Below are 47,522 nucleotides of genomic sequence, written 5' to 3'. Positions count from 1 at the left end.
AGAGACATTGTCTCAAGCGTATTATCGTTCACAAACGGCTAATCGATCAGGGTGGCTAAATGTCTGTTGTGATGATGGAACCTCCATTCCGGGTTATGACGGCTGGGCAGGGATGTTAGGAGAACCCTTGGATCGTCTTCAAATCGGGATTGCCTGCGCTAATCCATTCTCAACCTATGTACCGAGAGATGATTTAGGGCATTATACGGAAGGAACAAAGGTGGATACTACACCGTCAGTGGATATTGATGCTATCATTAATGCTTCAGCTCATGACATTATTACAGAGAACCCTCTTTTTTCTGCCTTTTCTAAAGCGGAATTTAAAGCAGAACGAACCTATGGGCCAGTGGTCGCTCCTGGTGTAGATCTTTGGATAACCACAAGTGCCACTTGGACCGTTAAAGGCAACGAAGGAGCTTATTTTTCGATCAAGAATGGCAAGATTAGTGTCAATGTCGATGATATAGTGGGAGGAATTTTTCCTTCTGGACTTGTAGGAACATTGGACTATCTTAATTTTAAGAAAACGGTTGAAAAATATGCGGTAAAAATTAAAAATGGAGCTATTATTTTTTCTGTAGCAAAACGAAAAGAAGAGCCCGGTTGCCCTGGAACAAAAATCACATTCCAATATAAGACAGAAACAGATAAGCAGGAAGTTGAGACAGAAGTTGGTTTTGAAATGTATTTCAAACAAGTACCTGGCGGACTTGTATCTTATCCTGTAGAAGATTACAATAAACTTTTTAATTGGGGGGGAGTTGCAGAAGTTGCAGTAGTTGTTGGTATTCTAGGAGTTGTAACAATTTTTGCCCCTGGAGAAGCTGTTATTGGTGGTGCCGCTGCTGCTGCTTCTGTAGTTTTTGGGATGTTCACAAAAGTTACTAAACTTATTTTTGATTAGCTTGATAATAGTTTCTATGCCATAACCTGTTATTTAAAATTAGAGATTTATGGTTATCCTTGAATGGCGGTAAATTTATTGTGGAATTTATCCTTCTCTTTTTGAATTTACCAAGTAGATGTCAAAAGGGAGGGATATAACCCTGATAAAATAGCACCCAAGCCACAAAGAGTGTATAGATTACTAATAGAAAGCCAAAGACAGCTCTCAATTTAAGTTGTTTAGCTATTCGTTTACTCTTTTCCATTGGATAGAGAATAATTTTTAATGGATTATCTGGATATTGTTCTAGATATTTCGTCCAAAAATCTTGTTGTTTTTCTATACTTGGAGTTAAAAATTGTAATAGTAAACTTAAAAAAATATATATAGCTAAAGCTAAAAAGATTCCAGAAAAATTATCAGAAAAGTAACAACCAATCATTATACCCTGTAATATTATTATCATAATAAGAATAGTATTATACAACCGAGGAAACTTTATAAAATAATGTTTATAATACTCACGGATGCAAGTTTCTCGATATCTCTTGTCAGTATTGGTTAAATCTGGATATTGTTTTTTGAGTAGTTTTTCTTTTTCAATTTTTAAATGCTTTTTCATTTTATTAATCCACACTGACCAAATACAAACAATAATCGAAAAAAATACAAAGATACTAAAAAGAAGTTCAATATTGAATTCCATACAAACACCTCACTAAGTTAAATAACAATTATTTTACATTTGATATTCGTATAATACAAGTTTTATTTTTGAAAGTTTTCATATTGATTAAAATACGATAATATTATTTTAACGAATATCTTATTTCTTATAAACAATATGCTATGATGAATAAATATTAATAAATAGGAGATTTATATGAAAAAGTTAGGATTATTATTAATTTCATCTGTTTTTTTATTCGTTGGTTGTGGGACAAAAAATGTGGTTGCTAAATATAAATCAGTAACGACTGAAACTTCTATCCAAACATCTTCCACTGTAAGTTCATCAAGTCATAACAAGGCTTCTAGTTCAAAATCAACTGTTACCAGTAAAAGTTCATCAAGTAACAATGAGACAGTTAGTTCTGAATCAGCGTCTACTGAAAATTCACAACCAGCTGTTAACAATACCCAAATGTCTTCTACAACACAAACGACTACTGAAAATTCAACTGTCACGAATGAATTTCCTTATGCAGTGGATCCAGGTCAATTTAATATCCCTACGACTTTCCAATTTAGAGGAGCGAATGTACCAGCTTCCGTGACTCTTGAAAATAATAATGGGCAAATGACCATGACTAGCAATCCGAAGAGTGGCGGAGAACCTACTGTTTATACGGCATCAATTGAAACTATTCCTACAACATCGATTAGAATTTCTTCTTATGCAGGAAATACTATTAGAACGGTAAAAGTCAATACAAAAATTAATTTGTTAAATAAGCTTTCTTCTGCAAATACATCCAATGAATATAGCCCATTTTATGTATTTAAAAATAGTAACGGTGGACTTTCACTAATTACGCCTAATTATGCAGGAAACGCTCCTGAAGGACAAAGTGATGTAATGTTGGAAGCCGTCCATTAAAGACAAAAAGAGACTAGGTCAATGATTAGATTTTTCTCTGATTATTGTTCTAGTCTTTTTTTTTGCGCAACTATGATATTATTTGGTTTTCTAATAGTTCAATAGAACGAGCAAGGTTTTTTAAAGAATAAGTTGTGAAAATTATAATAGGAAACGATCTATAAAAAACATTTTTATTCATAAAGTTTTTTAGACTGTTATTGGAGAGATCTATTTACGTGGATTTTAGGTATAGTTATTTTTTTTCTTACATTTTTTTAGTACGTTTTTTAGAAAAAATACAAGGTGAAAAAGGATCTTATTTAAAGATGATGTGTTACTTTATCATCTTGTTTTATGCATTACTTTATTATGATATACAATTTATCCATCTATAAATAAGTAGATTGGTTCATTGGGAGAATTTATGACGATGATATTTGTAGTTATATCTGTGTGCTTTGCTGTTATTTTTTCTGGTAAAAAAATTTAGCGTGTCTATTGCTGCAAGTTAGATGACTATTTATTTGAAATGAATGTATATGCTTATAATCCGTGTTCATTTTTATTATATTGTAAAACATACTAAAAGGGTAATTTTATCCGCAGATAAGCTTACCCTCTTAGTATGTTTTTTTGTTTTGATTTTCAATCGGTACGCATCTCCTGTAGTGGTTTGACACGTCCACCAATTTGTTTTGCAAAAGCTTCGGAATCTTTCTTTTCCTTAAAGATTAATAAATTTTCTGGATTTTTTTCTCGTGTGCGGGAGCCAGTTTTATCAATGTAACCGTGCAATACTTTGATAACATACATGACAATCACCTGCTTTTTTCTTTTTATTATACGAATTACGTCAGACAACACAAGAAAAAAGGTCCAGAGTTTTACCTTCTCTTAAGAATTAAGCAATGGTTAAATCATTTAGTTTTCTTTAATCAAAGTCTATTTGAACATATTCTTGAAATAAGTGGTCTAGTGTGGGTAGTACTCGATCAATTTTGACCAATTGTTGGGTTTCTGCCAGTAAAAAACAGTGATTACTAGAACCAGTAGTACGCAGTTTGCCATCACTCAATCCATAGATTTCATAGATGAAATCTAATCTTGTCCCATTATATTTTTCAATTTTTGGCAAAATACGGACAGTTTCACCATAGCGAATCATTTCTTTATACTGACAAGTGATAGCCAATACTGGGATAATCACACCTGAATCTTCAATTTTTTTGTAACTAAAACCTAAATGATTAAGAAAAGCCACACGTGACTCTTCCAACCAACGAACATAATTGCTGTGGTGGATGATCCCCATTTGATCCGTTTCGTAATAAAATGGTTCGCGAATATATCCAGTAAATTTTTCCATAATAATTAAAAGCTCCTTGATGATTGATTTGTCTGACTGAAATAGTGCATCCATTGAGGGATTTCTTGACTGATTTGAGTAGGTAACACAACGTATTGTTTTTGTGCGAGTTGATCACCAATGAAACTATGAAGATAGACAGCTGCAGCAACCGTCTCATCATTTTTAGGAAATTGGGCAAGAAATCCTGTGATCATTCCTGCTAATGTGTCGCCTGTTCCACCGGTTGCCATGGCAGCTGAACCAGCCGTGTTTTGGTAATGATCATTTTGTCCATAAATGGTTGTTTGATGACTTTTTAAAACAACAGTTGCGCCTATTTCTCGTTGTTTTTTTTGATTGTTTTCAAGGGTTTGTTCCTCGATCGTAAGACAGCTAATCCTTTGCCATTCCATTTGATGAGGCGTCATAATCGTTTGTTTCGGAAAAGGAAGGGTTAGTTGATTTTCAGAAAACAAAGTCAGTGCTGAACCATCCATGACCAACCATTGATGGCTTTTTTGTTTTTCTAAAACGAATGATAAGTGGTCTAAACTTTTTGAAGAAGTGCCTAAACCTGGACCAATCAATAGCACATCTGCTTTTTCCATAGTAGCCAACATTTGTTCTTTGTCTTGCCAATTGACACACATCGCCTCAGGTAAATGCGCATGAAGTGGTGCATGATTGTGCGGATCAGTAATAACGGTCGTAAGCCCAGCACCGCTATTCACTGTCGCTAACGCACTCATGATAATCGCTCCGCCATACTGATCATTTCCACCAATCAAAACGGTTCGCCCAAAGGTACCTTTGTGAGATTGTGGTGGGCGTGGCGTGATCACTTTTTGTAATAAGCATTTATCTAATCGCATTTAAAGTCCCTCCTTTCTTGTATTATAACTCAATAATTCATGTAAAGTACTGTTTGGGTAAGGAATCACTGTTTATTTGAAGGTTTTTTTTCTTTCATTTATGGTATGATGGACAAGTAGACTTAATGAGTGGAGGATTGATTTTATGACAATCGATTGGCAAAAAGAAGTAGAAGCACGTAAAGAAGAGTTACTTGAAGACTTAAAAAATCTATTACGTGTCAACAGTGAACGGGATGATTCAAAAGTAACCCCTGATGCACCTTTTGGACCTGGACCTCGTGATGCGTTAAAACATATGTTAGCGTATGGTGAACGTGATGGTTTTGTTGTAAAAAACGTCGATAACTATGCGGGTCACATCGATCTTGGAGAAGGAGACGAAACTTTAGGTATCTTTGGACACATGGACGTCGTACCAGCAGGAGATGGCTGGGATACTGACCCTTATGAACCAATAATCAAAGATGGTAAAATCTTTGCTCGAGGATCAAGCGATGATAAAGGACCAAGTATGGCTGCTTACTATGCCATGAAAATCATTAAAGACTTGGATTTAAAATTATCTAAAAAAGTTCGTTTCGTTGTCGGTAGTGACGAGGAAAGTGGTTGGGCAGACATGGCTTACTACTTCGAACATGAAGAAGAACCAGATTTTGGTTTTTCACCAGATGCTGAATTTCCAATTATCAATGGTGAAAAAGGAAACGTTTCTTTTGCACTAAGATTCCAAGGGGACAATGCAGGAGATTATGTGTTGAAAACATTTGTTTCAGGACTACGTGAAAATATGGTGCCCAGTACAGCAACAGCAACTCTAGAAGTACCAGACGTAGAAAGTGCTATTCAAATGGAAGAAGCATTTTATCGTTTTGTAGAAGCAAATCCAATCAGTGGCTCTATTGAAGCAGACAATACGTATGTTAAAATTGATTTAGTCGGAAAAGGGGCACATGGCGCAAGTCCACAATCAGGAATTAATGCTGGTTCATTCTTAGCTTTATTCTTAGACAACTATGAATTTATCGGCTCAGCCAAGCAATTTATCCATGTAGCAGCATCTTATGTGCATGAAGACTTCTATGGGGAAAAACTAGGGGTTGCTCATGAAGATGAAAAAATGGGTAAATTAACCATGAATGCTGGCTTGTTTGCTTTTAAAGAAAATGGAACAGAAGAAGATAACTTTATCAATATGAACTTCCGTTTTCCAAAAGGGGTAACAGTTGATGAACTAGAAAGCAATCTTACAGCAAACACAAAAGAAGAAGGAGCTAGTGTTACACGTGGAGCACGTGTGATGGAACCTCATTATGTACCAATGGAAGATCCATTAGTAGCAACTTTACTACAAGTGTATGAAGACCATACTGGCGAAAAAGGATATGAACAAATCATTGGTGGAGGTACTTATGGACGCCTACTAAAACGTGGTGTTGCATATGGCGCAATGTTCCCAGGTTATACGGATACGATGCACCAAGCCAATGAATTTATGAGCCTAGACGATTTATTCCGTGCAACAGCGATTTACGCTGATGCTATCTACCGTTTGGCAAAATAAAGACGATTTAATTTCATGCTTATTCAACCTGTATCCTTGTTCTAAAAGGCTATTTTTGAAAAAGGATGGTTGAAAAAGTGATGTTCTAATGTGATAGAGATGTGATTTTTTACTTGTTAGGTGAAAAATCACATCTTTTTTATACGTAAAATAATGACTCTTAGAAAACCTTTATTCCTCTTTTTAACTTTTACATAATTATCTAAAAACAATTACGTTATAAGCGGTGTTTCTTTATTTTCAAATAACTAGTTGTAAGAGCCATTCCTATAATACGCCTATCTTATTATAAGTAAAAGCAACAGAATTATGCTTTCCATAAAATGAATGTTTGATCTAAAAAGAAAAAGTTTGCTGATCTAAAAATTAGCAAAAATTCTCAACTAAAGAAAATGTTAGTAAATAACAATAATACGCTCATGCTATCCTGTAATTATAAAAAGGAGTGAAGTAAAATGGCAAGACATAGAGAAGAAGAATATCAAGGTTCAACTTATACGCAACCGAAAGATAAGCCTTACAGTGAAAAAACATTAAAAGAAATTGATAATGATATCTCAAAAGCAGTTAGAAAATATGATCGTTCGGAATCAAAAAGTGATAAAAAATACTTGGAAACTTTGAGAGAAAGAAAAGATGAAATGTTGAAACACAATAGAAATGCTAACAAAATACTAGCCGATCGAGCAGAGAAAGCACAAGAACGAACAAAAAAAGAGAAAGCAACTCAACTGGCTAAAGTGGAAGCAATTAAAGAGAAAGCGAAAAATGAGCCAGTCGATAAGATAGAAATAATAGAGAAAAAAATAGACGACAATTTAGAAAGTATAAAAAGAAATTTAGATAAGATAGAAAATAATTTTTCTTCTAGAGTGAGAATAAATGAAAACAAAGCTAGTTCTGTTTTGGATTTGGATGAAAAAATAGATAAATTTAAAAAACTAACAAAAACTATTCAGTCAAACAAAAAAGAAGTAGATAAATTGAGTGAAATTTGTCAAACGAAGGAACATAAACTTAAAAGTATTAATCGGTCACTCATAAAAAGATTTATTAATCTTTTTACTGGTGAGAAAAAGCAGTTAAAAAGTGAATTGAATAATGATAAATCCTCACTTGAGAAGGCCACTAACTCTTTGAACCAGTCAATTGCATCTAAAGAAAAATTAGAAAACAAACTCCCAGTGATTTTATCCGTTATCAAAGATCACTGTGCAGCTATTACTAATCAATATGTAGTATATCGTGAAGAGAAACTAACGCAATTACAAAGACTTTCGCAAGAACTTGAATCTGTATCAAAACAAACAAAGAATACACAAATAATCAATAAAGAAAAAGCTGAGAAAATACAGAATTTAGATCAGAAAATTGATAAGATAACAGAAAGAATGGATGATCTAAAAGTTGATTTTATATATCAAGTGAAAAATTATCAAAAATTTGAAAATAGTAACTTAACAAAAAATGAGAAGAAACCAATTATTGATCTAACAAGCAACGCTCAAAAACAATTGAATACAGAAAAAGAGAGAAAAAATAAAGATATAAATCAGTCAAAATCTACATTTAATAAAAAACTTCACGAGTCTGAGATATAATGATTATTTGTTAGTAAACAAGCATTGGTTAGTAGAAATAGCATAGTAAAAATATTAGTTCCTTAACAAAACGGTTGCTTTACATAGAAATTATCATAAATCAAGGATGGTCTTTTTTAGTAAAAAACCATCCTTTTTAGTAAATTTAAAAATAACTGTAGTTAAGAAACAAATTGATGTTTTAATCTTTAAATCAATTTTACTGCCGTTCCACTGCAGGTGACCATTAACATGCCATTATCACTGCCTAATACTTCATAATCCATTTTTATACCAATTACCGCATCTGCTCCTAATGATTGCGCGCGTTCTTGCATTTCAGCTAAGGCTTCTTCTCTGGCTGTCAACAATTCATTTTCATAGCTCTTTGAACGTCCACCAAAAACGTTTCGTAATCCTGCCCCTAAGTCTTTTAAGACATTGATCCCTGTAATAACTTCGCCAAAAACGATGCCTTTATAGGCTGTAACTTCTTTACCTTCGACACTGTTTGTTGTTGTAATAATCATGTGATCTCTCCTTTCTTTATTAGCAGTATAACAAATATTAGTCGAGACGTCGCAGGCGAACAATTCCAATTGATCAGGACTAAACAGTGTTTTTCCATTGATAGCAGAGGGGATTATTTGGCTGATTTTTAGTAAAAAATGACTAATCGCTAGTGGCGCATCATTTCCAAAAAGGATCCTAGTATTATATACTGAGTGTATGAAAATTGTTCTTTGGTTTCTAGTATGCTCATTGATAGTCGGAAAATGAAAGCGCAATCTTTGTTTGGGTTTCGATTCAAGAGAAAGAAGGGAAATCATAATGAAAAAAAGTATTTTACTAGTTTCTCATAGTCAAAAAGTGACGGATGGCTTAAAAGAGATGATTGAACAAATGCAACAGTCAAAAGATGTTGCTATTTTTTCATTAGGAGGCGTGAATGGAGAGATTGGTTCAGATCCTATGAAAATCATTGAGGCGGTGAATCAATCAGAAGAATCCACAGCCTATTTTGTTTTTGCCGATATTGGTAGTGCGGTATTAAATGCAGAAATGGCAAAAGAGATGTTGTCTGATGAACAGCAAAAGAATTATTACCTTGTGGATGCACCCATTGTTGAAGGGGCATTTGCCGGAGCTATCACAGCAGGCGTCACCGATGATATCCAACAAATACTGACAGAAGCACAAAATGCAGGAAAGAAAGGTTGGGGATAAGAATGAAAAAAATCATGAATGAAGCAAGTAATATTGTAGAAGAAATGTTGTCTGGGTTAATTAAAAGCTACCCTGATAGAGTTCATCGAGTGGGTAATTCCCGAGTAGTGGCTAAAAATGAAAAAGTCGAACAAGTGGGACTGGTTTCTGGCGGAGGTAGTGGACACGAACCCGCACATGCAGGATTTATAGGAAATGGAATGTTGAGCGCAGCCGTTCTTGGCGATGTATTTACTTCGCCTACGCCAGATCAAGTGCAAACAGCAATCAAAGAAGCTGATCAGGGAAAAGGCGTACTCTTAATTGTCAAAAATTACACTGGTGATGTGCTGAATTTTGACATGGCTAAAGAAATGGCTACTATGGAAGAGATTGAAGTGGAAAGTGTGATCGTGGATGATGACATCGCAGTGGAAAACAGTACCTATACAGCTGGAAAACGTGGAGTTGCGGGTACCGTTTTGGTGCATAAAATTTTAGGCAATGCTGCGAGAAACGGTGCTTCCTTAAAAGAATTAAAAGCATTAGGCGATCAACTCGTGCCAACAATCAAAACGATTGGCGTAGCGTTACGGGCAGCTACGGTTCCTGAAGTGGGAAAACCAGGATTTGAATTAGCAGAAGATGAAATTGAATATGGGGTAGGTATCCATGGCGAACCTGGTTACCGTCGGGAAAAGTTACAGTCTTCTAAAGTTTTAGCAAAAGAGTTGGTTTCAAAAATTTTAGCCGATTATCAAGAAAAACCAAAAGAAGTGGGTGTATTAGTCAATGGTATGGGGGGAACACCCTTGATGGAATTGTTTGTTTTTATGAATGACGTCCAACAATTACTAGAACAAGCAGCCGTAAAAGTTACGTTCCACAAAGTTGGTAATTTTATGACCTCTTTAGATATGCAAGGGTTGTCATTAACGATGATTGATTTAACGGATACCAATTGGCAAGAAGCGTTAGAAAGTGAAGTTCAAACCATTTCATGGTAGGTAGGGGTGAAAAAATGACAATAACGGTAAATGAAATTCAAGCATGGTTATCTGCATTTACAGAAAAAATTGATGAAAATAAAAGCTACCTTAGTGAATTGGATACACCAATTGGAGATGGCGATCACGGCAATAATATGGGGCGTGGGGTTACAGCTTACATGGAAGCTTTTCAACAAGACCCGCCAACGACCATTAGTGAGACATTTAAAATCCTTTCGATGGCCATGATCTCAAAAGTTGGTGGCGCTTCTGGTCCCTTGTATGGGTCTGCGTTTATGAACATGATGAAAGCCACCAAAGAACTGGATACGATTGATTCTGTCACACAATTAGGAGAAATTATTGAAGAAGGAACAAAAGGAATCCAAGCAAGAGGAAAAGCGCAAGCAAAAGATAAAACGATGTTAGATGTCTGGATACCTGTAACAGAAGCGTTGAAGAAAAATCAATTAACCAAAGAAACAATTGAACAGGCCAAAGAACATACCAAAAATTTAGTGGCAAAAAAAGGACGAGCTTCTTATTTAGGAGAAAGGGCGATTGGTCATATCGATCCAGGTGCCGCTTCTAGTGCTTTGTTTTTTGAAACATTACTAGCCACGCTCCCATTATAAATAACATTTTATTTTAAGTCTGTTTTTTTGACAGTGAGAACTGTTGGAAAATTCAGGCTTATTTTTTTGAAATAAGGAATAAGTGTGTACTGGTTATGTTTTTTAACAAAGTTAAAATCATACTAATTTTTCCATCTTCAAGAAATTGTAGGAAAAATAACGGAAATATTTTGTGATATGTTTAAATTATTAACAAATAGAGGGAGTGGGAAAATATGGCAACAACCAATAAAAAATATAGTCCGCGATTATCTACTATACCAGAAGAAGTAGCTGTGGATGGGAAAATCAGACAACAAGACATAGAGGCTTATTCAAGGAAAAATAAAGTGGAAATTGCTGCAATTGAAACAAGAAAAGTAGAGTTGTTAAAAGGATCTAACGTAACGAACTTAGGAACGTTACAAATTAATTGTAATAATCTTCCAATGCATATTGCAACGTTAGAACTTCCGCCTCAGCTCATAAGGGAATATGCATCTAAGAAAGCAGAAATAACTGAACTTACAGAGGGCTATGTAAAATTAGAAAGAATGGCAACTAACAGAGATGAAGACATTAAGTATTTAAAAGAAGATGTTGAAGCAAAGGTCATATTATGTCGGAATGGGGAAAAGGATATTGCTAAAACGAAGAAGGAGATCAGTACGCTAAAACAGACGATTGAAGAAAAACAAATGCAAATCACAGCGATTGAGAATTCGCCTGTAAAAAAATTTTTTAGTTATTTTACTGGGGCAAAAAGTAAGCTACAAGAAGATATTGATTCAACCGAACGTCAAGTATATAATAAAGAAAACAAAGAATTAGTTGCGAAGAAAGAATTTTTAAACAAGCATATGAATCATTTGAATAACACCTTCACAAAGAAGCGACCAGAGTTTGATAGATTGGCGGAGAATGCAGGTAAAATAAACACAAAAATTATGAACTTAAATGAAAAACTGACAAAATTACGCGATGGTGTATCAAAAGATTTATTTACATGTTTGGTACCATTACTTGGTCCAATTCATCAGGCGCTTCAACAGACACAGGCGAATGTCTTGCAGTCTTCCAAATCACTAGAAAGTTTATTAAAACATGAACCGGAAAAATCGAATGACAAACAAGTGTTTAATCATTTGACGAATAAAGCTATGAATAAATCCAACGAACATCAAAATCAACCAGCAAAGGAAGAAAAAGCACACACCATGGCCCAAAGAGCCTAATAGCAGAAAAAGAAAGTATCGGTTATGTAAATTAGCTAGACTTTTCTTTTTTGTATGAGAGAAGTATTCCAAAAAATAAATAAAAATCCCACGACTTAGAAATAATCGGAAGATAACGATTCTATGTTCCATTAAGTCAATCGAGAAAGGAAATGTCAAAATGGCAACCATCAAAGAATGGAGCAGGACAAAGTACATACCAAAAATCTAGTTGCAAAAAAGGTCGAGCTTCTTATCTAGGAGAAAGGGCGATTGATCATATTGATCCAGGTAGTGCTTTGTTTTTTGAAACATTACTAACTACGATTCTGTTATAAATAACATTTTATTTTAAGTCTGATTTTTTTTGATAGTGAAAACTGTTGGGAAATTCAGGCTTATTTTTTTGAAAATAAGACATAAGTGTTGACTGGTTACGTTTTTTAACAAAATTAAAATAAGACTAATTTTTCTGTCTTTAAGAAATTGTAGGAAAAATAACGGAAATATTTTGTGGTATGTTTAAACTACTAACAAATAGTGGGAGTGGGAAAAGTTGGCAACAGAAAATAATAAAACTCAAGTAAAAGAAGAACTACATGAAGCGATTAATCCTATAATAAAAGAGAATACTCAGAAATCCGTTCATTTTGAAGAGGACTTTAGCTCCGGCGAGAGTGAAATAGTCCCTGATAGCATTCCCTATACATTTAAAAATGTTATTCACCAAGATAGCATAGAACTTAGTCTACAAATTCCTAGTGAATCAAGTAAAGAGTTTGAAGCACTCTATAGACCAATCGAACAGATCGGTCTTGAAGGACAACTGATAACTAGTGAAATACTTAAGATGAATAACAATTAAAAAAAAAGGGTCGATTATCTAGACACAATAGATGTAAATAAAATAAACGAAGAACTTAATAAATTAAAACAGAATAAGGATGAAAAAGCGCAGATAAAAAACGCACAACGGCTCAATAAAAATGTAGCAAAAGGAAAAATATTTTATGAAACGATGACAATAGGAGAGTTAGAATATGAGTCTGAAAAAATAGCTTCTAAGATCAAACAGCTGTCTAGTGAATATGAAGAAATGAAAAAAAATATTGATCCAACGTTGAAAAAGCATATGATTCCTGTGTTTGATTCGCTTGATAAACTTTTAACAGAAAATAAAGTGCTCGAAAATAAACTATCGAATGCACTAAAAGAAAACATCAATCGTGAACCAAATTGTGGTCGTGAGTTATTCAATGAAAAAGCATTGATAAGAGTAATATTTCCACCAACTTTAGAAAAAGAATATATCAGTTTAATAGATAATGGATTACTAGAAATAAACAAAGAGAAACAGAAAGTAATGAAACAAATAAATCAGTTACATGAGAAACTTCAAAACAAGGTTCTAAGAAATTTTAAAAACCATGAGTCATTTGAAGTGTCTTTAAAAGAACGTATGACAGAATTAAAGAATAGTATTTCAAAAAACACGAATAAATTAGTCAATTATAAACAAGCAAAACTTAAACGATTCCATGAAATTCTTGGTGTAACTAAAAAATTAAAAGGAGAAATAGCTAGAGATCAACAACAGCTAGCGCTTATTTCTTCTCCTAAAGAGATCAACAATTTACTCCAACAAGCGAAAAACTTAAAGGACAAATTCAACAAACTAAATCTTGCAAGTGAAAAACTACAAGATCAAATGACACCGGAATTAGCGAAGCATGTGATGCCTTTCTTAGAACATAATCATAAATTATCAAAAGAAGCTATGGACACTTTAATGAAGTTAAATCCACTAAAAGGTTTAAGCCTGGCGATAGATACTATTGAACTTCAAAGTAAAAAAGAGCAAAGTGCGCCTGAACAAACACAACATAATAAATTGGCTAAATTGGACACGTTACTTAACAATAAAATAACTAAGGAAAATAATTATGAGAAGTCTGCAGATACTTCAAGGGCAGTTGAATCTAAAAATTTGTATAAAAAAGACATCAATATTGGAAAAGATTATAATAAATATGGAAATAACTTATCTCAAATCGAATTAAAGTTAGCAAAAGAAAAAATACACAATGCGAGAAAACCAGCAAAAAACTCAAAGAAAGTAGATATGAATCATACAACGTCAAGGAAAGTCAAAAATAAAGAAGACTTGGAAAAATAATAAATACACAAATGTGAGAAAAGCAGACAACAGCTAAAATAATATAAATGGCTGATTTATCTAAAAAAGCTGTATATTTTATTATCTAAGATTTTATTTCATTCTTTGTACTGAAGGTAAGTTTTGAAGTGCGATAAGATGGATTTGCTAGTAAGAGATAGTGAATGATTTGTTCATTGGTTATATTCGTTTCAATTGAAAAAAGGAAATACACCCCGAAAGTTAGATGGAAAAGTCTAACTTTTGGGTTTTTTAGTTGTGGGCTGGGATCTTAGTAGTTGTTTCTGGCATGTGCAATAAAACGTCAATAGACAAAAAGAAAATGCTTGCTTGACCATTTTATTGAACAAAAAAATTCCAAATTTAGTTGATCTACCAACAGACTAAAAAGGAGGAACGGCAAAAAACTAGTGGCATTCATCGATTGTTAGATGTTTTTTGCTAAGTAAAAGAAAAGTTTTCCAATTAAAAATAATGATTTTAACTAGCATATGAAGGAGAGAATCGCTTACCAACTTCTATTTCAATAACTATATATAACGTTTTTCATCATATTGATGAATTGTTGTCATGTGATATTATACTATTTTTTTATAACTAAAATGATGGTTATGAAGCGAACTTTTTTCTCTTTGTATGGATTTTATTTTTAACAGAAAAGAGTGATGTGTAAAAATAAAGACTGGTATAATAGTGATTTAATAGAACTATAAATTATTTTTATTGATACATCTATCTAAAATTTCCGCCATTAGGAAATATAGAATAAATAACTAAACTAGTGGGTTCTATACTTTATTTATTAAGATGAAAGGAGTGGGGAAATGTCCACAAATAAAAACAATAGTATCCTAAATACGAAAAAAGCATCAATAAAAATTCCTTCTAAATTAAGAGAAGAATATAACAGCGTAAGTCAAAAGTTGGATAGTATAGATAAGTTTGGACAAAACATTAAGAAGTGGGATGAAGATCGTACAAAGTGTATAAAAGGTAATGTTGATAAAGAACAACTAACATTACTTCAAGAACAGCGAAGGGAACTATATACTCAGTTAAAGGAAATAATTCATGATACTAAAGAAATGTGGAATGGAACGCCAAAGAGATTACAGGAGATTATGGAACCTCGTTTCTTGCATGTTCAAAGTGGATTAGAGTATGCTAAAAAAGTACTTCCTCAGAAAATAAAGACATTAAGTGATCGTCTACTTACACCTGAACAGCGAACATTGAAAGACCAAATACATGCAGCTAGAAAACAATCCCAATTAAAGAAGAATATGAATCATGAAATATCTAGAAGGGCAAAAAACAAAATGAACGGCTTAGAAAAGAGATAACCATGGTATGTTATAGTGACATAAATGGACTAAAAGATTGACAGGAACGAGAAAAAATAATTTGTTGTACATCCTTTTTTTATTGCTCCATTATCTTTTGTTCTTTATACTAAAGAAAAGTTTTGGAGAGTGACAAGATGGATTTGTTAGCAAGAGATTATGAATTATTTGATCGAACAATACATACATTTAAGCAATTGAAAGAGTGCTACACAATAGAAGAAGTCACGCAGGTCAAAGACCAATACAAATTACAATGGCGAAAATGGAAAGAATTGAATTTACAGGCATCAAGCCAATTTCCGTCACAGTGGCAAATGGCAAAACCGAAAATCGAAAGCTGGACGAATGGTTGGAACCTTAGGAGTCATTTTTGGTGTGCGTATCGTCGTGTGGATCGTCAAAAAGAAAATGCCTGTTTAGCAACCTTATTGAATCAAAAACAATTTCAAATTTATCTAATGTACCAGCATTATAAAAGTGAAGAGCGCCAAGGCAGTGTATCTGATTTCAATCGCTTATTAGAAGTTTTAGAGGAGTGGAGTAAAAATATCTCGATTGACGAATATTATATTTGGCCTCAACCAGAACATGAATTGACAGATCATCTGCCATTAGCTGTTTATTTAGCGGATAAACAGAAGCGTTTGACTTTAAAAGAAGCGATGAAAGATAAAACATTTCAAATTGGAAAACTTTATTTTTATCCGAGTGAATATCAAAATTCAGAAGCCTTAATCTTAAATGCTATGCAAGAATTGATGCCATTATATTGTATGTTGGAAAAAGAAGGATAATCTTAAGGTAAGTGTTACTCATTAATCGGTCTACTTTATTAAGGTTGATTGGCTTATTCAATTAAAAACTATGAGTGAGACAGGGGTGGGCTCTTATTCGTTACACGTGTAGCAGAAAAAATAGGTATATAAATTTTTGTTAAACTTTAAAAATCAATTGCTCTAATTGAAAGTTTGTATTTGTATAAAAATAAAAATAAAAATATAAAAAATAATCTGATATGAAGGATTCTGTATGACGTTTTATTAAACAAAAATAGTACGAGATAGTAAAAATAAATGTTCGGTTTTAGCTGTTTTTCAAATGATTAAGAATAGTCAGAGAATTTTTTTTAACTTTTTTATTGACAAAGAAAAAATAGCGTTCTATGATAGATACATATCAATTAGATAACAGGCGTTGATTAAAACACAGTAGTTATTAAAGTCGATGTTTCAGAAAGCTAGTGGGTGCTGCGAACTAGTACATTCTTTAAAACGAATTACATTTTAGGAGCCTATGGCATGAATATGCCACGTGACAGCGTTAAATGTTTGAGTGATATGCTTCAATAAGCATATAAATTGGGTGGTACCGCGATATTTCGTCCCTTGGTTAATAAGCCAAGGGACTTTTTTGTTGTGATCACTGAAAAAACAAAAGAGGCATGCTAGCAGATTTCTGCTTTCATAAAAAAACGATATGGAGGGCTTTAAAATGAATATTATCGATGAATTAACATGGCGCGATGCCATTAATCAACAAACGAACGAAGAAAGACTTCGTGAACTCGTTGACGAAAAGAGTATTTCACTTTATTGCGGTGTGGATCCAACTGGGGATTCGATGCATATTGGACATTTGATTCCATTTATGATGATGAAACGATTTCAGTTGGCTGGCCATCATCCATATATTCTGATTGGTGGCGGAACAGGAACAATCGGCGATCCAAGTGGTCGAACAACTGAACGAGTTCTACAAACAATGGAACAAGTGCAACATAATGTAGACGCACTTTCAAACCAAATGAGAAAGTTATTTGGTAAAGATGCCAATATTACTTTTGTGAATAACTACGATTGGTTATCAAAAATTTCCTTGCTTGAGTTTTTACGCGATTATGGTAAAAACTTTAATATTAATACAATGTTAGCCAAAGATATCGTTGCAAGTCGACTAGAAGTAGGTATTTCATTTACAGAATTTACTTACCAAATCTTGCAGTCAATCGACTTCTTACATTTACACAAAACTTTTGATGTACAACTACAAATTGGTGGTGCCGATCAATGGGGAAATATTACTGCAGGGCTTGATTTGATCCGTAGATTAGAAGGTCCAGAAGCAGAAGCATTCGGATTAACGATCCCGTTAATGTTAAAAGCTGATGGTACGAAATTTGGTAAAACAGCAGGCGGTGCCATCTGGTTAGATCCTGAAAAAACATCTCCATTTGAATTTTACCAGTTCTGGTTGAATCAAGATGATCGTGATGTAGTGAAATACTTGAAATTCTTTACATTCTTATCTCAAGAAGAAATCAATGAATTAGCGAAGAAAGTTGAAACACAACCTGAAAAACGTGAAGCACAACGTCGTTTAGCAGAAGAAGTGACAACATTTGTCCATAGTGAAGAAGACTTGAAAGAAGCACAAAAAATAACAGAAGCATTGTTCTCTGGAAATATCAAAGAATTAAATGCAGCTGAAATTGCGCAAGGATTTGGTAAAATGCCAAACGTTGAAATTTCAAGCAACCCTGAAAATATCGTGGAATTACTTGTTTCCACAAAAATTGAACCATCGAAACGTCAAGCACGTGAAGATGTTTCAAATGGAGCTATTAGTATTAACGGTGACCGTGTGACCGATTTAAATTTTGTCATAGATCCATCGAAGGAATTTGATGGTAAGTTTGTGGTTATTCGAAAAGGAAAGAAAAATTACTTTTTGGCCAAAGTAATTGATTAGAATTTAGTAAATTTTTAATATGTAAATGGTTAAAAATATGACAAGATTCCAATTTTGAAACCCATACTAAAAAGAGGACGCTGGTTCTCGTTAATACAAACTTTGCGAGGGAATTTACATTTGTAAATTCCCTCGTTTTTTAAATTTTTCTAAATGTGTGAACAATTCGGACAATTGAAGATTATTACAAAAAGATTAAAAAAATGATTGTGAGGAAGTTTACAGAATTAAAAAACAGGTGTAATGTAGGGCTCGACAAAATTTAAATCTTTTTTTAGGAGGGCTTCACATGGAATCATTGTCAAATGAATTGAACCTAAATGCACTATTTATCGGTGACAAAGCAGAGAACGGCCAACTCTATAAAACTTTGTTGAACGATTTAGTTGATGAACATTTAGGTTGGCGACAAAACTACATGCCTCAAGACATGCCTGTTATTACGCCAGAAGAACAAAAGAGTGCAAGTTTTGAACATACGGTGAATAAAACGAAAGACGTTTTATCAGAGATTTCAGCACGTATGCGTACACACTCAGTGCCATGGCATACAGCCGGACGGTACTGGGGGCATATGAATTCTGAAACATTAATGCCATCTTTACTAGCTTATAATTTTGCTATGTTATGGAATGGGAATAACGTTGCTTATGAATCTTCTCCAGCAACAAGTCAAATGGAAGAAGAAGTAGGTTTGGAATTTGCAAAATTGATGAGTTATAAAGATGGCTGGGGACACATTGTAGCTGATGGCTCTTTAGCAAATCTTGAAGGACTTTGGTATGCACGTAATATCAAATCGTTACCTCTTGCGATGCAAGAAGTTGTGCCTGAATTAGTTGCAGGTAAAAGCGATTGGGAATTAATGAACATGACGACCGAAGAAATCATGAATTTGTTAGATCGTGTGCCAGAAAAAATCGATGACATCAAAGCACATTCTGCACGTAGCGGAAAACATTTAGAAAAATTAGGGAAATGGTTAGTGCCACAAACAAAACACTATTCATGGTTAAAAGCTGCTGACATCATTGGTATTGGATTAGACCAAGTCATTCCTGTACCAGTCGATCACAATTATCGCATGGACATCAATGAACTTGAAAAAATCGTGCTTGGTTTAGCAGCTGAAAAAACACCAATTTTAGGTGTAGTCGGTGTTGTTGGCTCAACTGAAGAAGGTGCAATTGATGGGATTGATAAAATTGTTGCCTTACGTCGTGTATTAGAAAAAGACGGCATTTACTTCTACTTACACGTAGATGCGGCTTATGGTGGTTATGGTCGTGCGATTTTCTTAGACGAGGACAACAACTTTATTCCTTTTGAAGAATTAAAAGACGTTCACGCAAAAAATAATGTCTTTACTGAAAATAAAATTTATATTTTAGAAGAAGTGCATAGTGCGTATAAAGCAATTGAAGAAGCAGAATCTGTCACAATTGATCCACATAAAATGGGGTATGTTCCTTATTCAGCTGGTGGTATCGTGATCAAAGATGTACGCATGAGAGACGTAATCTCTTATTTTGCTACTTATGTATTTGAAAAAGGCGCAGATATTCCAGCGCTACTTGGTGCTTATATTTTGGAAGGGTCAAAGGCAGGAGCAACAGCTGCTAGTGTTTGGGCTGCACACCATGTCTTGCCATTAAATGTTACTGGATATGGTAAATTGATGGGTGCTTCAATCGAAGGAGCACATCGCTTCTATAATTTCTTACAAAGTTTATCATTCAAAGTTGGTGACAAAGAAATCGAAGTACATCCACTAACTTACCCAGATTTTAATATGGTAGACTACGTATTTAAAGAAAAAGGCAATGATGATCTAGTAGCAATGAATCAATTGAATCATGATGTCTATGACTATTCTTCTTATGTAAAAGGAAGCATTTATGGCAATGAATTTTTAACTTCTCATACTGATTTTGCTATTCCTGATTACGGAAACAGCCCATTACAATTTGTGAACCAATTAGGTTTCTCAGATGAAGAATGGCAACGTGCAGGAAAAGTAACAGTTTTACGTGCCAGTGTAATGACACCATATATGAACAAAGAAGAAAACTTTGAAGCGTACGCTGAGAAAATCAAAGCAGCTCTTCAAGAAAAATTAGAAAAAATCTACGCCAATCAATTATTAACAAGCGAAGCAAAATAATCAAATAAAAGTCATACTAATTCCGTATGAAAATACGGAATTAGATGTCTTTTCTTTTGTGGTTGTCTTTGAAAAAAAGCAAGTGATCAATTCAAAACAGCCGAGGTTGTGACTTAGCTTTGCGTTCTTTTTACATCCTTGTCAAAAGGGGTTAATGAATGGATTAGGTAGAACGAGCAAGAGGTTATTTTATATTTTTCTTTTTAGCGAAATATAAAATCTAGTCATGAAACATTGTTTTTACTTTAAAAGTTGGCAATAAGCAACCTCTTTGCTTTTGCTGTTATAACTTGCGATTACTTTGAAGACAACGTTTTTTATTTAAAAAGACAAGGAGCGTGTCAATCGTGAGTAAATCTCAAGCAAGTAAAATGGGTCTTGGAACCTTTGTCGGTCTGACGATGGCTTTGTGTGCGACAGTTCGGAGTATCCCAACTTTAGCAGCCGTTGGGTGGACATTGATTTTTTATTCAATCTTTGCTGTACTGTTTTTTGCTGGACCAATTTCAATGGTTTCTGGCGAGCTTTCTACGATGCTTCCTCAAGAAGGTGGACCTCAATTATGGGTGAAAACAGCTTTAGGAAGTAAATGGGGGTTTGTGGTTGCCTGGTTACTTTGGGTGCAAATGTTTCCAGGAATGGTAATGGTAGCATCCACATTAGGACCATTACTAGGAAACACATTCGGTCAAATCGAATTAGGCAATAATCATTTATTTGTATTAGGTTGTATTTTAGTCATTTATTGGATCATTACTATTTTGAATTTAAAATTTGATATGGCCAAAGTTGGTGGAAACATCGGCGTCTGGTTGGGGGTCTATATTCCTGTTGTGATCATGTTTGTATTAGGTTTATTGGCTGCCTTTAAAGTAGGTTTGGTATCAAACGGCTATTTAGGTGATTTTAGTTGGTCAAAAGCTTTTCCTGATCTAGAACATAGTGAATCCTTGAAATATCTTGCAGGTATTACATTTATCTTTGTTGGTATCGAAATGAGTTCTGTTTATATGCCTCGTTTGAAAGATGCAACGAAGAACTATACAAAAGGTGTATTTATCGCTTTAATCGGTTTAGTTTTATTAAATGTGATCAATGCGATGTTGGTTGCTAATGTGGTCCCAGATGGGAAAATGGAATTAGCAAATATTACTCAGCCCATCTTGATTTACTGTGAAATTCTTGGATTACCAACAATTATTGGGAATATTTTTAGTTTCATGGTATTTATCGGAGTGCTATTACAATTATCTGCTTGGGTCACTGGACCATCTAAAACGATTATCCAAGTGGCACGTGAAGGTTTCTTGCCACCAAAATTTGGATTCCATAAAGAAAATGAATATGGCGTTTCTAGAAACGTTGTTTTAACACAATCAATTGTTATTTCATTGTTTGCGTTACTTTACGGAGTAATGGACGATGTTAGTGCTGTATTCTTGACATTAACAAATGCTACTACTGTTATTTATTGTATTGTTTATATTTTGATTGCTGTTTCATTAATCAAAATGCGAAAAAACCATCCAGATTTAGAACGTCCTTATCGTATTGGTAAAAAAGGCAATGGTCTGGCTTGGGTTGTTAGCTGCATGTTGATTTTTTCTATTGTTGCAGTCGTCTTTTCTACGTTAGGTACTTCAACACTTACTGATGCTTTATTAGTGGCGGTAATTACGATTGTCATGTTTGTGATTCCTTTGATTATCAATCGTTTGAAAAAGGATTCATGGGGAGCAGAAGTAGAAAAGAGTATAGAAGAATAATATAAGAGCAGGTTAGTAGCTTAAAATAAAAAATGTAAAAGGGAGATGACGATGGTTATGTCCCTTTTACTAAAATTCCTTTTCAAAAATAAATTACTTAAGTATACGCAAAATAAATTCATTGTTAAAAAGGAATTAAAAATATTTAGAAAAAAAGGGGTAAAAAAATTTTCTTACCCACCTTAAAAAATGTCCCAATGACAATTTGTCCTACCAAAAGTTAGAATTTTTTAGGTAGGGCTTTTTTTGTGAAAAATAGGAGACGATACGATGGATAAAAAAATATCGCTTAAAGAAAGTATGGCTGTTCTAGTCGTATTGTTGGCTATATTAGGTGTATTGATTATTGGTTTTCAATTATCTCCTCATATCCCAATACTTGCGGCTTTTATGTGTTTATTATTTTATGGTAGATTTAGAAAATTTTCATGGGATGAGATTCATGATGGCGTCGTCAAGGGAATTACGCCAGGAATCATTCCCATTTTGATTTTTCTTTTAATTGGTGTTTTAGTTGCTTCATGGATTTTATCAGGAACGATACCTACAATTATGGTTTATGGGTTTCAATTGATATCTGTAAGATTTTTTCTACCAACTGCTTTTTTGGTGTGTACAATTGTAGGTATTACTGTCGGTAGTTCATTTACAACAATTTCAACAATTGGTATTGCTTTTTTAGGTATCGGTCATATCTTAGGATTTGATGATGCTATGACAACTGGTGCAGTCGTTTCTGGCGCATTTCTTGGAAATAATTGTTCGCCATTGTCTGATACGACGAATTTAGCTGCTGGAATCGGTGAGGTTAATTTATTTGAACATATTGCACAAATGAGGTATACGGATTTACCAGCTTTTTTGATTGCTATGGTCTTTTATATTTTCCTTGGTCACCGTAGTCACACAGCAGACCTACATGCGATTACTGAGATGATCCAAAATATGAAAGCTGGCTTTTGGATTTCGCCATGGACACTGATTCCGTTAGTCATCTTGTTTGGTGGAGCAATCAAAAAAATTCCAGCGATTCCTACTCTCTTAACGGGTTCCGCTGTGGCGATCATTCTTTCTTTTGTTCATCAACCCCAGTTGACAATTGCAAAGGTGGCTAATATTTTGATGAATGGATATGTGGCCCACACAGCCGATCCTAAAATCAATGAACTACTTTCAAGAGGGGGAATTACGAGTATGCTTGGTTCAGCCAGCCTAATTTTACTAGCATTAGCATTAGGTGGGTTGTTGATCAAGTACACGATCGTTGAAACCATCGTCCAAGGATTGCGAGAGAAAATGGATCGTCCTTCTCGCTTGATTGGTTTTACTGCCCTTAGCTGTATAGGGATTAATTTGATAGTGGGAGAACAATATTTGTCGATGATTTTACCAGGAGAAACGTTTAAGCGTTCATTTGAGCAAGTTGATTTAGATAAAAAGTATTTAACTCGAACGCTCGCCGATGCTGGGGCAACAGTTAATTCATTGATTCCTTGGGGAGTGAGTGGCACCTTTATTATGGGCACGATGAAGGTCAGTGCTTTACAATATTTACCATTTGCTTTCTTTTCGATCTTCGCACCGATTTTTACCATTTTAAGTGGTTTTTGGTTGAATCAAAAACAAAAGAAAAAGGTACTTAACTAAAAAAGAATCGAAAAATCCGGAGATAGGGTTCGCCTATTCTGGGATTTTTCGGTTTCTTTTTTATTTTGTCTTTTCTGTTGGTGTGAATGGTACGACGGTTTCTCTTTTTATCAGTTGGTGTGGGATAACTAAACGAACCCCGGTGCTGATCTCATCGTGGATCAATTCCTGTAATTTTTGCATCGCCACACGTCCTAATTCAGAAATATCAATATCGATACTCGTTAAATAAGGGTGAGTCAACGTAGCAAAAATGGAGTTATTGAAGCTAATGATTGATAAGGTTTCAGGAACTTCATAACCATACATCTGTGCGAGTTGGATTGTTCGTAGAGCAAAAATATCATCAATAACGACGAGGGCTGTTGCATGTGTCTTCTTTAAAATAGAATCAAATGTTAAATAATCTTCAGGTTGCTCAATTACTAAACTAGGATGAACCGAGTAATTGGCTAACATCATTGCTTTTTGATAACCGAAGTAACGTTCATAATAAAGACTTTCATGTGTCGTGTTGGTCACGAAGAGGATATGTTTATGTCCGTTTTGAATCAGAAAATCGGTTGCTTGTTTCCCTAAGAGTTGGTTATCATTATCAACGTAGATGATTTCATTTTCATGTTGGTATGGTTGTCCAATTAAGGTGAAGGGAATCTCATTTTGATAAAGGTACTCAATCACAGGATCCTCACTATCGGAATAAAGTAGAATAAATCCATCAACTTGCTTTTGTAAGTGCATTCTCTGCACGTTTTCTAATAAGACATCGAAGCTTTTGGCGGTTGCTATTGCAGTGGTTAAGTCGTAATGCCTTGCTTCCTCGTTGATGGCTTCCATAATTTCGAGATAAAAAGGATTGCCAATGCGTTCTTTAGAATCAAGGGGGGGTAAAATGACACCAATTGCATTTGAAACTCTTTTTCCGAGATTTCTAGCAGTGATATTTGGGACATAGCCAAGCTCATCCATAACTTTGCGTACTTTCTTTTTGGTTGTTTCTGATATGCTCGGATGATCATTGATAACACGTGAAACAGTAGAGGTAGCAACTCCTGCTTTTTTTGCCACATCTTTCACTGTGATCGCCATAAACATGCCACCTTTCTTCTTGAAATTCTAAAAAATGAGGAACCCTTTTGCCGAGTGCATGTTTCGTCTTTTAGTTAGTCCTAACTGGTGAAAAAAATTCCAGACAACTATGAAGTAGTGATTAATCATTTGTATTATTTAAAAGCAACTGGCAATACTTTTTAGCCTCATTCTTCTTTTAAGACATTGAATTGGTAAGAGGTATAACTGATTTTTTCTTGTCCTGGGTACAATGTGATTGAACCAAATTCTGGGAAATGGACAGCATCAGGAAATTCTTGTGGTTCAATGGCCAATCCGTAATTTGAATGCATTTTTTGACCATTGATTAAAAAATCAGCTTCAAACCCAGTCGTAGAAAATAATACCACACTTTTATTCGTCGTTGCTATAGACAACTGGCGTCCGGCTTTTTTTTCTGATAAGGTCAGGATTTTTTTGTTGCGCTTAGGGACATTTAAGACAAAAACGTCATCTAACCCGTTTGGATAAACTGCTAAAATCTCTTTTAATGAATGAGGATGTTTGAAATGAATAGGTAGAGATGTCGTAGCAATCAGCGCACCAGTCGGGATTTTTTCATGGTCTAACTCTAGCGTTCCTTCTGTTTGAATGGCTAATTCATGTTCATCAATATCTCGTTTGCCATTTCCTGAAAGATTGAAGTAGGCATGATTGGTAGGATTACAAATGGTTTCTGTTAAGCTACTTGTTTTTATGATCATCTCTAATTTATTCTTAGTTAATTGGTACGTAACTGTGGCGGTTATGGGACCAGGATAGTCAGAAAAAGTATCCTGCAAGTAAAAGACAACACCAATTGAGGTGGGTGTTTTAAAAACTTCCACTTTCCAGTATTGAAAAGACCATCCGTTTGAACCACCGTGTATATGATGATTGCCTTCATTTTTTTCTAGTTGATGGTTTGCCCAAGAACCATGTTTAATTCGTCCAGCAACTGGACCCACGATTGCGCCAAAATAGCTTTGGTCAGTTAATACATCGGAGAAATTGTCATAAGTTAACAACACATTTTCAAAATGTCCCTCTTTATCCGGCGCTAGAATTTGATGAAGCCTTGCACCATAATTGAGAAGAACGACCGTTAAACTGTCGTTCTTCAATGTGATTTTTTTTAATCTAGTTTTGGGGATAGGGGTAACGGAGATGGATGGTTCAGGCATGTTTTTGCCACTCGGTTTCTAAATAGTTCTTTGTAAGCCAAGTTGTGTCAGATACGACTGGAATATCCTCCCCAAGATCTTCTGCACGTCCGACACCGATAGGAAATGCCCCGCTTGTGATGATGGCTTTTATGCCAGCTTTTGCATCCTCAATCCCAATACATTCGTGTGGTGTTAAACCGATTTCTTTAGCTGCCAATAAAAAAATATCAGGTGCAGGTTTTCCCATTTTTACCTTGGTAGGGTCAGCGATGGCATCAAAGTATGGCGTTAAAGCCATCTTTGATAAAAGAAATGGACCATTCTTACTCGCGGAAGCAAGTGAAATTTTAATGTCAGCTGTTTTTAACTCTTTAAGCAATGACAAGATACCTGGAAAGACATCTTCAGGTGTAATTGTTTGGATCATTTCAAGATAGTAATCATTTTTTCTTTTGGCTAACTCTTGGAATTGTTTTTTTGAAAAATCCTGCTCTTTATTTCCATATGAAAGCAATAATTGCAAGGAATCTTCTCTACTAATGCCTTTTAAATGTTCGTTAAATGTTCGGTCAATCGTTACTCCAATTTCTTGACCTAATTTTTTCCACGCACGGTAATGAAATTCTGCTGTATCAGTAATCACGCCATCCAAATCGAATAATACGCCTTTAAACATCGAATGCCCCCTTTTGCAAAGGAATTTCTAAATGATTTTCTAAAAGGTAAGATTTTTCGTAAACATCTAGTGAACATGCTTCGCCAGAAACTAAAGACAAGGTAACTTCCTCACTTGATACAGCAACAAAGATCAAACGATTGCGATAGTTTACATGGAAAGAATAAGCACGCCATGTTTTTGGTAAAAAGGGTGCAAAGCGTAAACGCTCATGATCGGTTTTCATCTGAGCAAATCCTTGAACGATGGCTAACCAGCTACCAGTCATCGAAGTGATGTGTAACCCATCTTCCGTATCGTTGTTATAATTATCTAAATCAAGTCGAGCTGTCCGTTGATACATTTCTACCGCTTTATCTTCCATACCTAATTCAGCAGCTAAAATTGCGTGAATACTTGGAGAAAGAGAAGACTCGTGAACAGTCATTGGCTCATAAAAATCAAAATTTCGTTGTTTTTCTTCTTTTGTGAACGAATCATTGAAGAAATAGATACCTTGAAGAACATCTGCTTGTTTGATAAAGCAAGAGCGTAAAATTTTATCCCAAGACCAATGCTGATTTAATGGTAGTTCATCCGCTTTTAATGCGGACACAGGTAAGAGTTCTTTATCTAAAAACGTATCATGTTGGACAAAAATACCTAGTTCTTCGTCTACAGGGAAATACATGTTTTCCACAATTTCTTGCCAATGTTTCAGTTCATCTTCCCTGATCATCACCGATGTTTCTGCTTGGAATTTTAAATAATTTTCTCGTGTATAAGTTAATACCCAACAAGCAATTGTGTTGGTATACCAATTATTATTAATATTATTTTCGTATTCATTCGGTCCTGTTACACCATGGATCATAAATTTATTTTTTCGTTTTGAGAAATGAACACGATCTGCCCAAAAACGAGCAATTTCTGTTAAGACTTCTAATCCTTCTTTTTTTAGATATTCCGTATCACCAGTATAATTTGTGTAATTATAGATCGCATAAGCAATGGCACCGTTACGATGAATTTCTTCAAAAGTGATTTCCCATTCGTTATGACATTCCACCCCAGTAAACGTGACCATCGGATATAGTGCGCCTTTTAGCCCTTGCTGTTTTGCGTTATGGATAGCTTGTGGCAATTGGTTATGACGATATTTCAGAAGATTTTTCGTCACTTCTGGTTTTGCCAAAGCAAGATACAAAGGAACCGCATAGGCTTCTGTATCCCAGTAAGTAGCACCTCCATATTTTTCACCTGTAAATCCTTTTGGTCCGATGTTTAAGCGTTCGTCTTCTCCATAATAAGTAGAAAACAATTGGAAGAGGTTAAATCGAATGCCTTGCTGAGCCTCTTCATCACCTTCGATCACAACATCTGCTAGCGCCCAACGTTTCTCCCAAGCAGCCGTTTGCTCTTCTTTCGCTTGAAGATGATGGGTGTGTAAATGATGAAATTCGTCTATAACTTGTTGTGCTTGCTGAGCTTCTGGGATATCTCGACTAGTCAGTACAAGTACCTCTTTATCTAATGTAACGGACTGATTCACATGGAGGTCAAAAGAGAATAGACCTTGAATCGCCAACGGTTCGTCTTGATATATGGGTTGAACGGATTGCTCGTTGACAAAATGTCGCATAGCTGCAGTGACGGTGAATTGCTCAATTGAAAAATTATTTGGGATCGTTTTAGTTGTTAAATAGCTCGTTTCTTTTATTGTTCCTCGATCGATTTCGTTCCAAAAATGTTCATCGTAGTTACTATCTTCGTTTTGGACATTACTATCTAATTTAGAAATGATTTTGATACTGCCATTTCCTTCTAACATCTCTATTTTTAAACGAATATACGCCATCTCATTTTTTACAATGCTTAAGAAGCGTTCAAAAGAAAGACGCACTTTATTGGTTGCTGTTGTTACAATAAAGCTTCTTTTCAGTACACCGTTTTTCATATTTAATTCCCAATTAAATTCTTCCGGTTCCATCGTTGCTAGATCAATTAATTGTTCATTGATATAAACATCCATGGCAATAAAATTCACTGCGTTGATCACTTTACCAAAATATTCTGGGTAGCCATTTTTCCACCAACCTACACGTGTTTTGTCTGGGTACCATATGCCTGCTAAATAAGTTCCTTGATGGTGGTCGCCAGAATAACTTTCTTCAAAGTTGCCACGCATGCCCATATATCCGTTGCCGATGCTTGTTAAAGATTCTTGTAAACGGAGATTTTTTCTATCTAAAGTTGTGGTACTGATTTTCCAAGGATCAATCTGAAATAAGCGTTTGATTTGTTTCATGGTGTTCCTCCTAGAAGTTTTCATTTATATGCTTATAATAAACGCAACCGATTGCATAAGTCAATAAAAAATAAATGAAAGAATTAGCAAGTATAAAGTGAAGGAGGAAGTTGGTAGAAAAAACAACTGATCTTTCTTGGCGGGGTGGTGTATTATAATTTCTTGCAGAAAATGGTAATAAAAATAATTTATTTTTGAGTAAGTAAAATAAACCATTTACAAAAAAAGAAACAAGGGATATAATAGCTAACAACGAAACCGATTGCATAAAGGAGAGTTAGCGTATATGAAAAAAGTGTTTAATTTTGAATTTTGGCAAAAATTTGGAAAGGCTTTAATGGTGGTGGTAGCAGTCATGCCAGCTGCAGGTTTAATGATCAGTATCGGAAAATCTATTCCACTGATTGATCCAAACTTAGCATTTTTAGTGACAACTGGTGGGGTAATTGAAAATATTGGTTGGGCTATTATTGGTAATTTGCATCTCTTGTTTGCTTTAGCCATAGGAGGAAGTTGGGCAAAAGAGCGAGCAGGAGGCGCTTTTGCCGCAGGTATCTCATTTATTTTGATCAATCGGATCACAGGGGCAATTTTTGGTGTAACTAGTGAGATGCTAGCAAATGAAGAAGCATTTACACATACACTGTTTGGCACAAAGATCATGGTGAAAGGATTTTTTACAAGTGTATTAGAAGCGCCTGCTTTAAATATGGGTGTGTTTGTTGGAATTATTGCCGGATTTGTCGGTGCAATGGCTTATAATAAATATTATAATTATCGTAAATTGCCAGATGCGTTATCTTTTTTCAATGGCAAACGCTTCGTGCCTTTTGTTGTGATTTTGTGGTCAACAGTGGTTGCTCTAGTACTTGCGGTTATTTGGCCAAATGTGCAAGCAGGAATTAATAATTTTGGCCTTTGGATTGCACAATCTCAAGAAAGTGCGCCGGTTTTAGCTCCTTTCCTTTACGGTACGTTGGAACGCTTATTGTTACCGTTTGGACTACATCATATGTTGACGATTCCAATTAACTATACACAGTTAGGTGGTACTTATGAAATTTTATCTGGGGCACAAGCTGGGACGCAAGTATTTGGACAAGATCCTTTATGGTTAGCGTGGGCAACAGATTTGGTGAATTTAAAAGGTGCAGGGGACATGTCTCACTATCAATTTGTATTAACCAATTGGACACCTGCTCGTTTTAAAGTTGGCCAAATGATTGGTTCATCTGGGATTTTGATGGGATTAGCTTTAGCGATGTATCGTAATGTGGATATGGATAAAAAAGCACGTTACAAATCGATGTATTTCTCAGCAGCTTTAGCTGTTTTCTTAACGGGTGTGACTGAACCTTTAGAATTTATGTTTATGTTTGCTGCTGTTCCACTTTACGTTGTTTATTCAGTGATCCAAGGAGCAGCATTTGCTATGGCCGATATTTTACCTTTACGTGTTCATTCATTTGGAAACATTGAGTTATTAACAAGAACACCACTGGCAATCAAAGCAGGGCTTGGTGGTGATTTGATCAATTTTGTTATTTGCGTCATTTTATTCGGTGTAGTGACTTATTTTTTAGCCAATTTCATGATCAAGAAATTCAATTTTGCGACTCCTGGACGTAATGGCAATTATGACAATGATAGTGAAGGAACCTCTTCCCCACAAGTAGGTGCGGTGGATCAGCATGTGGTCAAAATCATTCACTTACTCGGTGGAAAAGAAAATATTAAAGAGGTCGATGCTTGTATGACTCGTTTACGCGTCAGTGTAGTGGATCGTAACAAAGTAGGGACAGAAGAAGCGTGGAAACGTGCTGGCGCAATGGGGCTGATTGTCAAAGATAACGGTGTCCAAGCGGTTTACGGACCAAAAGCGGATGTCTTAAAATCTGATATTGAAGATTTGCTTCAATCTGGGGCAGACATTCCTGAACCAGTAGTAGAAGAAACAACGACGGAACCAGAAAATAGGAATCAACCACTAGGTATACAAAAAGAACTACAAGCAGTAGCTACAGGAGAAGTGATTCCTTTAGCAAAAGTAAACGATCCTGTCTTTTCTAAAAAAATGATGGGAGACGGTTTTGCTGTTATACCAGTTACGGGCGAAGTAGTCGCTCCAATAGCTGGAAAAATTATCAGTGTATTTCCAACAAAACATGCCATTGGTTTAGAAACAAAAGAAGGTGTAGAAGTATTGATTCACATGGGCATCGACACGGTACAGCTGAAACAACCAGCTTTTGAAATTTTTGTCACAGAAGGTCAAAACGTAGAGGCAGGAACGAAACTTGCACAAATAGATTTAGACAGCCTCAAAAAAGAAGACAAAGATCCGACCGTTATCGTTGTATTTACTAATAATAAAGTAAATGAACTAACGATCACTCATTTAGGCAATGCCAAAGCAGGTTTTGTGATTGGTAATTTAGAATTGTGATTGATTGCAAAAGAAATAAAACATCCATTTATTTTCTACCTCATAAATTAAAAGGATGACATCGTACGATAAACAAGCTCGAAAACTCGAACACATTTTCTGGTGTTTTTGGATTTTCGAGCTTATTTGAAAGAATGGATATACAAATTGTTCATGTAAAAGGTAAGTGTATTGGAAAATTTTCAATCGTACATTTAGCAAGTCAAAATTATTTTTCATGCATTTAGATGAACTCATTGTCTGTTTGTTCCATTTCAATTTCGTGTGTTAATCAAAGGAGAACATAAGATGAAAGTAATGACTTTAAATACCCATAGTTGGCTAGAAACTTCGCCCTATGAAAAATTACAACGGATTGCTGATAAAATCGCTCAGGAAGATTACGATATAGTGGCTTTACAAGAAGTCAATCAATCGCTTACTTCTAAAAATATCGCCAACTACGAATTACAGAATTTTTGTTCAGTACAAGATCAGACACCAATTCGTGAAGACAATTTTGCTTACTGTTTGATCCAGCTTTTGGAAAAACAAGGGAAAACCTATTATTGGAGTTGGGAGATGAGTCACATTGGCTACGACATTTATGAAGAAGGCAATGCGCTCCTTTCTAAGTCCCCCTTGGTCAGCCAAGCTTTCTGTGTTTCTGAAACGAACAAAAAAGAAGACTATCATACTCGTAACATTTTAATCGGACAGACGTGTGTCGATGAGCAAGAAATAATTGTAGCAAGTTGTCATTTTTCTTGGTGGATAGACGAAAAAAGTGGTTTTGTATTTGAATGGCAACGCCTAGAAGAACACTTATCTAATGTCTCTAATCCTATATTTTTGTTAGGTGATTTTAATAACCCAGCAGACGAAATAGGTTATCAATTAGTTGCACAGAGTTCACTTGAAATTATCGATTCCTATAAACTTGCACAAAAAAAATCTGGAGAAGGAACCATTAAAAAGAAAATTGATGGTTGGGAAAATAATACAGAAGAGCTGAGAATTGATTATATTTATGTGCCAAAAGAAAGTAGAGTAAAAGAATACCGTCACATTTTTGATGGGAAAACAGAAGCGCTTGTTAGCGATCATTATGGAATAGAGATAATTACTAATGAAAAAGAAAAATAAAAAAGATGCCCAGAGTAAACAAATCCTTCTTTACTCTGGGCATCTTTTATTATGTAGAGCGAATGTTTTCTATGTGCTGGGTGCTTTAAGTTAAATTTGTGGACGTATCATATGTCAAACTTAGCGTGAAGGAAAACAAAATTCAGGTAAGCATGTTTTTAAGGGTTCATTTCTCTGGACTGTTTTGCTACTTTGGGAAGCCTTGATCTCTTTAATTTTTTTTTGATGGCTCCTCTGTTGAGGCGCATCTTTCTGAGGTTGAGTAACAATCGGGCGAACTTTTTCCCCCATGCTCTTAATAACCCTATTAATAATCCTATTATTAATATTCAGAAAGGTAGCATAATATTTCTCAAACTTAGAGACTATATCTTGTCTTTCTTTGTGGCTAACTGGGTAATTTTTTAGATTGATTACAATGTCGAATAATTTTTTTGGGGCTTCCTTAATAGCTGAGCGAAAAGAATCCGTTTGAGAATCTTTTGTATGATTAATAAAAGACGAATGTAATCTTTGAATATCATCTATCATTTCTTGCTTTAGATGTAGATTTGCTCTTGGATTTTCTAAAAACTTTATCAACTTGCTTAGTAAAGAAGCATTTGGTGACCCATAAGATGTATATAGTTCCGTTTCTATAATTTCAGTATAGATTGGCTCTTTATCGTCATTCTTCTGTACGTTAGCATAGAGCGGTAATTTGTTATTGTCAGCTTCAGAATAAGCTTTAGGAAGATGATTGATAAAGCTTGTTTTATTATTATCTGTTGAAAGTGATATTGATGACTCTTTATAGTCATTTTTTTGTACGTTAACATAGATCGGTGACTCTTTATTATCATCCTTCTGTACGTTAGCATAGAGCGGTAATTTGTTATTGTCAGCTTCAGAATAAGCTTTAGGAAGGTGATTGATAAAGCTTGTTTTTTTATTATCTGTTGAATGAAATATTGATGACTCTTTATAGTTATTTTTCTGTATGATAGCAGAAAGCGGTAACTTGTCAGTATTGCCTGCAAAATAGGGTGGATGGATTCCAGCCAGGTTATTTATCTTCGGTGTTTTATTGTCAATTGAATATGGCATATATATACCTCCTTTTTTATAGAACCAATTATATTTCAAAAAAAAGAAATAAAAAAACATTTTTTCTAGAATTTAGAAAAAATGTTTTTTATTATTTTTCTCAGTTACTTTCTTGATTTTATTCGCTGTGTTTTGACATAAGTTTTAACAAATAAGCCAAATAAAGCGAGCCAACTGATGAGAGTCAAGGCGAAAACAAAGTAAAAGTAAAGTGGCAGGTCATAATAGAGGGTTACTTCATTGATGCCGTTGTGTTGCTTGACAATTGGTGTACCAATATCTGTTAATTCATAATCCTTCAGTTTCTTTCCATGCTGGAGCAAAACGGTTCGATCGTAAACAATGATTGGTAAATGGACGGTCTCTTCTCCTGTATTTTTCCACTTGATCGTTAAGCGACCACCTGGATGAGTCTTCATAAAGGTCGTTTCCCCATCTAAAATTTCTTCATTGTAGCGATCATATTTATTGGCTGTTGTTTCTTTGTAGATCGGTAAATAATCAGGTGTAGTTTTTTGAAAGACAAATAAACTTATTGACATATCTTGATTATAAAACGTTTTTCTTGCTTCTTCTGGGGTATCAAAGAGATACGTATGACGACTAACAAATGTTTCATCTTTCCATTTAGCTAGATGTTGATAGAGATTCTGGATCGTTTGAACAGAAGCAACTAAGATAAAGAATAAACTTAGTGCACGATACCATTTTTTCTTTTCCCATTGGTTTAGCGCTAGCGCTAGAAACAATAAAAAGAGCAAGGTAAATGGGACAAAAAAACGAAATGGAAATTGGATCAAACGAACAAAGGGAACATTTTTTTCCACCAAAGTCGTCCAAGGAATCAAACTTGTTGAAAGTAGAAAGAACACAAGGCTTGTACGTAAAAGTAACTTTGTAAATATATCGTAATGACGTCTCAAGAGTACAAACAGTAAGAGACCAATCAATAAAATCATTGGGAAAATTTCAGGATAAGTTAACCAGTAACTACCATCTAGATTAATTGCTTTTTGGCTCATTTCTTTATTAACAAAAGGTGGCAGAATCTTATTTCCGCTGTAGATTAAAGCCAAACCAGCCCAAATATTTGCCGTGAGAATGAAATAAAGTAGGATGGATTTGAAAAGTTGTTTGATTGCCTGACCTTTTTCTGTCTGAGTAAAGAAATAATACAAATAAAAAGGAATATACATCAATACGAGCATTACCGAAGACAGTAAATGGATTTGGGTCATTAAAGCAATTGAAGCAGTTACTTTCAGAACCGGAAATTTTTTATGAACGACAAAATCAGCTAAAGGGATCATACACAGAGGGTAAAAACAAGTTCCCCAACTGGTAAACCCTTGATTGACCGCCCAATATTGAATTGAATAGGTGGTCATAAACAAAACTGAGATCGGGACACTGACCCAATTTTTTACATTGACGTATTTTAAAAGTGTGAGCATTGACCAGCCGGAAATCAAGAAAAGAATAAAATTAGATAAAATTTGATAATGAAACCAACTTCCTGAAACTAAAACAATCAGTCCTTGGAAATAAGCAAATATGGGACCGTAAACGGCATTGACGATGCGCCCGCTTTGTTGAAACCCATACATTGAAGGAAAGTAATGAAAATCCCAGTTGGCAAATTGTTCAGCTGTATCGTAAAACCGATTATAGTGAAAGGGCGCATCAGCACCAATAATTAAATTATGGGTGAGTATGTTTGGTAAAATAAATAAGATAGCAAAAAACAAAATGATGAAATAAGGAATATATTTTTTCAATTGTCGAACTCCTTTTAGTGATTTAACTAATTTAATCATAAAGCTTTGCTAAACTAGTGGCAAGAAATTCGAAAAAACATGAAAAAAAGATAAACATTACAAGAAAATAACCTGAAAACACCACGAAAAGAAAGAGCTTCTCTGAATAAAGAAAGAATTTGAACACCGGTTTTATTATAACGATCAAAATATACGAAAAATTTGTAGGAATCGAAAAATAAAAAGTGAAAATAAAAGTCCAAACAGTCATTCACGAATGTAAAAATAATAAAAAGTTGAAATGGATAGAGTTAAGCAATAGGCAATGAAAAAAACAGTCGAGGCATTTAAATGATGCGACGGCTGTTTTTTATTATGTTTCTTTTTATGGAAAACATTCTTCTTTTTTTGTTCAGTCAAATGCGGAAAAATATTGTTTATTTTAGACGTTTGTAGTTTTCGTCAAAGTAACGTCCTTCACGAATGTCATTTGTCATTCCTTCATAAGGCTCTTCACTAATTACGTCTTCATTATCAATACCAGCATCACCCATATAAGTAATGGTTGCAAATTCTGGCACGACTAATTTTGGATAAGTTTCATATTTTTCACGTGCTGCTTCCATTTCATCAATGTGTTCATTTTGGAAAGTAACAGTAATTTCTGGATGTTCTTCTACCCATTTAGGAAAGAAGATTGTTCCGTGTAATTTCTTTTCATTTGGCATAAAATCTAAAGCAACATCTGTCCCCGTTGGCTCAGTCCACGTAATTTTAAAAACGCCATCTGTCAATTTCACAATGTCAGCTTCTTGGTCTTTGACCCAACGACCTTTGACCATCCCACCGTGGATGCGATAATCCACAGTATGATCATTTTTAGCATACCATTCGTATTCCCAACCGTTATCATAAGTATAAATAAAGTGTGTTCCAATAAAATCTTCTAGCTCTTTAAATTTTTTCATAATAAAACATCTCCTTGAAAGTTAAAACATGTAATAAAATACATGTTTTTGGTTACTCGATTATGATAAAATGAAAAATAAAATTTGTCAAGGGGGGCACCTGTATGGCAAGAAAAAATACGTTGCGATACATTTTGTTAGGCTTGTTAAGCAAAAAAAATATGTCAGGTTACGAATTGAATCAATCATTCAAAAATGAAATCGGAGAATTTTGGCAAGCAAAGCATAGTCAAATTTACCCAGAACTTGCAAAAATGCAAGAGCGAGGTCTGATTCAGCATGAAGTAGAAATTACGGGGATGAAGCTAGAAAAAAAAGTGTATCAGTTAACGGACGAAGGGAGAGTATTGTTAGATGAGTGGATTCGTACACCAATAGACGAATTACCGGTAAATCGCGATGAATTTGTGTTGAAGTTGTATTTTGTAAAAGAAGTCAATGATCCAACATTAATGGAGATTATTGAACAACAGCGTGATCTTCACGAAGAAAAGCGTGAGCATTTATTGGCTCGTAAAGCTGTGATTTTCCCTACTGAAAAAGATCGAGAGAAAAATTATGGACATTATTTGATCCTTTCTCATGCAATCAATCGCGAAACAGAATATACGAATTGGTTAACAGAAGTGATCGAAGAACAAAAAAAGCACCACTAAAAAATAAAAAAATGTAGTGGATTATCAGTGATCCTTTCAAAGTGTTCGTTCAAAAGAGCTATTTTGATAGAGACAGATAATTTCCTACATTTTATTTTTTATGAAGTGCGTTCTTTTAACAATTGTATGAAGTCTATTTTCTTACTTGCAGGTAAAATTTTATAAGTGAGTTCATTGGTTTGATCATCATGAATGATATAAAGCTGTGATTCTTCATCTGTTTCTTTAAAATCACCAATCAATAAAACCGTATACCTTTCATCGATCAATTCGATCTCTTTGATGGCTTTTGAGAAAACTTTGCGGACATGTTTCATTTTTTGTAGACGATTTTCCGCTTTTTCAGCAGCTTTGGTTAAGGTATAACCTTCATCTAAATACTTCTTAATGATTTCTACTTTGACGACAGTTGGCAATTGATATTTTCTGGGGGAGTTTCCATCAGTAGCCACTGAACGAATAAAACCTTTTTGTTCCCAATAACGTAACTGACGAGGAGAGACGCCTACGATTTCACTTAATTCACTGATTCCTACTAATAAATGATCATTTTCTAATAAGCGTTTAAGGGATGTTCCGACCATTTTTTTCCTCCTTTTTTATTTTGCTATTTTCCCTAATTATACTTCTGTTGACTTTAGTGTCAAGTAGGTTGACAAATGCAGGGAATAGGACTAAAGTATTCTAGTGGTTTCAGAAAAAATTCAGAAAGAAGAAATATGAGTAAAAATCAACCCGTAGATATTTACGGAAAACCATATAATCGGACACTTTTAGTTGTCGTGCTATTAATTGGTACATTTTGTACGGTTTTAAATCAAACCTTATTGACGACAGCATTTCCTACATTGATGAAAGAGTTTGATATTTCTGCATCTAGTGTTCAATGGCTGACTACAGGGTTCTTATTAGTGAATGGTATTATGATTCCAATTACCGCTTGGTTGATCAACAAATTTAGTTCAAGAAATTTGTATCTATCAGCGATGTCGATCTTTTTAATTGGGACAATTACCTGTTTTGTTGCGCCTAATTTTAGTACATTACTGATTGGTCGTTTGATCCAAGCTTGTGGTGTAGGGGTTTCAATGCCTTTATTGCAAAACATTATGTTATCAATCTTTCCACCAGAAAAAAGAGGGTCTGCCATGGGAATGTCAGGGATCGTTATTGGCTTGGCCCCAGCGTTAGGCCCTACTTTATCAGGTTATATTATCGATAACTATCATTGGCGTGATCTATTTGGTATGGTCTTGCCGATTGTGGTCTTAGTTTTAGCATTTTTCTTAATGAGAAGTGTGATACCATTATCCAATCCAAGCATTGATATTTTATCTGCTGTTCTTTCAACGATTGGTTTTGGTAGTTTACTTTATGGCTTTTCTAGTGTGGGTGATGCTGGCTGGGGAAGTACAAAAGTGATTAGTTTCTTAATTGTAGGAGTTGTATTTATTGCCTTGTTTGCATGGCGTCAGCTTCGTTTGGAACAACCTTTCTTAGAATTACGTGTTTTTAAATCCCCTACATTTACCATTGCGGCTGTTTTAGCTGGGGTAACCAATATGGCAATGGTTGGTGCAGAAATGGTTGTACCGCTTTATATTCAAAATATTCGTGGAGAATCAGCTTTTCATTCAGGTTTGATGCTGTTACCAGGGGCATTGATCATGGAAGCAATGATGCCGATCACTGGGGCTATTTTTGATAAACATGGTGCCAAACGCTTAGCGATTGTGGGGATGTTCGTGTTAACAGCTGCCACTGCACCATTTGCTTTCTTAACAAAAACGACGCCTGTCTTATATATTGTGATTCTTTATGCCATTCGGATGTTTGGTATTTCGATGGTGATGATGCCAGTAACAACTTCTGGTATGAATGCTTTGCCAAATAAATTGATCAGCCACGGTACTGCTGTGAATAATACATTCCGTCAAATTGCTAGTTCAATCGGTACAGCTATCTTGATTAGTGTGTTGACAAACGTTACCAATGATAATCTTCCGGCAAAATCAGTATTGAATAGCACGCCTTTAGCTTATAAAGATCAAGCAATTAATGCCACATTATCTGGTTACCATGCTGCCTTCTTTGTGGCGATTGTCTTTGGAATGATCGGTCTTGTGATTGCCTTCTTATTGAAGAGAAAAGAGCCTGTTTTAGTGAAAGCGAGGGATAACGCATGATTATTTTCGTCTTGATCATTAGTTTGCTTGCTTTTGCATGGATCAACATTTTTGCAAGAAAAACCTGGCAAACATTTCTATCATTGATCTTCGGTTTGATCTTCGTGGCTTCTTTAGCATTGATTGTCGCTAATTTATCCCATCACTTTGGTATGGAAAAAGTCACAGAAACCAAAACGACAGCCATCGTATCTAGTGCAGATTCAGACAATACCAATATGCTTTTGTATCAAGCATTAGGTGACGGTACGGAAAAAGTCTATCTTTATCGCACAAATGAAGAGCAAAAAAACCAAAAGCAACTGGTACAGATAATGAAACCAATAAAGTGGAACAAACCACTGGTAAAACACAAAAAGAAACAAAAACAACTTATTGGGTTTACAAAAATGATTGGTATAAATTCTGGTTCAATCTAGCAGACAATAACCATGAGTATGCAAAACGGGTTAATACATTTAAAATCCCAGCAAATTGGATCGAATTAAGTACCGATCAAGCAGAAAAATTAGCTGATTTAGTCAAACAACAACAAAGCACAATGGAAAAAGAAGCAAAATCCTATGTGCAAGATGGATTAGTCAAAGCAATGACAGAAAATCCAACGATGTCTAAAGAAGACCAAGAAAAACTAACTAAAAAATTAGCTACAGAATTTCAACAACAAGCATTAGCTAAGTTAGTAGAAGAAGTAAAAACAAAAGAATGATTTTGAAACGTGTCCTAATTTAAACAATAACCAGCTTCCAAACTTAGTTCAAATAACTAAGTTTGGGGGCTTTTTTGATCTCTGGGTATACTTATCGCAAATTTTTTTGCTATACTTAGTAAAAAAGAGGTAGGATGGATGCAAAAAAGTTATTCCTTTCAATCAATGATTTATGCTTCTGAAGTGGGCAAAGGTGGGGCTTATGTTATTTTTCCTTATAATGTCAAGGAAGAGTTTGGCATGGGAAGAGTGAAGGTGCATGCCACTTTTGATGGAGTTCCTTATGATGGGAGCATTGTAAATATGGGTGTAAAAAACGAGGATGGTACAGTTTGCTATATCTTAGGGATCCGTAAAGATATTCGGAAAAGAATTAATAAAGAAATTGGTGATATGGTTTAGGTGGAAATCATCCAAAGAAATTAATTAAAAAATATGATATGAAGAAATTGAAATGTCCTTAAAAGTTAGAGTTATGGTCTAATTTTGAGGGCGTTTTTACTTGTCACTTTTCTTTTTAAATGGCAAAAATTTTTAATTTTATTTAGCATCAAATATAAATATGTAATCACTATGAAAATCACTCAAAAACAACTGAATGATTTTTTCATTTCTTAATAAAATTTCTCTCCCTTCAGGAGTTAAATCTTTCCATTCATCTTTTTCATAATATTCTGCCTCTTCTCCTCCACTAAATGGATCTTCGATTTTAGGAACTAATGTAATTGTTCCATCTTCAGAATAGACAACAATATATTCTTGATTCTCTGAAGGTTTTTTACCATTATCAGACGGTAGTGTGATTACCACAGAATTTCCTTGTAATCTAGATTTTGTAATAAGCATATGAACTCCCCTTTTTGTTCATGTTACTACACAACACTAAGTAACGCAAAGTTTTGCAAAATATTTATTTGTAGATATTAAGTGTTCATAAAATCATAGAAAAGTGATAGGTGTTATCAGATGCTCTCAAAACAAGATGTTAGTAAGCGTTCATAAATAAGCTTTGTTTCACTTGAAGTCTTAGTTTTTCAAGACCATTTATTTTGACAAATTGATCAATTGCTTGATTTCTCTTTTATTATTGAAAATATACATATAAAAAAAGACAACCCTCATTTTTACATAAGGATTGTCTACAATCTGAGAACAAGGACTTAACCTTGCTCTCAAGTAATTTTTAGGAATAGAACTGTTTATTCTGCTCGTAATGCGATTGCTGCATCTTTTTTGGCTGCCATTCTTGCTGGAATGTGTCCACCTAACATCGTTAAGATGGTAGAGATAATAACAAGAACAAGAGCATGGACCGGATTTAATTGTGCGACATTTTTTAAATCAGTCATTTGATACAACAGATGATTGATTGGGAAAGTAGCTAACCAAGCGATCAATACACCAAGTAAGCCAGAAGAAATCCCTAAAATACATGTCTCAGCATCAAATACACGTGTGATATCTTTTTTACGAGCACCTAATGCTTTTAAGACACCAATTTCTTTCGTTCTTTCGATGACTGAAGTGTACGTAATAATACTGATCATGATCATACTTGTCACTAGTGAAATACCAGCAAAAGCAATCAAGACATAAGTAATAGCATCCATCAAACCACCAGTTAATTCAGTCATAGTACCGGCTAAGTCAGAGTAGATGATCTTATCTTCTTCTTCTTTTCCTTTATTATATTTGTCTAAATAGTTGAGAATTTGTTCTTTGTCTTCAAAGTTATTTGGGTAAATCATGATACTTGTTGGTAGGCTATCACCGCCTAGATAGCTGATTAATGATTGTTTGGTTGTTTCATCGACTTTTTCTGTAGTCAAAACATTCGTATCACTTTCTTTTTGTGCTTTGACAACATCCGAATCTTTATTTTCATTTACAATTTGAGTAGTCAATTGATCACTGTAAGCAATCCCTGGTGAAAGTAGATTCATCGTGGAAGAGGATTTCACGCGTAAAATTCCGGCTATTTTTACTTCTTCTGTTGAATTAGCATACATTTCATCGTAATCATTGTTTGGAATAAAGTTTCCAGTTGGTAATTTTGTATAGTAATTATTGTTGTTAATAATTTTGAATGTTGTACCGACAATATTATCAAAGTCTAATTTTTGTCCATCTTTTACATCAAAGCCAAGATTTTTTAAGGCATCGATATTGGTATTGTTGTTTCCATCGACAATCAAAACAACGTCAGTTGCTGAAGTAGGATAATTTCCTGCAAGCAACGAATAATTTGCTTTTAAAAAGTTCTCTTTTTGGTTGTCTAATTGTGTAGGGAAGCTAGAAACACCTACACCTGTCATGGCAGACATTGTGCTAGAAAAGGACAATGATTCTGCATCTGGGTTTTGATTTGAAAAGCTAACTGGTTGTGCCTTTCCATCGATTTGGCGAAGCATATTAATACCTGTCGCCCGCGTGAATCCAATATTATTGCTTAAATTTGGATCGATGTTTTTGACATAATCAACGTATGTTTGGTCAATTTTATTAGTATGTTGTGCTTTGTCTTCATCGCTGATTTTAGCAGTGACTGTTTTCGTCTTTGGATAAGTCGCCTTATTTGTTCCTAGTGCTTCGGTATCGTTTGAGCGACTTGTGGTTACTTTTGAGATTGTGATGGGGAATTTTGCCATTGTCTCAGATTGTGTTTTGTCGATTTGTTTTTGGAATCCTGTAGACAGGGCAAGCACGATGGCAATCCCGATGATACCAATACTTGAAGCAAAAGAAGTTAAAAATGTTCGCCCTTTTTTTGTTCGAATATTATTAAATGAAAGTTTTAACGCTGTCCAAAAACTCATTTTTGTTCGGCGTAAATTAAATTGATCATCTTTTGGTCTTTCGATATGCGGATTGGAATCAGCTAAGATTTTTCCATCTGAAAATTCAATGATGCGATCGGCATATTGATGAGCAAGTTCAGGGTTATGTGTCACCATGACAACTAATTTTTCATTGGATAATTCTTGAATTAATTCCATGATTTGAATACTTGTTTCCGTATCTAACGCCCCTGTAGGTTCATCACAAAGGAGAATATCTGGATCGTTGGCCAAGGCTCGAGCAATTGCGACACGTTGCATTTGCCCCCCCGATAACTGATTGGGTTTCTTATGCATATGGTCAGATAGGCCGACACGATGTAAAGCATTTTCAGCCTTTTTTCGTTTTTCTTCTTTTGAGACACCACTAAGCGTCATCCCTAATTCAACATTTTCAATAATTCCTAGATGGCCAATCAAATTATAACTTTGGAAGATAAAACCAATGGAGTTGTTTCGATAAGCATCCCAATCGCTATCTTTAAAATCTTTTGTTGATTTGCCATTGATCACCATGTCACCAGAATCATAATTATCTAAACCGCCGATGACATTCAGCATCGTTGTTTTACCAGAGCCACTTGGGCCGAGTATAGCAACAAATTCTTTTTTTCTAAAGGCTACAGACACGCCGTCTAACGCTTTAGTCGTTGTTTCGCCAACTTTATAATATTTCTTTATATCTTTTAATTGTAGCATATTTGCCCTTCTTTCCTTTTGAAATATTCGGTATACTTACTAAGTATATGGAACAATGAACACAGTGTAATGGATGAATGTTAACTGAATATGAACAAATAGAAAAAAACAAGAAATTTTTCAAAAAAATAGAGGGAAAAAAATGAATCGTATATTAGTTGTAGAAGATGATGAAAACTTGCAATTACTTTATCGTTCGGTTTTGGAACATGCTGGCTTTTCAGTAATAACGGCAAAAAATGGGGAAGAAGCACTGGCACGATTAGAAAATATTCAAGTAGAATTAATCATCACAGACATTATGATGCCTGAAATGGATGGTTATGAATTAGTAAAAAACTTACGAGAAAGTAAAATAGAGATTCCTGTATTGATGATTACGGCAAAAGCAGATTTTGAAGATAAAAAACGTGGTTTTCAGCTGGGGACCGATGACTATATGATCAAGCCAGTTGATGTCAAGGAGATGGTTTTACGAGTTGAAGCGTTGTTAAGGAGAGCAAAAATCAATCACAGTAACCAATTGATCATTGGCAAAACCATCTTGAATCAAGAAACGTATGAAGTAAAAGGAACGAAACAAACCACTGTTTTACCACAAAAAGAATTTCTGCTTTTGTATAAACTCTTGGCTTATCCAAATAAAATTTTTACCCGACAACAATTGATGGATGACATTTGGGGACTAGACACCAATACAGAAGAACGAACGATCGATGTACATATCAAGCGACTAAGAACACGTTTTGAAGGGGACAGTGATTTTCAAATTGTCACAGTACGCGGTTTAGGTTATAAGGCGGAGATAAGCGGATGAAAAAGAAATTGTATTCACAACTTTGGATTTATTCTGCCAGTATCGTTTTTGTTTCGATATTGGTGACATTATTATGCTTTCTAGGGTTTATTTTTCTACTTTCTCATCAGACTATTGCACCTTCTCAACGACCAACGTTATACCCATTATTAGTATTTGCCTTTTTTAGTATGATCGTTGGGACAAGTATTTCGATTTTTGTCGGTCGAAGAATTTTGATGCCCATTAGTGAATTACGTAAAAGTATGAGTAAAGTAGCGACAGGAGATTTCTCCATTCGGATGGATGAAGAGCAAAAAGTTGAAGAAGTTCAGCAACTTTATAAAGATTTTAACGTCATGGTCCAAGAATTAAACAGTATTGAAACGCTGAGAAATGATTTTGTTTCAAGCGTCTCTCATGAGTTCAAAACACCTTTAGCGACAATTCAAGGATATGTACAACTTTTGCAGGCGCCAGATATTGCTGAAAAAGAAAAACAGATTTTTTTGCAGAGATTGCTTGAAAGCATTTCCCAATTATCGCAATTAACAGAAAATATTCTCAAATTAAATAAGCTAGAAAATCAACGTGTGCAAATAGAAAAGCGGGCATTTCGTTTAGATGAACAAATACGAGAAGTGATAGTATTTTTACAACCTAAATGGGAATCTTTAACCTTAAATATTGACCTTGATTCTGTTGTTTATTTTGGTAATGAAGAATTTTTGTATCAAGTATGGTTGAATATTATGGATAATGCTATCAAGTATAATCAAATCGATGGGAAAATAGACATTCGCCTTACGCAAAATGCGAAAGATATTCTACTTGAAATCACGGATTCAGGTGTGGGGATGAATGAAGAAACACAAAAGAGAATTTTTGAAAAATTCTATCAAGGGGATACGAGTCGACAAATGGCTGGCAATGACTTAGGTTTATCTTTAGTGAAAAAAATCCTCGAATTACACAATGGAACGATTCGCTATAGTAGTATCCCAGGTGTAGGGACAACCGTCGTTATTCAACTTAAAAAGTAAAAATTGCGAGCATTAATTATTGGTACGCTAGGTGAGCTTAATAATTGTGAAGTTTTTGCATTTAAAATACGTTTGAATTTCACTGACCTGTTGTCTATCTTTGCTTTGAATAAGGTGTGAGTGACTAATAGGCTAAGATAGCCAATGAAAAAAATTAGTTCGTTCATTTTTTTATATTCACGTGGATCATCAATAGATAAAAGAGTAAAAAAAGTATGGAAGTTAGGAATATTCTTAATTTTCATACTTTTTTAGTTACAAACCAATATTATATGTGATATAATATTAAAAAATAAAAGATATTGTATTTTATAAAAAGAAGGTGAAGTAATGCATATACAAGTTCCGACAATCTTGCTTGATGGCACCGTATTAGCTGCATTAAGTAGAGAAGATATGTACGGGTATGCTTTGACTAAAATCGTACAAGAAAGTTTGTCTGTAAGTGAATCAACTATGTATCCCGTGTTAAGAAGATTAAAAAAAGAAGGATTTTTAGATACTTATGATGAGCCGTTTGAAGGAAGAAATCGGCGCTATTATCATTTAACCCCAATGGGACACAAACAATTAGAAGAAATTATTGATGAATGGATCGTTTTTCGAGATTCCTTAAATCGATTATTGGAGGATAACAAACATGATTGAATATTTAGATGAGGTAATAGAGGAGATGCAAGAAATCCCTGAAGCTGATCGCTATGATTTGATTCAATATTATGAAGAATATTTTTTAGACTCTGGTAAAACAATCGATCAAATCATTGAAGAATACGGCACGCCGAAGCAGTTTGCACTAAAATTAAAAATTAATTATTTTTCTACCATTGATGATTCCGCAGAAGATGAAGTAACTCCTAGAAGCTTTAAACGAAAGATACGTTTGATTTGGATGATTGTTCTTGGCTTGTGTGCTTCTCCACTATTGATACCGATGGCGGCACTCTTTATACTAGCTATCCTAGGACTAGTATTCCTGTTGATTATGGCTTTTGTAGGTGTTTATGTAGGTTGTATCTCTGTATTGGGTTTAGGCTTATTTTCAATTATTTCAGGAATCGGCGTCATAGGACAATCAATTTCCAGCGGATTATTTTATATTGGTATGGGTCTTTTTGCTACAGGTAGTGTCTTGTTTTTTGCACCATTACTTTTGAAAGTAACTAAGTGGCTTTCTAAAATGATGATGAATTTTGTGAAATGGGTGGGTCGTCGCTTTGTCACAAGACGGACGATTCATTCTTCAAACTTATAGGAAAGTGGTGTAAAAGGTGAAATTAAAATACTTTTTAATCGGTGGCCTAGGATTTATGCTAATAGGTGGAATACTTGCAGTTTCTAGTTATAAATTTGGAACACTTAAAAGTTTTACATGGGATAATGGACCTAAGTTGATTGATATGGCGCAAGATTTCCAAATAATTCCTTCAACGGAAAAAATTAAAAAAATCATCATACATGCAGAACATCAACAAGTGCAAATTACACGAGGATTGGATTTTGAAGTAGAAACATCTTATGAAAAAGCATACAAACCTCAGGTATCTGTAGACGGACAAACGCTATCGATCGAAGCAAATGCAAAAGAGCGGAACGTATGGATCAGTTTGGAAGACAATACACCAAGTATTACGCTAACCATTCCTAAAGATTTATCTTTATCAGAGATAAAAATTGAAGGAGATGATAGTTACTTTGGATTAACAGAATTAGCTAGTGAAAAAATCACGACTAAAACTTATGGAGGAACCCTTTTACTTGATAGTATTGAAGGAAAATCCGCTAAAATAGAGGATATGCAAGGAAATGTCACAATCAATCATTCAACGATACAAAAAATGGCAGTGACAGGAAGAAATAGTCGTTTTTACTTGGAAGATTTAACCCATAAACAAAGTGCATTTGAAGTGGAAAATAGCAGTATCGATCTTTTTAGTAAAAATGAGCTAGGATTAGACATCCAACTTTCAGGTAGTTCGACAGTGACAAAAGACAATGAGAATTTAGCATTAAAAACAGTACTTGATGGAAAAGACAACCTGAAAATTACTGGGTATGATAGTAATGTAAATATTTATCATGAAGAAGAGAACATGGAAGATTACTAAAGCAAGAAAACTATTTATATGAAACTGTGAGAAAAGGTTGTGGCAGAGCCGCTTAGCTCTGAGCGAATAAGAGATTAATTTTTGAAATAGCTTCCTCATATTTTGAAAATTTAGCGCTTATTGTTGAGGAGTTGCTACTTGAACACCGTGGAAAAGGTTGTGAAAAGCATGGTCTGCTTCAAT

General features: G+C 34.7%; 39 protein-coding genes, 4 pseudogenes and 1 other annotated feature. Of the genes and pseudogenes, 28 read left to right on the top strand and 15 right to left on the bottom strand.

What is annotated here, in order from left to right:
- Positions 1-907: pseudogene (locus tag EVI01_RS14315) on the top strand (phage tail tip lysozyme); the annotation flags it as partial.
- Between the two features lie 121 nt (positions 908-1,028).
- On the opposite strand, the gene EVI01_RS08200 reads toward EVI01_RS14315, so the two are convergent.
- On the bottom strand, positions 1,029-1,595 hold the full coding sequence (locus EVI01_RS08200; RefSeq protein ID WP_010750587.1) for a hypothetical protein: 567 nt from the start codon (positions 1,593-1,595) through the stop codon (positions 1,029-1,031).
- Between the two features lie 177 nt (positions 1,596-1,772).
- Here EVI01_RS08200 and EVI01_RS08195 point away from each other — a divergent pair, with 177 nt between their 5' ends.
- Positions 1,773-2,489 carry a hypothetical protein gene (locus tag EVI01_RS08195; protein ID WP_010750586.1) on the top strand — a complete coding sequence of 239 codons (717 nt, stop codon included), beginning with the start codon at positions 1,773-1,775 and terminating at the stop codon, positions 2,487-2,489.
- Positions 2,490-3,116: 627 nt separating this feature from the next.
- Here EVI01_RS08195 and EVI01_RS13670 read toward each other — a convergent pair.
- From EVI01_RS13670 to EVI01_RS08185, 3 genes are all read right to left on the bottom strand, one after another.
- On the bottom strand, positions 3,117-3,284 hold the full coding sequence (locus tag EVI01_RS13670; RefSeq protein WP_010750585.1) for a hypothetical protein: 168 nt from the start codon (positions 3,282-3,284) through the stop codon (positions 3,117-3,119).
- Positions 3,285-3,402: 118 nt separating this feature from the next.
- Positions 3,403-3,837, bottom strand: a complete 435-nt coding sequence (locus EVI01_RS08190; protein ID WP_010750584.1) for an acyl-CoA thioesterase — start codon at positions 3,835-3,837, stop codon at positions 3,403-3,405.
- Between the two features lie 5 nt (positions 3,838-3,842).
- On the bottom strand, positions 3,843-4,691 hold the full coding sequence (locus tag EVI01_RS08185; RefSeq protein ID WP_010750583.1) for an NAD(P)H-hydrate dehydratase: 849 nt from the start codon (positions 4,689-4,691) through the stop codon (positions 3,843-3,845).
- 145 nt (positions 4,692-4,836) lie between these two features.
- On the opposite strand from EVI01_RS08185, the gene pepV reads away from it, so the two are divergent.
- Both pepV and EVI01_RS08175 read left to right on the top strand, forming a co-directional pair.
- Complete coding sequence (gene pepV, locus EVI01_RS08180) at positions 4,837-6,255, top strand: dipeptidase PepV (RefSeq protein ID WP_010750582.1); 1,419 nt, start codon at positions 4,837-4,839, stop codon at positions 6,253-6,255.
- Between the two features lie 455 nt (positions 6,256-6,710).
- Entirely contained in the window at positions 6,711-7,856 is a 1,146-nt protein-coding gene (locus EVI01_RS08175; protein ID WP_010750581.1) for a hypothetical protein, read from the top strand.
- A gap of 188 nt (positions 7,857-8,044) precedes the next feature.
- Here EVI01_RS08175 and EVI01_RS08170 read toward each other — a convergent pair whose 3' ends face one another.
- Positions 8,045-8,365, bottom strand: a complete 321-nt coding sequence (locus EVI01_RS08170; RefSeq protein ID WP_010750580.1) for a putative heavy metal-binding protein — start codon at positions 8,363-8,365, stop codon at positions 8,045-8,047.
- Between the two features lie 301 nt (positions 8,366-8,666).
- On the opposite strand from EVI01_RS08170, the gene dhaM reads away from it, so the two are divergent.
- The 13 genes and pseudogenes from dhaM (at position 8,667) to nhaC (ending at position 23,705) form a co-directional block, all read left to right on the top strand.
- Positions 8,667-9,062, top strand: coding sequence for a dihydroxyacetone kinase phosphoryl donor subunit DhaM (dhaM, locus tag EVI01_RS08165; RefSeq protein WP_010750579.1), 396 nt, complete (start codon positions 8,667-8,669; stop codon positions 9,060-9,062).
- A gap of 2 nt (positions 9,063-9,064) precedes the next feature.
- Complete coding sequence (gene dhaK, locus EVI01_RS08160) at positions 9,065-10,048, top strand: dihydroxyacetone kinase subunit DhaK (RefSeq protein ID WP_010750578.1); 984 nt, start codon at positions 9,065-9,067, stop codon at positions 10,046-10,048.
- A 14-nt stretch (positions 10,049-10,062) separates the two neighbouring features.
- Positions 10,063-10,665 carry a dihydroxyacetone kinase subunit DhaL gene (gene dhaL / locus EVI01_RS08155; RefSeq protein ID WP_010750577.1) on the top strand — a complete coding sequence of 201 codons (603 nt, stop codon included), beginning with the start codon at positions 10,063-10,065 and terminating at the stop codon, positions 10,663-10,665.
- A 215-nt stretch (positions 10,666-10,880) separates the two neighbouring features.
- Positions 10,881-11,879: a hypothetical protein gene (locus EVI01_RS08150; protein WP_010750576.1), complete on the top strand. Its 999-nt coding sequence runs from the start codon at positions 10,881-10,883 to the stop codon at positions 11,877-11,879.
- 183 nt (positions 11,880-12,062) lie between these two features.
- A pseudogene (locus EVI01_RS08145) lies at positions 12,063-12,196 on the top strand (DAK2 domain-containing protein); the annotation flags it as partial.
- Positions 12,197-12,414: 218 nt separating this feature from the next.
- The gene (locus EVI01_RS08140; protein ID WP_010750574.1) at positions 12,415-12,723 is read left to right on the top strand and encodes a hypothetical protein; all 309 of its coding nucleotides are present in this window, start codon (positions 12,415-12,417) and stop codon (positions 12,721-12,723) included.
- A 231-nt stretch (positions 12,724-12,954) separates the two neighbouring features.
- Positions 12,955-14,034, top strand: coding sequence for a hypothetical protein (locus EVI01_RS08135; RefSeq protein WP_146811601.1), 1,080 nt, complete (start codon positions 12,955-12,957; stop codon positions 14,032-14,034).
- An 824-nt stretch (positions 14,035-14,858) separates the two neighbouring features.
- Positions 14,859-15,377, top strand: a complete 519-nt coding sequence (locus EVI01_RS08130) for a hypothetical protein (RefSeq protein WP_010750572.1) — start codon at positions 14,859-14,861, stop codon at positions 15,375-15,377.
- 137 nt (positions 15,378-15,514) lie between these two features.
- Positions 15,515-16,174 (top strand): HI_0552 family protein, encoded by a 660-nt coding sequence (locus tag EVI01_RS08125; RefSeq protein ID WP_010750571.1) that lies wholly within the window; start codon positions 15,515-15,517, stop codon positions 16,172-16,174.
- A gap of 391 nt (positions 16,175-16,565) precedes the next feature.
- Positions 16,566-16,769 (top strand) — a binding site (T-box leader).
- Between the two features lie 102 nt (positions 16,770-16,871).
- Positions 16,872-18,128 (top strand): tyrosine--tRNA ligase, encoded by a 1,257-nt coding sequence (tyrS, locus tag EVI01_RS08120; protein WP_010750570.1) that lies wholly within the window; start codon positions 16,872-16,874, stop codon positions 18,126-18,128.
- 289 nt (positions 18,129-18,417) lie between these two features.
- Positions 18,418-20,292, top strand: coding sequence for a tyrosine decarboxylase (gene tdc / locus EVI01_RS08115; protein WP_010750569.1), 1,875 nt, complete (start codon positions 18,418-18,420; stop codon positions 20,290-20,292).
- A gap of 347 nt (positions 20,293-20,639) precedes the next feature.
- On the top strand, positions 20,640-22,058 hold the full coding sequence (tyrP, locus tag EVI01_RS08110) for a tyrosine-tyramine antiporter (protein WP_010750568.1): 1,419 nt from the start codon (positions 20,640-20,642) through the stop codon (positions 22,056-22,058).
- Between the two features lie 270 nt (positions 22,059-22,328).
- The gene (gene nhaC, locus EVI01_RS08105) at positions 22,329-23,705 is read left to right on the top strand and encodes a Na+/H+ antiporter NhaC (RefSeq protein ID WP_010750566.1); all 1,377 of its coding nucleotides are present in this window, start codon (positions 22,329-22,331) and stop codon (positions 23,703-23,705) included.
- 60 nt (positions 23,706-23,765) lie between these two features.
- Here nhaC and EVI01_RS08100 read toward each other — a convergent pair whose 3' ends face one another.
- The 4 genes from EVI01_RS08100 to mdxK all read right to left on the bottom strand — a co-directional run bounded on the left by EVI01_RS08100 (position 23,766) and on the right by mdxK (position 28,923).
- Entirely contained in the window at positions 23,766-24,794 is a 1,029-nt protein-coding gene (locus tag EVI01_RS08100) for a LacI family DNA-binding transcriptional regulator (RefSeq protein WP_010750565.1), read from the bottom strand.
- 167 nt (positions 24,795-24,961) lie between these two features.
- Positions 24,962-25,978 carry an aldose epimerase family protein gene (locus EVI01_RS08095; RefSeq protein WP_010750564.1) on the bottom strand — a complete coding sequence of 339 codons (1,017 nt, stop codon included), beginning with the start codon at positions 25,976-25,978 and terminating at the stop codon, positions 24,962-24,964.
- Positions 25,971-26,636: a beta-phosphoglucomutase gene (gene pgmB / locus EVI01_RS08090; protein ID WP_010750563.1), complete on the bottom strand. Its 666-nt coding sequence runs from the start codon at positions 26,634-26,636 to the stop codon at positions 25,971-25,973. The genes EVI01_RS08095 and pgmB overlap by 8 nt, the downstream gene beginning before the upstream one ends.
- A complete protein-coding gene (mdxK, locus tag EVI01_RS08085) occupies positions 26,629-28,923 on the bottom strand; it encodes a maltose phosphorylase MdxK (protein ID WP_010750562.1) in 2,295 nt (764 codons plus the stop codon). The genes pgmB and mdxK overlap by 8 nt, the downstream gene beginning before the upstream one ends.
- A 286-nt stretch (positions 28,924-29,209) precedes the next feature.
- On the opposite strand from mdxK, the gene EVI01_RS08080 reads away from it, so the two are divergent.
- Both EVI01_RS08080 and EVI01_RS08075 read left to right on the top strand, forming a co-directional pair.
- Entirely contained in the window at positions 29,210-31,369 is a 2,160-nt protein-coding gene (locus EVI01_RS08080) for a PTS transporter subunit IIBC (protein WP_010750561.1), read from the top strand.
- A gap of 288 nt (positions 31,370-31,657) precedes the next feature.
- The gene (locus EVI01_RS08075) at positions 31,658-32,494 is read left to right on the top strand and encodes an endonuclease/exonuclease/phosphatase family protein (RefSeq protein WP_010750560.1); all 837 of its coding nucleotides are present in this window, start codon (positions 31,658-31,660) and stop codon (positions 32,492-32,494) included.
- Positions 32,495-32,614: 120 nt separating this feature from the next.
- Here the strand turns inward: EVI01_RS08075 and EVI01_RS08070 are convergent, their stop codons facing one another.
- The 3 genes from EVI01_RS08070 to padC form a co-directional block, all read right to left on the bottom strand.
- Positions 32,615-33,580 carry a hypothetical protein gene (locus EVI01_RS08070; RefSeq protein WP_010750559.1) on the bottom strand — a complete coding sequence of 322 codons (966 nt, stop codon included), beginning with the start codon at positions 33,578-33,580 and terminating at the stop codon, positions 32,615-32,617.
- A 104-nt stretch (positions 33,581-33,684) separates the two neighbouring features.
- Positions 33,685-35,397, bottom strand: coding sequence for a putative glycosyltransferase family protein (locus tag EVI01_RS08065; protein WP_174270060.1), 1,713 nt, complete (start codon positions 35,395-35,397; stop codon positions 33,685-33,687).
- Between the two features lie 377 nt (positions 35,398-35,774).
- On the bottom strand, positions 35,775-36,305 hold the full coding sequence (gene padC / locus EVI01_RS08060; protein WP_010750557.1) for a phenolic acid decarboxylase: 531 nt from the start codon (positions 36,303-36,305) through the stop codon (positions 35,775-35,777).
- A gap of 104 nt (positions 36,306-36,409) precedes the next feature.
- Here padC and EVI01_RS08055 point away from each other — a divergent pair, with 104 nt between their 5' ends.
- Positions 36,410-36,961 carry a PadR family transcriptional regulator gene (locus EVI01_RS08055; protein ID WP_010750556.1) on the top strand — a complete coding sequence of 184 codons (552 nt, stop codon included), beginning with the start codon at positions 36,410-36,412 and terminating at the stop codon, positions 36,959-36,961.
- A 98-nt stretch (positions 36,962-37,059) separates the two neighbouring features.
- Here EVI01_RS08055 and EVI01_RS08050 read toward each other — a convergent pair whose 3' ends face one another.
- Positions 37,060-37,545, bottom strand: coding sequence for a MerR family transcriptional regulator (locus EVI01_RS08050; protein ID WP_010750555.1), 486 nt, complete (start codon positions 37,543-37,545; stop codon positions 37,060-37,062).
- A 135-nt stretch (positions 37,546-37,680) separates the two neighbouring features.
- Between EVI01_RS08050 and EVI01_RS08045 the strand changes: the two genes are divergently transcribed.
- The 3 genes and pseudogenes from EVI01_RS08045 (at position 37,681) to EVI01_RS08035 (ending at position 40,258) form a co-directional block, all read left to right on the top strand.
- Complete coding sequence (locus EVI01_RS08045; protein ID WP_025480608.1) at positions 37,681-39,147, top strand: MDR family MFS transporter; 1,467 nt, start codon at positions 37,681-37,683, stop codon at positions 39,145-39,147.
- Positions 39,144-39,856, top strand: a pseudogene (locus tag EVI01_RS08040) (DUF4811 domain-containing protein). The gene EVI01_RS08045 and the pseudogene EVI01_RS08040 overlap by 4 nt, the downstream one beginning before the upstream one ends.
- Before the next feature lie 138 nt (positions 39,857-39,994).
- A complete protein-coding gene (locus EVI01_RS08035; protein ID WP_010750552.1) occupies positions 39,995-40,258 on the top strand; it encodes a DUF1905 domain-containing protein in 264 nt (87 codons plus the stop codon).
- 216 nt (positions 40,259-40,474) lie between these two features.
- Here the strand turns inward: EVI01_RS08035 and mazE are convergent.
- A pseudogene (gene mazE / locus EVI01_RS08030) lies at positions 40,475-40,702 on the bottom strand (type II toxin-antitoxin system PemI/MazE family antitoxin); the annotation flags it as partial.
- Between the two features lie 353 nt (positions 40,703-41,055).
- On the bottom strand, positions 41,056-43,392 hold the full coding sequence (locus tag EVI01_RS08025; RefSeq protein WP_010750550.1) for an ABC transporter ATP-binding protein/permease: 2,337 nt from the start codon (positions 43,390-43,392) through the stop codon (positions 41,056-41,058).
- 142 nt (positions 43,393-43,534) lie between these two features.
- Here EVI01_RS08025 and EVI01_RS08020 point away from each other — a divergent pair, with 142 nt between their 5' ends.
- The 5 genes from EVI01_RS08020 (at position 43,535) to EVI01_RS08000 (ending at position 47,339) form a co-directional block, all read left to right on the top strand.
- Positions 43,535-44,209 (top strand): response regulator transcription factor, encoded by a 675-nt coding sequence (locus EVI01_RS08020; RefSeq protein ID WP_010750549.1) that lies wholly within the window; start codon positions 43,535-43,537, stop codon positions 44,207-44,209.
- Positions 44,206-45,231 (top strand): HAMP domain-containing sensor histidine kinase, encoded by a 1,026-nt coding sequence (locus EVI01_RS08015; protein WP_010750548.1) that lies wholly within the window; start codon positions 44,206-44,208, stop codon positions 45,229-45,231. The genes EVI01_RS08020 and EVI01_RS08015 overlap by 4 nt, the downstream gene beginning before the upstream one ends.
- Before the next feature lie 330 nt (positions 45,232-45,561).
- Positions 45,562-45,879, top strand: a complete 318-nt coding sequence (locus EVI01_RS08010; RefSeq protein ID WP_010750547.1) for a PadR family transcriptional regulator — start codon at positions 45,562-45,564, stop codon at positions 45,877-45,879.
- Positions 45,872-46,486, top strand: coding sequence for a DUF1700 domain-containing protein (locus tag EVI01_RS08005; RefSeq protein ID WP_010750546.1), 615 nt, complete (start codon positions 45,872-45,874; stop codon positions 46,484-46,486). Before EVI01_RS08010 ends, EVI01_RS08005 begins: the two co-directional genes overlap by 8 nt.
- Positions 46,487-46,502: 16 nt before the next feature.
- Positions 46,503-47,339, top strand: a complete 837-nt coding sequence (locus EVI01_RS08000; RefSeq protein ID WP_025480607.1) for a DUF4097 family beta strand repeat-containing protein — start codon at positions 46,503-46,505, stop codon at positions 47,337-47,339.
- The last annotated feature ends 183 nt before the right edge of the window (positions 47,340-47,522 follow it).

Origin of the sequence: Enterococcus villorum, from assembly GCF_007990225.1 — a bacterium.
GTDB lineage: Bacteria > Bacillota > Bacilli > Lactobacillales > Enterococcaceae > Enterococcus_B > Enterococcus_B villorum.
This window is presented reverse-complemented; position numbering and strand designations above follow the sequence as displayed.

What these genes read in the sequence shown, in the direction of transcription:
- EVI01_RS08025 (WP_010750550.1), bottom strand. Translation starts at nt 43,392, where the DNA reads ATGCTACAATTAAAAGATATAAAGAAATATTATAAAGTTGGCGAAACA.
- nhaC (WP_010750566.1), top strand. Translation starts at nt 22,329, where the DNA reads ATGGATAAAAAAATATCGCTTAAAGAAAGTATGGCTGTTCTAGTCGTA.
- dhaK (WP_010750578.1), top strand. Translation starts at nt 9,065, where the DNA reads ATGAAAAAAATCATGAATGAAGCAAGTAATATTGTAGAAGAAATGTTG.
- tyrS (WP_010750570.1), top strand. Translation starts at nt 16,872, where the DNA reads ATGAATATTATCGATGAATTAACATGGCGCGATGCCATTAATCAACAA.
- EVI01_RS08075 (WP_010750560.1), top strand. Translation starts at nt 31,658, where the DNA reads ATGAAAGTAATGACTTTAAATACCCATAGTTGGCTAGAAACTTCGCCC.
- EVI01_RS08065 (WP_174270060.1), bottom strand. Translation starts at nt 35,397, where the DNA reads ATGATTAAATTAGTTAAATCACTAAAAGGAGTTCGACAATTGAAAAAA.
- EVI01_RS08125 (WP_010750571.1), top strand. Translation starts at nt 15,515, where the DNA reads ATGGATTTGTTAGCAAGAGATTATGAATTATTTGATCGAACAATACAT.
- EVI01_RS08195 (WP_010750586.1), top strand. Translation starts at nt 1,773, where the DNA reads ATGAAAAAGTTAGGATTATTATTAATTTCATCTGTTTTTTTATTCGTT.
- EVI01_RS08135 (WP_146811601.1), top strand. Translation starts at nt 12,955, where the DNA reads ATGAAAAAAAATATTGATCCAACGTTGAAAAAGCATATGATTCCTGTG.
- EVI01_RS08185 (WP_010750583.1), bottom strand. Translation starts at nt 4,691, where the DNA reads ATGCGATTAGATAAATGCTTATTACAAAAAGTGATCACGCCACGCCCA.
- EVI01_RS08015 (WP_010750548.1), top strand. Translation starts at nt 44,206, where the DNA reads ATGAAAAAGAAATTGTATTCACAACTTTGGATTTATTCTGCCAGTATC.
- pepV (WP_010750582.1), top strand. Translation starts at nt 4,837, where the DNA reads ATGACAATCGATTGGCAAAAAGAAGTAGAAGCACGTAAAGAAGAGTTA.
- EVI01_RS08175 (WP_010750581.1), top strand. Translation starts at nt 6,711, where the DNA reads ATGGCAAGACATAGAGAAGAAGAATATCAAGGTTCAACTTATACGCAA.
- EVI01_RS08100 (WP_010750565.1), bottom strand. Translation starts at nt 24,794, where the DNA reads ATGGCGATCACAGTGAAAGATGTGGCAAAAAAAGCAGGAGTTGCTACC.
- dhaM (WP_010750579.1), top strand. Translation starts at nt 8,667, where the DNA reads ATGAAAAAAAGTATTTTACTAGTTTCTCATAGTCAAAAAGTGACGGAT.
- dhaL (WP_010750577.1), top strand. Translation starts at nt 10,063, where the DNA reads ATGACAATAACGGTAAATGAAATTCAAGCATGGTTATCTGCATTTACA.
- EVI01_RS08005 (WP_010750546.1), top strand. Translation starts at nt 45,872, where the DNA reads ATGATTGAATATTTAGATGAGGTAATAGAGGAGATGCAAGAAATCCCT.
- EVI01_RS08150 (WP_010750576.1), top strand. Translation starts at nt 10,881, where the DNA reads ATGGCAACAACCAATAAAAAATATAGTCCGCGATTATCTACTATACCA.
- EVI01_RS08010 (WP_010750547.1), top strand. Translation starts at nt 45,562, where the DNA reads ATGCATATACAAGTTCCGACAATCTTGCTTGATGGCACCGTATTAGCT.
- EVI01_RS08095 (WP_010750564.1), bottom strand. Translation starts at nt 25,978, where the DNA reads ATGCCTGAACCATCCATCTCCGTTACCCCTATCCCCAAAACTAGATTA.
- mdxK (WP_010750562.1), bottom strand. Translation starts at nt 28,923, where the DNA reads ATGAAACAAATCAAACGCTTATTTCAGATTGATCCTTGGAAAATCAGT.
- EVI01_RS08050 (WP_010750555.1), bottom strand. Translation starts at nt 37,545, where the DNA reads ATGGTCGGAACATCCCTTAAACGCTTATTAGAAAATGATCATTTATTA.
- EVI01_RS08070 (WP_010750559.1), bottom strand. Translation starts at nt 33,580, where the DNA reads ATGCCATATTCAATTGACAATAAAACACCGAAGATAAATAACCTGGCT.
- EVI01_RS08170 (WP_010750580.1), bottom strand. Translation starts at nt 8,365, where the DNA reads ATGATTATTACAACAACAAACAGTGTCGAAGGTAAAGAAGTTACAGCC.
- EVI01_RS08045 (WP_025480608.1), top strand. Translation starts at nt 37,681, where the DNA reads ATGAGTAAAAATCAACCCGTAGATATTTACGGAAAACCATATAATCGG.
- tdc (WP_010750569.1), top strand. Translation starts at nt 18,418, where the DNA reads ATGGAATCATTGTCAAATGAATTGAACCTAAATGCACTATTTATCGGT.
- EVI01_RS08020 (WP_010750549.1), top strand. Translation starts at nt 43,535, where the DNA reads ATGAATCGTATATTAGTTGTAGAAGATGATGAAAACTTGCAATTACTT.
- EVI01_RS08200 (WP_010750587.1), bottom strand. Translation starts at nt 1,595, where the DNA reads ATGGAATTCAATATTGAACTTCTTTTTAGTATCTTTGTATTTTTTTCG.
- EVI01_RS08055 (WP_010750556.1), top strand. Translation starts at nt 36,410, where the DNA reads ATGGCAAGAAAAAATACGTTGCGATACATTTTGTTAGGCTTGTTAAGC.
- padC (WP_010750557.1), bottom strand. Translation starts at nt 36,305, where the DNA reads ATGAAAAAATTTAAAGAGCTAGAAGATTTTATTGGAACACACTTTATT.
- EVI01_RS08190 (WP_010750584.1), bottom strand. Translation starts at nt 3,837, where the DNA reads ATGGAAAAATTTACTGGATATATTCGCGAACCATTTTATTACGAAACG.
- EVI01_RS08130 (WP_010750572.1), top strand. Translation starts at nt 14,859, where the DNA reads ATGTCCACAAATAAAAACAATAGTATCCTAAATACGAAAAAAGCATCA.
- pgmB (WP_010750563.1), bottom strand. Translation starts at nt 26,636, where the DNA reads ATGTTTAAAGGCGTATTATTCGATTTGGATGGCGTGATTACTGATACA.
- EVI01_RS08035 (WP_010750552.1), top strand. Translation starts at nt 39,995, where the DNA reads ATGCAAAAAAGTTATTCCTTTCAATCAATGATTTATGCTTCTGAAGTG.
- EVI01_RS13670 (WP_010750585.1), bottom strand. Translation starts at nt 3,284, where the DNA reads ATGTATGTTATCAAAGTATTGCACGGTTACATTGATAAAACTGGCTCC.
- EVI01_RS08080 (WP_010750561.1), top strand. Translation starts at nt 29,210, where the DNA reads ATGAAAAAAGTGTTTAATTTTGAATTTTGGCAAAAATTTGGAAAGGCT.